The following is a 54,488-nucleotide window of genomic DNA, read 5'->3' on the forward strand; positions in this document are numbered from 1 at the left end:
GAGCACGGCGGTGAGCAGCACCATCAGCGCCGAGAGGCGGTCGAGCACCAGCACGATGCCGAAGGGGGGCTGCCAGTCGCCCAGGGCGTAGTAGGTCACCTCGCCGCCGGCGGCACGCGCCACCAGGGCGATGGCCACCAGCAGCAGGGCCAGGGTGGCGCCGACGCCCACCAGGCGCTTGACGCGCACGCTGCCCTGGCGCTGGAACAGCAGCAGCAGGCCGGCTACCAGCGGCACCACCACCGGCAGCACGATCAGGTGAGACATCATCGGCGACCCTCCCCGGCTTCATGCTTGCGGCCGTCGACGTGGTCGTTGCCGGCCTCGCTGCGCGCCCGCATGGCCAGGATCACCACGAAGGCGGTCATCGCGAAGCCGATCACGATGGCGGTGAGCACCAGCGCCTGGGGCAGGGGGTCGGCGTAGTCGCCGGCGCCATTCACCAGGGCGGCGCCGTCGGTGGTCAGCCCGCCCATGGAGAACAGGAAGAGGTTCACGGCATAGGAGAGCAGGGTCAGGCCCACCACCACCGGGAAGGTGCGCGCGCGCAGGGTCAGGTAGAGCCCGCAGGCGGTGAGCACGCCGGTGGTGATGGCGTAGAGGCTTTCCATCAGGAGGACTCCTTGGGAGTGTCAGAGGGCGATGCGGCCTCGGTGGCGGGCGCCTTGGCCGGGCGGTGGGGGGTGGTGACCTTGCCCAGGTTGGCCAGGATCATCAGGGTGGCGCCCACCACGGCGAGGTAGACGCCGAGGTCGAAGAGCATGGCGGTGGCCAGCTCGAACTTGCCCACCAGTGGCAGCGAGAAGTAGCCGAACGAGGAGGTCAGGAAGGGGTAGCCGAACAGCCAGCTGCCCAGCCCCGTGAGGGTGGCGATGCCGACACCGGCCACCGCCACCGGCTGGTAGGGGAAGTTCAGGCGCCGCTGGGCCCACTCCACGCCGCGGGCCATGTAGAGCAGGATCAGCGCCACCGCGGTGACCAGGCCGGCGATGAAGCCGCCGCCCGGCTCGTTGTGGCCGCGCAGGAAGATGAAGGCCGAGACCAGCAGTGCCAGCGGCAGCAGGGCCATGGAGATGGAGGTGAGGATCGCCGGGTAGCGGTCCGGCGACCAGACGCGCCCCTCGCCGTCGCTGTGGGGCATGAACACCCGCAGGCGATTGAGCAGCTTGAAGATCGCCAGGCCGGCCAGCGCCAGCACGGTGATCTCGCCCAGGGTATCGAAGCCGCGGAAGTCCACCAGGATGACGTTGACCACGTTGTGGCCGCCGCCGCCGGGCACGCTGTTCTCCAGGAAGAAGCCCGAGATGGAGGCGTTGTCGCGGGTCAGCACCGCGTAGTTGAGGCTCGCCACCACCAGTCCCAGGCTACCGGCGAGTACCACATCGCGCAGGTTGCGACGGTTGGAGGACTCGGTGGGTGTCTTCTGGGGCAGGAAGAACAGCGCCAGCATCAGCAGGATCATGGTCACCACCTCGACCGACAGCTGGGTGAGCGCCAGGTCCGGGGCCGAGAAGCGGGCGAAGGTCAGCGAGACCACCAGGCCCACCACCGAGAGCATGATCAGCGAGATCAGGCGGAAGCGGTGGGTGACCGCGGTGGCGATACCGCCGAACACCAGCAGGGCGGCGCCCAGCAGCACCACGCCGTCGATGGGCTGGTTGCCCTGGGAGCCGGTCAGCCCGCTCATGCGCGCCAGGCCCAGCCCGCCCATCAGCAGCGAGGCGAACAGCAGCCAGGTCATGTAGCGCTGCAGGGAGCCACCGTCGAAGCGGCCCAGGCCACGCTCGGACCAGCGGCCCAGGCACTGCAGCGCCGCTTCGAACACCAGGCGGGCATCCACCGGGCCGAAGCCGCGATGGAAGTGGCGCAGGTCGGCGTGTCGCCAGTAGGCGGCAGCCCCGGCGACGATGGCGATGGCGCTCATCGCCAGTGGCAGGTTCAGGCCGTGCCAGATGGCCAGGTGGAACGCCAGGGGTTCGCCCAGTACCGCCTCCACGGCCAGCCCCAGCAGCCCCTCGGCGAGCACCGGTGCCAGGCCCACGATCACGCAGAGCGCTACCAGTAGCTCCACCGGTGCTCGCATCAGCCACGGCGGCTCGTGGGGCGCCTTCGGCGGCCCTTCCTTGGCGGGCTTGAAGAAGACCGCGTGGACCAGGCGCAGCGAATAGGCCACCGAGAGGATGCCGCCCAGGGTGGCGAGTACCGGCAGCACCCAGCTGAGGCCGGCCAGCGCCGGCGTCTCCAGGGTCTCGGTGAAGAACATCTCCTTGGAGATGAAGCCGTTGAGCAGCGGCACCCCGGCCATGGCCGCCCCCGCCACGCTGGTCAGCAGCGCGGTGACCGGCATGGCCTTCCTCAGGCCGCCCAGGCGGCCGAGCTCGCGGGTGCCGGTCTCGTGGTCGATGATCCCGGCGCTCATGAACAGCGCCGCCTTGAAGGTGGCATGGTTGAGTATATGGAACAGCGCCGCGAGGACCGCCATCGGGCTGCCGATGCCCAGCAGTACCGTGATCAGCCCCAGGTGGCTGACCGTGGAGAAGGCCAGGATGCCCTTGAGGTCTGTCTTGACCAGGGCGAACCAGGCGCCGTAGAGCATGGTGGCCATGCCCACCAGGGAGACCACCGCCGACCACAGGTCGCTGCCGGCGATGGCCGGGTGCAGGCGTGCCATCAGGAAGATGCCTGCCTTGACCATGGTCGCCGAGTGCAGATAGGCCGAGACCGGCGTCGGCGCCGCCATGGCATGGGGCAACCAGAACTGGAAGGGGAACTGGGCCGACTTGGTGAAGGCCCCCAGCAGCACCAGCACCAGCATGATCGGGTAGCGCGGGTCGGCGAGGATCGCCTCGCCGCCGGCCAGAACGTCGTCCATGGCGTAGCTGCCCACCATGTCGCCCAGCAGCAGCAGGCCGGCGAGCAGTGCCAGGCCGCCGGCGCCGGTCACGGTGAGCGCCATGCGGGCGCCCTTGCGGGCATCGCTGCGGTGGGACCAGAAGCCGATCAGCAGGAAGGAGGAGAGGCTGGTCAGCTCCCAGTAGAGCCACAGCAGGATCAGGTTATCGGCCATCACGATACCGACCATGGAGGCCATGAACAGGATCAGGTAGGCGTAGAAGCGCCCGAAGGGTTCCTCCGGCGAGAGATAATAGTGTGCATAGAGCAGGATCAGCAGGCCGATGCCCAGGATCAGCAGGTTGAAGAGCAGCGACAGGCCATCCAGGCGGAAGGCCAGGTCGAGCCCCAGGCTGGGTATCCAGGCTGTAGAGAAGCGCAGCGCCTCACCGGCGGAGAGGGCCGGCAGTTGGGCCAGCATCAGCAGCAGGGCCAGGGCCGGTAGTACAGCGGTGGCCAGCGAGCAGGCGCGTCGTCCGCGGTCGGCGGTGACCATCGGCACCAGCACGCCCGCCAGCGGCAGCAGGGCTATCCACATCAGTGTCATTGGTCGCTCATCCTGCAAGTGATAAGTGAGGGGAGGGCGCAGGATGCCTGCTGAGCCAGAGAATGCGAGCGTCATCGGGCTCGCATCCGTTCTGGGGCGCTGGCCCGTCCACGGCGGTATGCCGTTTATCCTAACGCAAAGAGTTGTTTCACGCCCTACCCTTGTGTTTCAAGACCTTGTGTAGATAAGGTGATTCGATCGACCGACGGGAGGGCACCGGATGCAGCTCGCCGTGCTGGGAGGGTTCGTATTGGCGGCCATGGCGCCGCTGCTGCACCGCTGGTTCGCCGCGCGGACGGCAAGCGTGATGGCCTTGTTGCCGGCGGCCATCGCCGCCTGGCTGATCGGCCAGTGGCCCACCATCGCCGCCGGCGATACGCTGTGGCTGGAGTGGGCCTGGGTGCCGGGCCTCGACATCACCCTGAGCTTCCTGATCGACGGCCTGGCGTGGCTCTTCGCCATGCTGATCTCGGTGATTGGCGTGCTGGTGTTGGTCTACTCCGGGGAGTACCTCCGCGGCCATCGCGACCTGCCGCGCTTCCTGGTAGTGATCACCGCCTTCATGATGTCGATGCTCGGCCTGGTGTTGGCCGACAACCTGGTGGCGCTGTTCGTGTTCTGGGAGCTGACCAGCATCACCTCCTATCTGCTGATCGGCTTCAACCATACCGATCTCGCCGCACGCAAGGCGGCCCAGCAGGGGCTCTTCGTCACCGTGGGCGGCGGGCTGGCGCTGCTCGCCGGCTTCGTCATGCTGGCCCTGGCCGGCGACAGCTGGTCGCTGGCCGAGCTCAATGCCCGGGGGGGGCAGCTCAAGGAGCATGCGCTCTACGCTCCGCTGCTGATCTGCGTGTTGCTGGGTGCCTTCACCAAGTCGGCCCAGTTCCCCTTCCACTTCTGGCTGCCCAATGCCATGGCAGCCCCCACGCCGGTCTCGGCCTATCTGCACTCGGCGACCATGGTCAAGGCGGGCGTCTATCTGCTGGCGCGGCTGCACCCGGCGCTGGGCGGCACCGAGCCCTGGGTGGTCACGCTGTCGCTGGTGGGGGCGCTGACCATGGCTACCGGGGCCTTCCTGGCGATCCAGCACACCAACGTCAAGAAGCTGCTGGCCTACTCCACGGTGATGGCGCTGGGCACCCTGACGATGCTGCTGGGTATCGGCACCGAGACCGCGCTCATCGCCTTCGTGGTCTTCCTGCTCGGCCACTCCCTCTACAAGGGGGCGCTGTTCATGGTGGCCGGCATCCTCGACCACGAGACCGGCACCAAGGACGTCACTGCCATGGGCGGGCTGCGCCACGCCATGCCCCGCTCCGCCCTGGTGGCGGCGGTGGCGGCGCTGTCGCTGGCGGGGCTGCCGCCGCTGCTGGGCTTCATCGGCAAGGAGTTGCTGCTGGAGTCGGTGCTGGGGGCGGCCCACTACCGCGGGGTGCTCCTGCCGCTGGTCTTCGTCGCCGCCTTCCTGACCCTGGCGGTGGCGGCCATCGTGGCCATTCGTCCCTTCCTTGGGCCGGTGCGCGAGACGCCCAGGGTGCCCCACGAGGCCCCGGGCGGCATGCTCGTCGGCCCCGCCCTGCTGGCCGCACTGTCGCTGCTGTTCGGCCTGGCCCCGGGGCGGCTTGATCCGCTGGTCGACGCTACCCTGGCGGGGCTCGGGGTGCGCGGCGGCGAGACGCACCTGGCGCTGTGGCACGGGATCAATCTGGCGCTGCTGATTTCTCTGGCGAGCCTGGCGCTTGGGCTCCTGGTGGCCCGCCGCTGGGATCGCCTGCGTTCGCGGCTGGCGCGCCTCGAGCCGTTGACGGCCCGCGGCCCCGAGGCGGGCTTCGATGCGCTGATGGCGGGCATGGTGTGCCTCGCCGAGTGGCAGACCCGCTTCCTGCAGAGCGGCTATCTTCGCAACTATCTGGTGATGACCCTGCTGGTGCTGCTGGGGCTTGTGGGGCATGCGCTGCTGGTGCGGCATACGCCGAGCCTCGCCTTTGCGCCGGATGTCTACCTCTATGAGGCGGTGGTGGCGGGGCTGATGATCGCCGGGGCGGTGGCGGCCTGCGTGATGCGCTCGCGCCTGGCGGCGGTCGCGGCCGTGGGGGTGATGGGCTACTCCATCGCCCTGACCTTCGTGCTGTTCAGTGCGCCGGACCTGGCCATCACCCAACTGCTGGTGGAGACCCTGACGGTGATCCTGCTGGTGCTGGTGCTGTTCCGCCTGCCGCGATTCGCCACCCTCTCCACTCCCGTCGAGCGGCTGCGCGACCTGGTCGTGGCGGGGTTGTCCGGCGGCTTGATCACACTACTGATGCTGGCGGTGCTCTCCGGCGAGCGTCTTCCGCGTATCTCCGACTACATGGTGGAGAACAGCCAGCCGCTGGGCCATGGCCACAATATCGTCAACGTCATCCTGGTGGACTTCCGCGCCCTGGACACCCTGGGCGAGATGTTCGTGCTGGCACTGGCCGCCATCGGGGTCCATGCCATGCTGCGCTTCCACGCCGAGGAGTATGAGGTCAGGAGCGCCTCGCGGCGACGGAGGGACGGCGATGGTTAGATCGGGCACGCTGATCCTCAATGTGGCGGCACGGCTGCTGCTGCCGTTGCAGCTGATGTTCTCGCTGTTCCTGCTGCTGCGTGGCCACGACGAACCGGGCGGTGGTTTCATCGCCGGACTGGTGGCGGCGGGGGCCTTCGCGCTCTACCTGTTCGCCTATGGGCGGCGCGCCCTGGGGGCGATGCTCAAGGTCTCGCCCCGTGACCTGGTGGGCATGGGGCTGCTGCTGGGGGTGGCCTCCACGCTGCCCGCCTGGTGGCAGGGGGAGCCCTTTTTCACCGCCCAGTGGTGGACCATCCCGGCCATCGACTTCAAGGCCTCGACACCGTTGATCTTCGACATTGGGGTCTACCTGGTGGTGTTGGGTTCCGTGCTTACCGCCATCACCGCTCTGGTCAAGACCGACCAGGCGGACGACGAACGCTGAGGAGGTCCCATGGAACCCTTGATGGCCGTCGTCATCGGCATCCTGTTTGCCACCGCCATCTACATGATGTTGCGCCGCTCCATCGTCAAGCTGGTGATCGGTCTGATGCTGCTCTCCAACGCCGCCAACCTGCTGATCTTCGCCACCGCCGGCATGACCCGCGGGGCGCCGCCGCTGGTGCCGGAGGGGCTCACCGCCCCCGAGGGAGCGGTCGCCGATCCGCTACCCCAGGCGCTGGTGCTCACCGCCATCGTCATCGCCTTCGGGGTGCTGTCGTTCGCCGTGGTGCTGGTGCGGCGCGCCTGGGAGATCGTGCGTGCCGATGACCTGGACAAGATGAAGGATACCGACACGTGAGTCCCGAGATCGCGCTGCCCATCCTGATGCCGCTGATGTCGGGGGCCGTGTCGCTGGTATTCTGGCGCTCGCGCCTGATGCAGCGGCTGGTCGCCGTGGGTGGCACTGCCGGACTGCTGACCACTGCCCTATGGCTGCTCGCCTCGGTGAGCCGCGAGGGCATCCTGGTGATGCACATGGGGGACTGGGTCGCGCCCTTCGGCATCAGCCTGGTGGCCGACCTGCTGGGCGCCATCATGGTGGTGCTCACCGGCATCATCGGCTTCGCCGTGGCGATCTACTCGCTGGCCACCGCCGGCCGTGGCCATGAGGCCTACGGCTACTTCCCGCTGATGCACCTGCTGCTGGCCGGGGTGGCCGGCGCCTTCCTCACCGGCGACATCTTCAACCTCTATGTGTGGTTCGAGGTGATGCTGGTCGCCTCCTTCGCGCTGCTGATTCTCGGCAGCGAGAAGGCGCAGATGGAGGGGGCGATCAAGTACGTGACACTGAACCTGCTCTCCTCGGTGATCTTCCTGATCGCCGTGGGGCTGCTCTACGGCATGGTGGGCACCCTCAACATGGCCGATATCGCCAGGCGCCTGGCCACAGTAGAGGAGCAGGGCATGGTGGATGCCCTGGCGATGATGTTCATGGTCGCCTTCGGCATCAAGGCGGCGGCCTTCCCGCTGTTCTTCTGGCTGCCGGCCTCCTACCACACCCCGCCGGTGGCGGTGTCGGCGCTGTTCGCGGGGCTCTTGACCAAGGTCGGCGTCTACGCGCTGTTCCGGGTGTTCACGCTGATCTTTCACCACAGCCCGGGCTATACGCACGAGATCCTGCTGTGGGGAGCAGGATTGACCATGCTTACCGGGGTGCTGGGGGCGGCGGCCCAGTACGAGTTCCGGCGCATCCTGTCGTTCCATATCGTCAGCCAGATCGGCTACATGATCCTGGGTCTGGCGCTGTTCACGCCGCTGGCGATCGTCGGTGGGGTCTTCTACATCATCCATCACATCATCGTGAAGACGAACCTCTTCCTGGTCAGTGGCATCGTCCACCGGCTGCGCGGCAGCTACCAGCTCAAGCGCCTGGGGGGCTTCTATCGCAGCCACCCGTGGCTTGCCGTGCTGTTCCTGATCCCGGCCCTGTCGCTGGCCGGTATCCCGCCGCTCTCGGGGTTCCTGGCCAAGTTCATCGTGATCCGCGCCGGCCTCGAGGCCGAGGCCTACGGTGTCACCGCCATCGCCTTGCTGGTGGGATTGCTGACCCTCTACTCCATGATCAAGATCTGGTCAGAGGTGTTCTGGAAGTCGGTGCCGCCGGAGGGCGAGGTCGACCCCTATCCCAGGGTGCGCCAGCAGGAGCTGTGGCTGATGGTGGCGCCGGTGGCGGGGCTGGCGCTGTGCACCCTGTCCATCGGCTTCTATCCGGCGCCGATACACGCCCTGGCCGAGGCCTCGGCGACCCAACTGCTCGACCCGGAGGGCTACATCCAGGCGGTGCTGGGCGACCCGGGGGGGGAGGGGCCATGATCGGCGCGGCCTGGAACCTGCTGCTGGGGGGCGCCTGGGTGGTGCTCACCGGCGACTTCCGCGGCCTCAACCTGCTTGCCGGCCTGCTCTTCGGCTACCTGGTGCTGGCGCTGATGCAGCCCCAGGTGCCGGCGCTTGCCGGCTATGCCCAGCGCCTGCCGCGGTTGCTGGCCTTCATCGGCTTCTTCATCAAGGAGCTGATGATGGCCAACCTCAAGGTGGCCTTCGATATCATCACCCCGCCCTGGTACATGAAGCCCGGGGTGATCGCCATGCCGCTCCGGGCGCGCAGCGAGTTCGAGATCGCCTTCGTTGCCAACCTGATCTCGCTGACCCCGGGCACCCTGAGCCTGGATGTCTCCGACGACCGCCGGGTGCTCTATATCCATGCCATGTTCCTGGACGACGAGGCGGCGCTGCGCCGCAACCTGGCGGAGCTGGAGCGCCGCGCCCTGGAGCTGTTCCATTGATGCCCTTGCCGATTCGTGGAGGAGAGCGCCGATGTCGCCCCTGATTCTGCTGAGCCTGGCGCTGATGGCGCTGGCGCTGTGCCTGACCTTCGTGCGCCTGTGGCGTGGCCCGAGCCTGCCCGACCGGGTGGTGGCCCTGGAGCTCTTCTCGTCGATCCTGGTGGGGTTCATCGGGGTGGTGGCCATCGCCACCGACGTGGCCAGCCTGCTCGACGTGGCCATCGTCATGGCGCTGATGGCCTTCATGGCCACCATTGGTTTCGCGCGCTTCCTGGAGCGGGGAGGGCCGCGGGATGACTGAGATCCTCAAGGAGGGGCTGATTCTGGTGGGGGCGCTGTTCATGCTGCTGGCGGCGCTGGGCCTTGTGCGCCTGCCCGACCTGCTGACCCGCATGCACGCGACCACCAAGGCGGCCACCCTGGGCGTGACCCTGATCATGCTCGCGGTGGCGCTGCATTTCGCTCAGGTGGCGGTGGTGGCGCGGGCCCTGGGCGTGATCCTGTTCATCATGATGACGGCACCCGTGGCCGCCCACGTGATCGGGCGTGCCGGCTACTTCGTCGGCTCCCGGCTGTGGGAGGGCACGCTCAAGGATGAGCTCAGGCCCCACTATGACCCCCTGACCCACGAGCTCAAGAGCGGCCTTGAGGCCGAACACGAGGCGCGCCGCGAGCCCGGGGAAAGCGACGCTTCCTGAGTGCTCCGGTGGGTTGACTCTCCACCCGCCTCGCGCCCTGGCGGCCCTCACTGGCCTCGCGGCGGCGACCTGGCGCCTCGCCGGAAACCGAACACGCTTCCCGCGGCGCGCCAACTGCGCGATGATCGTTGCCTGTTGCCATAACGCCAAGGAGTGCCTGCCACCATGCAACGGATGACACTGACCTGCTGCCTGACACTGGCCCTGTTGGCCGGTTGCCAGAGCGGCCCGGCCCGTGAGGCGAGTGCCGCCGAACAGGCGACCACTACCCTGAGTGAGGGGGCTGCCCCGGCCTCTTCCGTGGCTTCCGCTGCCCGGGAGCCCGCCGCCGCCGAGAGCTTTTCCACCTGGTTGGCCCGTTTCCGTCGGGAGGCGCGGGGCGAGGGGATCTCGCCGGTGACCCTGGACCGCGCCCTGGCGGGGGTGCGCTACCGCCCGCGGGTGATCGAGCTGGATCGCTCCCAGCCGGAGTTCGTGCGTCCCATCTGGCAGTACCTGGACAGCGCCGTCTCCGCCCAGCGTGTTACCACGGGGCGGGCCCGCCTGGCCGCGCATCGCGACACCGCGCGCCGCATGGAGCAGCGCTATGGGGTGCCGGCGGAGGTGATCGTGGCGATCTGGGGCATCGAGAGCAATTACGGCGGTAACTTCGGCGACTTCTCGACCCTTGAGGCGTTGGCGACGCTGGCCTATGACGGGCGGCGCCGCGACTTCGCCCGCGGCGAGTTGCTCGCCGCCCTGCGCATCATCGAGGCCGGTGATATCGCCCCCGAGCGCATGCTCGGCTCCTGGGCTGGCGCCATGGGCCATACCCAGTTCATCCCCTCCAGCTTCGAGGCCTACGCCAAGGACGGTGACGGCGACGGGCGTCGCGATATCTGGGGCAGCATCCCGGATGTCATGGCCTCCACCGCCCACTATCTGGCGCAAGCCGGCTGGCGCGAGGGAGAGCCCTGGGGCGTCGAGGTGATCCTGCCGGAGGGGTTCGACCATGCCCAGACCGAGCTTTCCCAGCGTCGCTCGTCCGCCGCCTGGTCCGCGCAGGGCGTGCGTGCCGTGGGTGGCGGCGACCTACCCGGCTATGACGAGGCCGCCGTGATCGTGCCCGCCGGGGCGAGGGGGCCGGCCTTCCTGGTGGGGCCCAACTTCCGGGCCATCCTGCGCTACAACAATGCCACCAGCTACGCGCTGGCGGTGGGCAGTCTCGCCGATGAGATCGCCGGGCGCGACGGGATCATTGGCGGCTGGCCCCGTGACGAGCAGCCGCTGGCACGCGCCGAGGTGCGCGAGATGCAGCACGCCCTCAACGCCCGCGGTTTCGAGGTGGGAACCCCCGACGGCATCCTGGGTCCCAACACCCGGCGTGGCCTGCGTGGGTACCAGGCCTCCATCGGCGAGGTGCCGGACGGCTTCGCCACCCGGCGCCTGCTGGAGCGCCTGATCCGCTGAATTCACCGAGGACACCGGTCGCGAGGACCGGCCGCAGGAGGAGAGAGATGATGCGCATCAAGCATGCCCTGGCCGCGGGTCTGGGAGTGGCCCTGCTGGCCGCGACGGTCCAGGCCGACGACAGGGTGTTCGGCTGGGTCGAGAAGGCGATCGTGGAGCCCTGGGGCGTGGAGGTGAAGGCCAAGCTCGACAGCGGCGCCCTGACCTCCTCGCTGGACGCCCGCGACATCGAGCGCTTCACGCGCGATGGAGAGCGCTGGGTACGCTTCCGCCTCAAGCTGGAGGATGAGGAGAGCGGGGAGGTGTTCAGCGAGCGCCTGGAGCTGCCGCTCTATCGCAGCCTTCGCCTGCGCGGTGCCGGCGGCACCGACCGCCGCCCGGTGGTGCTGATGAAGGTGTGTCTCGGCGATACCATCTACGAGGAGCAGTTCAGCCTGCGCGATCGCGGCGACATGAACTATCCGCTGCTGCTGGGGCGGCGCACCATCGGCCATCTGGGCCTGCTGGACGTGCGTGAGACCTTCCTTTCCGAGCCGCTCTGCGACGATGATTCGCCATTGGTGGAGCATGACCCCGACGAGGAGGAGGTCGACGACTGACTAGAAGAGTCGCGCCAGCAGGGCGGTGACTGCGGTCTCCACCCGCAGGATGCGTTGGCCCAGGTGGATGCCTTCGCAGCCCGCCGCCAGCAGCTTCTCCACCTCCCAGGGAATGAAGCCCCCCTCGGGACCCACCAGCAGCAGCGTTTCCTCGTCGAGGCCCCGCGGGCAGTCGTTGGGCATGCCGGGATGAGCCAGCAGCCCGCGCCGCCCCTCCAGGAGGTCGGGCAGGCGGTCCTCCACGAAGGGGCGAAAGCCCTTCTCCAGGGTGACCTCGGGCAGGCGGGTGTCCCGGGCCTGCTCGAGGCCCAGCACCAGGTGGTGGTGGATCTTCTGCGCGTCGAGCTCCGGCGACATCCAGTAGCTCTTCTCCACCCGCCGGGTATGCAGCAGGGTGATCCGCTTGACCCCGAGGGTGGTGGCGTGCTCGAGGCTGCGCGCCAGCATGCGTGGCCGCGGCAGCGCCAGTACCAGGTGCACCGGCAGCGCTGGCGGCGGGGGCTGGTCGAGGGATTCCAGCGCGAAGGTCGCCTCCTGCTCGCCGAGGGTGAGCAGTTCGCCCCGGCCGATGGCCCCGCCGGCGACGCCGAGGATGAGGCGGTCTCCGGGGGTGGCGCGGTGCACTTCGCGCAGGTGGCGCAGGCGCCGCGGGTCGCGCACTCGTGCCAGGCGGTCGTTCTCGATGTCGTCGGGGACGAGCAGTATCAGGTTCATGGTGCCTCGCCGCGTTGGAGACGGAATGATGGGTATACCTTGCATGGTGAGTGTCGCGGTGCACAATGGAGCCATAGGGGCAGCCGCCCCTCCCACGTTGAATGAGGAGCAGCGCCGTGCGCGTGATTCGCAAGTATGCCAACCGCAGGCTCTATGATACCGAACAGAGCCGCTATGTGACCCTCGAGGACCTGCGTGGGCTGATCCTCGACGAAGTGCCGTTCCGCGTCGAGGATGCCAAGAGCGGCGAGGACCTGACCCGTACCATCCTGCTCTCGATCATCATCGAGCAGGAGCAGGCCGATGGCGATGCCCAGGTGTTTTCCAACGACCTGCTGGCCCAGTTCATCCGCGTCTACGACATGGCCCACCCGTTGCCCCTGTCGCGCTACCTGGAGCAGGGCACCAAGCTGATGCTGGAGCAGCAGCAGCGCATGCAGGACCAGTGGCAGCAGGCCCTGCGTCACTCGCCCATGGACCTGATGCGCGAGATGGCCGAGGAGAACATGCGCTTCTGGCAGCAGACCATCGGCCAGGGTCCCGGTGCCGGTGGCAAGGGCGGCGATGACAAGGCGTGAGCGCTTGTCGCGACGCAGGCGACACGACTTTCTGACATAATGCCGCCTCGATTTCCAACGCCGCACAGTCGGCCAGCAGCATGAAGGTGGAAGAGAATGAAGGTGCTGATCATCGGCGGCGGTGGCCGCGAACACGCTCTGGCCTGGAAGGTCGCCCAGTCGCCCAGTGTGGCGATGACCTATGTGGCGCCGGGCAATGCCGGCACCGCCCGGGAGCCCGGGCTGACCAATGTCGCGATCGCCGCGGATGACCTGGAGGGCCTGCTGGTCTTCGCTCGCGATGCCGCCGTCGACCTCACCATCGTCGGCCCCGAGGCGCCGCTGGTGGCCGGCGTGGTGGACCGCTTCCAGGAGGCGGGCCTGGCGATCTTCGGCCCTACCGCCGGCGCCGCCCAGCTCGAGGGCTCCAAGGCCTTCACCAAGGACTTCCTGGCGCGCCACGCCATCCCCACCGCCGCCTACCGAACCTTCACCGCGGTGGCGCCGGCCCTCGACTACCTGCGCGAGCAGGGCGCGCCCATCGTGATCAAGGCCGACGGCCTGGCGGCCGGCAAGGGCGTTATCGTCGCCATGAGCCTCGCGGAGGCCGAGGCGGCGGTGCGCGACATGCTCGAGGACAACGCCTTCGGCGATGCCGGCGCCCGGGTGGTGATCGAGGAGTTCCTCGACGGCGAGGAGGCCAGCTTCATCGTCATGGTGGACGGCGAGACCGTGCTGCCCATGGCCACCAGCCAGGACCACAAGCGGGTGGGCGAGGGCGACAGTGGCCCCAATACCGGAGGCATGGGCGCCTACTCGCCGGCGCCGGTGGTCACCCCCGAGGTGCATGAGCGCATCATGGAGCGGGTGGTCATGCCGACGGTGCGTGGCATGGCCGCAGAGGGGCACCCCTATACCGGCTTCCTCTACGCAGGCCTGATGATCGACGCCGTGGGCAACCCCAAGGTGATCGAATATAACTGCCGCTTCGGCGACCCCGAGACCCAGCCGATCATGCTGCGCCTGCGCTCCGATCTCGCCGAGCTGTGCCTGGCAGGAGCGCGGGGCGAGTTGGCTGGCCAGGCCTGCGAGTGGGATGAGCGCGCCGCGGTAGGCGTGGTGCTCGCCGCCGGGGGCTATCCGGGGAGCTATCGCAAGGGCGATGCCATCGAGGGGCTCGAGGCCGCCGAGGCCACCGGCTGCAAGGTGTTCCATGCCGGTACCGCCGAGCGAGACGGCCAACTGGTCAGCGCCGGTGGCCGGGTGCTCTGCGTCACCGCCCTGGGCGAAGGCGTTTCGGCGGCCGCCGGGAACGCCTACCGCGGGGTCGACGCCATCCGCTGGGAGGGCGCCTTCTGCCGCCGTGACATCGCCCATCGCGCCATCGTCCGTGAGCGCGACGAGCGCTGACTTCCGGCCTCGCGTCATAACAATAGCAACATGGGAGGCAAGCATGGAGCGTGTCAGGCTCGATTTTCCCGAGGCGGCCATCGTCCACCGTCAGCCGCTGACGGTACGCGTCACCGACATGAACTACGGTCGCCACCTGGGCCATGATGCCCTGGTGGCGCTGCTCCACGAGGCGCGCATCCAGGCCCTGGCCGCGCTGGGGCTCACCGAATGGGACCTGGGCGGCTATCCCAGCGTGGTGGCGGACCTCGCCGTGCAGTATCAGTCCGAGGCGCGCTGGCCCGATGCCCTGCTGGTGGAGACGGCGATCCCCGCCCCTCGTGGCAAGGCGCTCACCGTCTTTCAGCGGGTGTGTCACGCCGAGGGGGGGCGGCCGGTGGCCACGGCGCGCCTCAACCTGCTGCTGGTGGACCCCGCGACGGGCCGCCCGGTGACGATACCCGAGGCCGTGGCCGCGGCCATCGCCGGGACGGGAGGGTCCTGATGTCCCGTGAATACCCGATCATCGCCGTGACCGGCTCTTCGGGGGCCGGCACCACCACCGTCAGGCGCACCTTCGAGCGCATGTTCGCCAGGGAAGATGTGCATGCCGCCTTCGTCGACGGCGATGCCTTCCACCGCTATACCCGTGAAGAGCTGGCGCGAACCTTCCGCGAGGCATCCGACAAGGGGGAGCTGTCCCACTTCGCCGTGGAGGCCAACCTGCTCGAGGAGCTCGAGACGCTTTTCCAGGAGTATGGCGATGGCGGTGGTGGCACCTATCGCCAGTACATCCACGCCGAAGACAAGCAGATGATCGAGGCGGGGTACCAGATCGGCACCTTTACCGAGTGGCAGCCGCTACCCTACGGTACCGATCTGCTGTTCTACGAGGGACTGCACGGTGGCCTGGTCACCCCCGAGCACGACATCGCCCGTCACGTCGACCTGCTGGTGGGCGTGGCGCCGACCATGAACCTGGAATGGATCCAGAAGATCGATCGCGATACCAAGCTGCGTGGCTACTCCCAGGAGGCGGTGATCGACACCATCCTGGGGCGCATGGACGACTATGTGCGCTATATCCAGCCGCAGTTCTCGCGTACCCATATCAACTTCCAGCGGGTGCCCACGGTGGACACCTCCAACCCCTTCGAGGTGCAGGACATTCCCACCGATGCCGAGTCCTTCGCGGTGATTCGCTTCCGCGAACCGGCCACGGTGGACTTCCCCTACCTGCTGGCGATGATTCCGGATGCCTTCATGAGCCGTCCCCATACCCTGGTGGTGCCCGGGGCGCGGGTCTCCCTGGCCATGGAGCTGATCCTGGGGCCGCTGGTGCGTCACCTGCTGGCCCAGCGCCGATTCCGCTGAGCGCGACCAACCCGACGAGAGAGGAGGCTCGAGAGATGGAGTGCCTGTTCTGCAAGATCATCAACCGCGAGATTCCCGCCGAGATCGTCTTCGAGGATGACCAGGTGGTGGCCTTCGAGGACATCAATCCCCAGGCGCCGACCCACCTGCTGATCATTCCCCGGAAGCATATCGCCACCCTCAATGACCTCGAGGAGGGCGACCTGGCGCTGGCGGGACGCCTGCAGTTCACCGCCTCGCGCCTGGCGAAGGAGCGAGGCTTCGCCGAGGAGGGTTACCGGGTGGTGATGAACTGCAATGACCTTGGCGGCCAGACCGTCTATCATATTCACATGCACCTGATGGGCGGCCGACGCTTTACCTGGCCGGCTGGGTAGTCGGCGTTCCTGCGGGCAACCGCGCGATCTACGGTGTTCGGCGCATCAGGTGCATCCCGCTTACCGATAACAGGACGGCGCCACCCTCGGGTGGCGCCGTCCTGTCATGGGCCCGCTGCGGGTCAGCCCTCGACGATGGTGTAGGAGTGGGTCACCTCGACCCCGCCCTTGACCAGCATGATCGAGGCGCTGCAGTACTTCTCGGCAGAGAGCTCCACGGCGCGCGCGACCTGCTTTTCCTTGAGCCCCTTGCCGGTGACGGTGAAGTGGACATGGATCTTCGTGAACACGCTGGGGGTGGCATCGGCGCGCTCGGCCTCGATGCTCGCCACGCAGTCGCTGACGTCGGCGCGGGCCTTCTCGAGGATATTGAGGATATCGAAGGAGGTGCAGCCACCCATGCCCATGAGCAGCAGCTCCATGGGGCGGGGGCCGGTGTCGCGGCCGCCGTGGTCGGGCGGCCCGTCGATGACCACGCTATGGCCGCTTCCCGATTCGGCGACGAACTGGCGGCCGTCGGTCCATTTCACTGTGGCTTTCATGTCTCGAGTGTCCTTGTCGGTCGCTTGCAGAATAGCCGGGGCTGTCCCCGGCGCCCCTGGTTGTGGGCTTGTTGAAGCCGCGGTGAAAAATGACGATCAGCATAGCAGCTGCGCCGCGTTAGCTCAGCCTCACCCGCGCGGCGCAGATCCGCTCGAGGCTATTCCGGCGCCTCTCGCTCAGCATCGAGTCAACTCCACGTCGAGCGCACGGAGTCTCTCCGGCGTGCCCACGTCGACCCAGCGGCCGCGGTAGTGGTGGCCGGCCACGCGCCCCTCGGCCATGGCGCGGCGCAGCAGCGGCGCCAGGGCGAAGGCGCCCTGGGGCTCGGCCGCCACCAGCGCCGGGTCGAGCAGGCCGATGCCGGCGTAGGTGAGGCGTGGCTCGCCCCCGGCGTGGAGCCGGCCGGCGGCGTCGAGGTGGAAGTCGCCCGCCGGGTGGTGGTCGGGGTTGTCCACCAGCACCAGCCGTGCCAGGTCGCCGTCGCTGAGCGCGGGCAGGGTGGCCGGGTCGAGATCGCACCAGACGTCGCCGTTGACCAGCAGGAAGGGGGCGGCACCGAGCAGCGGCAGCGCCTGGCGGATGCCGCCGCCGGTCTCCAACGGCGTCGCCTCGCGGCTCCAGGCGATGCTCACGCCGTGGCCCGCGCCATCGCCCAGCGCCGCGATGATCTGCTCGGCACGGTAACTGACATTGATCACGACCTCGGTGATGCCCGCCGCGCGCAGGCGCCCCAGGTGGTGGACGATCAGCGGCCGGCCACCCACCGGAAGCAGCGGCTTGGGGCAGTGGTCGGTGAGCGGACGCATGCGGGTGCCGAGCCCCGCGGCGAGGATCATCGCCTTCATGGCATGCCCTCCAGGCGTGCCAGCAGGGTGGGACGGAAGGCGTCGGCCAGCCAGGCCTTGAAGCCCTCATGCCCCGCCACGCCGCCCAGGCTGTCCTCGAGGTGGGCGAGGAAGTGGGGCAGCCGCTCGAGATAGCCCGCCTTGTGGTCGCGCAGGGTCAGGCGGCAGAAGATGCCCAGCACTTTGAGCGAGCGCTGGGCGGCCATGGCGTTGGCCTGGGCCAGGAAGGCGGCGGCGCTGGTGCTCGAGGGCAGGCGCCCGTCGGCCACGGCACGGTGTCGGAAGGCCTCGACCCAGGCGGCGAAGCGTGCGGCATCGAAGCGGCAGTAGCGGCCGCGCAGCAGCGAGACCAGGTCGTAGCCGATGGGGCCTGCCACCGCGTCCTGGAAATCGATCAGCACCAGCGCATCGCCTCGCACCATCAGGTTCATGGCGTCGAAGTCACGGTGCACCGTGACCATCGGCTGGGCCAGCGCCTGTTCCACCAGGGACTGGCGCAGCGCCGCCCACCCTGGCGGCGTCGCCAGGCCCAGCCATTCGCCCAGGCACCATTCGGGAAAGAGCTCCAGTTCACGCTCGAGCAGGGCGGCATCGAAGCGCGGCAGCGGCTCGGGGTTGGCGCGGTTCTGCAGGTCGTGAAGCAGCGCGAAGGCATGCTCGTGCCAGGCCAGCATCTCGCCTTCATCGCCGAAGCGACACTGCAGGGGGGTGTCCCCGAGATCCTCCAGTTCGAGGAATCCCAGCTCCAGGTCGACCGCGTGAAGGTGCGGTACCGGCAGGCCGGCGGCCTCCCAGCGGCGGGCGATGGCCACGAAGGGCTGGCTGTCCTCCTGCTCGGGTGGGGCATCCATCAGGATGCGGGTGGTGCCGCCGGGCAGGGTCAGGCGATAGTAGCGGCGGAAGCTGGCGTCGCCGGCGGCCAGGCGCAGGTCGAGGGTGGCGGGCGTCAGGGCGTGGCGCTCGGCAGCCCAGCGGGCGAGCCGTTCGCGGCGCGAGGCGTCGAGGGCGGCGTCGGTCATGAGGTGGCTCCTGGGTCGGGGTGTCCGGTTGACGGTCGTAGGCGGGCGCCGCATGCTGGGCGCTGCGCCGCCACCGCCGGCAGGACAGGCCGACGGCGGCCTGTATAATAGCGTTTCACCTCGCCAAGGACATCGACCAACATGGGCAAGCGACTCTCATGGAAGGCCCTTGCAGGCCTGGTGGCCACGGGTCTTTGCGGCGGCCCGCTGCTGGCGGCCCCGCCGGAGCCCCTGCCTGCCGAGCAACTCGACTTCCGCCCCTGGGGCAGCGAGAACCCGGGGGCTTCCTTGTGCCGCGGCGTCTATGTGATGCCCGACTACCGCCTGCCCCGCCCCGAGCCCGGCAAGGTGGCCAGCGAGTCGGCAAGCGCCAGCTACGGCGAGGATGGCGGGACCCTGCTGCGCGGCGAGGTCGTGTTGCGCCGCGACAACGCCCAGCTCGAGACCCCCCAGGTGCGGGTGCCGCCCAGCCGGGAGCGCGCCTTCGCCGAGGGCCCCCTGACGCTGCGCGACCAGGGGTTGCTGGTGCGTGGCAGTGCCGGCGAACTCTCGCTGGTGAACGACGCCGCCAGTGTCGACGAGGCGCACTACGTTATCCACGACCGCCATCTGCGCGGCGATGCCCAGCGCCTGGCGCGCCTGGAGGACGGCCGCTATCGGTTCTCTGCGGCGAGCTTCACCACCTGCGATCCCGGCGACAACCTGTGGCGCCTGGTGGGGGGCGATGTGGTGCTGGATCGCGAAAGCGGGTTCGGCACCGCCCGCCATGCCCGGCTGGAGGTGAAGGATGTGCCGGTCTTCTACTGGCCCTGGGTGCGCTTTCCCATCGATGACCGTCGCCATACCGGCTTCCTGTGGCCGGCGGTGGGCTTCTCCACCGACTCCCTGGACTACGCCCAGCCCTTCTACTGGAACATCGCCCCGGACCAGGATGCCACCATCACGCCGCGCTGGATCAGCGATCGTGGCCTGCTGCTGGGTGGGCAGTACCGTTACCTGTTCGCCGAGTCGGCCGGGCAGATCGAGGGCGCCTGGCTGGACAGCGACGATGGCGGTGACAGTGACAACCCCAACGATGCGGCGCGTCGCTTCGAGGGCGAGGAGCGCTGGTATCTCGACTACCGCCACGCCGGCACCCTGAGTCCGCGCAGCCGCTACCAGCTGCGCTATGGCGCGGCCAGCGACGGCCGCTACTTCGACGACTTCGGCAGCGACTTCGCCGAGCAGAACACCACGGCCATGGAGCGCCTGGCCCAGATCGACTACCGCGGCGACACCTGGCGCCTTGATGCTCGGGCCCAGGGGTTCCAGAAGCTCGACGACCCGCTACAGGAGCTGGACAAGCCCTTCTATCGCCTGCCCAGCTTGACTGCGGCGGCGCGCTGGAACCAGCAGAGCGGCTTCTACCAGCAGTGGCAGAGTAACTACAGCTACTTCTGGCGCGACATCGACGAGGCAGCGTTACCGAATACCGAGCGTTTTGATCGTGAATCGGCCACCGGCTCGCGGCTGCATCTTGCGCCGGCCGTGGGCTGGCGCTTCGACGAGAGCTGGGGTCACCTGGAGCCGCGCCTGGAGTGGCTCGGCACTGCCTACGCGCTGGACTACGGCGAGCGCGACACCGACCGCGACACCTCGTTGACCCGCAGCGTGCCGGTTACCTCCGTGGACGCCGGCCTGGTGTTCGAGCGCGAGCTCGACCTGGGAGGACGGGGTTACCGCCAGACCCTTGAGCCCCGCGCCAACTACGCCTATGTGCCGGCCCGGGACCAGAGCGACTTCCCCGACTTCGACACCAGCGAGCGCGCCTTCTCCTGGAACCAGTTGTGGTCGCCGCACCGCTTCTCGGGCAGCGACCGGGTCGGCGACCTCAATCGCCTCTCCCTGGGTCTCGAGTCGCGGCTGCTGGATGACGACAGCGGCCGCCAGCGGCTCTCCCTGGGGCTGGGCCAGGCGCTCTACTTCGAGGACCGCAGCATCGATATGGATGGCAACCCCGACGAGTTGCCGACCAACGGCGCGGATTACTATCGCGCCACCCGCGATCGCTCGCCGCTGGTCGCCAACGCCGACTGGCAGCTCACCGAGAGCTGGCGCACCCGCTGGCAGTGGCTGTATGACGACGACCTGGAGCGTACCGAGCGCGCCGGGGTCGACCTGCAGTACCGCTCGCCGAAAGGGCACGCGTTGAACCTCGGCTACCGCTGGGAGCTCGAAGGGTTCGATCCCTCGCTGGATCAGTTCGACGACGACTTTCGCAACTATGATCGCGAGGAGTACGACGCCTCCTTCGCCTGGAAGGCCGGCCGGCGCGTCGACCTGATCGGTCGCCTGCTCTACGACAACACTAACGACCGCGCCCTGGAGCAGCTCGCCGGGGTGCAGTGGAACGACTGCTGCTACGGCGTGCAGCTGGTGTGGCGCGAGTGGATCGACGACAACGACACCGGCATCCTGGCCGATGACTTCACCGATCGCGGGGTCTTCCTGCGTTTCGTGTTCAAGGGCCTCGGCGGCGTGGGCCGCGGGGCCGACAGCTACTTCGAGGAGGCCATCCCCGGCTACCGCAGTACCGCCTTCTGAGCCGGATGGCCCGTTAGAGAGAAATGATGAAAGGACAGCACAGCATGCGCAGTCGCCGCACCCCCTTCCTGGCCGCCGGCCTGGCCATGGCCTTGGGCCTCACCGCCGTGCCGGTCGGCGCCCAGGCCCAGGAGTTTCCGTCCACCCAGCGCCAGTCGCTGGACCGTATCGTGGCGGTGGTCAACGAGGGGGCGATCATGCAGAGCCAGCTCGAGGATCGCCTCGCCCAGGTGCGCAGCCAGATGGGTGCCCAGCAGCAGGAGCTGCCCCCCGCCGGGACCCTGCGCGAGCAGGTCCTGGAGCAGATGATCCTCGAGGAGATCCAGTGGCAGATGGCGGATGAGGCCGGACTTACGGTGGATGACACCGACCTCAACCGCCAGGTGCGTGGCATCGCCGAGCGCAACGGCATGAGCCTGGAGCAGTTCGCCGATACCCTGGAGGCCGACGGCCTGACGCTGGCCGGCGTACGCGAGGAGATCCGCCGCGAGCTGACCCTGCGCCAGCTGCAGCAGCGTCGCGTGGGCAGCCGGGTCAATCTCTCCGAGCGGGAGGTGGAACGCTTCATGGAGCAGGAAGGCGTCGGCCGCGAGCAGGCCCAGCAGGCCCTCTTCCAGCGCAAGGCCAACGAGGAGCTCGGCGCCTGGTTGCAGGAGATCCGCTCCCAGGCCTTCGTCGACAACCGCCTCGACGAGCGCTGATGACGACCCTCGCCGCGCCGGTCCTGGCGCTGACCAGCGGTGAGCCCGCGGGCATCGGGCCCGAACTCGTGCTGATGCTGGCCGCCGAGGGCGTGGCCGGCACCCGCCCGGTGGCGGTGGGTGACCCCGGCCTGCTCGCCGAGCGCGCCGCCGCCCTCGGCCTGGCGGTGGAGTTGGTCGAGCTCGCCCCGGGCGAGGCGGTGCCAGCGGCGCGCCTCGGTCGGCTGCCGGTATGGCCGGTGGCACTGCGTGCCCCGGTGCGCCCCGGCGTGCTCGAGGTTGCCAATGCCGACTATGTGCTCGAGACCCTGGACGTGGCGATCCGCGGCTGTCGCACGGGCCAGGCCGCGGGCATGGTCACCGCGCCGCTGCACAAGGGCGTGATTCTTGATGCGGGCCACGCCGGGTTCACCGGCCATACCGAGTACTTGCGCGACGCCTGCGGCGTCGAGGAGGTGGTGATGATGCTCGCCACCGATGCCGCCCTGCACGCCGATCGGCCCAACGGGACAGGGAGCGCTGCCTTGCGGGTGGCGCTGGCCACCACCCACTTGCCGCTGCGTGAGGTCGCCGGGGCCATCACCCGCGAAGGCCTGGCGCGGGTGCTGCGCCTTCTCGATGCCGAGTTGACCCGCTGGTTCGGCCTGGCCGCGCCGCGCATTGCCGTCTGCGGCCTCAATCCCCATGCCGGCGAGGGGGGCCACCTGGGGCGCGAGGAGATCGAGGTGATCGAGCCGACCCTGGAGGCGTTGCGCGCCGAGGGGCTGCGCCTCGACGGCCCGCTGCCCGCCGACACCCTGTTTACCCCGCGCCATCTTCAGGGGGTCGATGCGGTGCTGGCCATGTATCATGACCAGGGCCTGCCGGTACTCAAGTATGCCGGCTTCGGTCGCGCGGCCAATATCACCCTGGGCCTGCCACTGGTGCGCACCTCGGTGGACCACGGTACCGCCCTGGAGCTGGCCGGCACGGGCCGCGCCGATCCGGGTAGCCTGCGGGTCGCCGTGGCGCTGGCCGCGGAGATGGCCGGCCGCGGTGCGTGAAGCTGAACGCAAGCGAGTGTCGCCCGAGGGGCGCCGGGGATAGGCCGTAGCGGAGGTCCGATTCCAGGGAAGGAATCGGTAGCGTACAGGGAGGTATTCACAGCGCCTCCGCGAAGGGCCTGTCGCCGGATCAGCTCCGAGACAGCGGCACTGCGATATTTGGACTATTTAGTGATAGAAGGACACCCCTGAATGGCATCTCGCCCCCCGGTTCATCAGGCCCGCAAGCGCTTCGGCCAGAACTTCCTGCGCGACCGCGGCATCATCTCGCGTATCGTGCGGGCCATCGGGCCGCGCCCCGGCGAGCGGATCGTCGAGATCGGTCCCGGCCAGGGGGCGCTCACCGAGCCGCTGCTGGAGGCCGCCGGCGGTCGCCTGGAGGTGATCGAGCTCGACCGCGACCTGATTCCCGGGCTGCGCGTGCAGTTCTTCAACTATCCCGATTTCGTCATCCACGAGGGCGACGCCCTCAAGGTCGACTTCTGCGCCCTGCGTGGCGAGGGGGAGCCGCTGCGTGTCGTCGGCAACCTGCCCTACAACATCTCCACCCCGCTGATCGCCCACCTGCTCCAGGCCGGCGCTGCCATCGCCGACATGCACTTCATGCTGCAGAAGGAAGTGGTGGAGCGCCTGGCCGCCGAGCCGGGCGGCGCCGACTGGGGACGCCTCTCGGTGATGGCCCAGTACCGCTGCCGGGTCGAGTCACTGTTCGTGGTGCCGCCCGAGGCCTTCGTGCCGCGCCCCAAGGTGGATTCCGCCATTGTGCGCCTCACGCCGCATGCCGTGCTGCCCCACCCGGCTCGCGACGAGGCGCTGCTGGCGGCGATTGTCAAGGAGGCCTTCGGCCAGCGTCGCAAGACCCTGCGCAACAACCTCAAGGCGCGCATCTCCGCCGCGGCGCTGGAGGCGCTGGACATCGACCCCGGCCGGCGCCCCCAGACACTCTCAGTGGCGGAGTTCGTGCGTATCGCCGATCACCTGGCCCAGGCGACAGGGGAGGCCAGCCCATGAGCGATCGAGCCGCCAGCGGCGATGCCCCCATGGATGAGGCGCGAGGCGTGAGTGTCGAGGTTCAGCCGGAGTTTCGTGCCGACGAGTCAGCCCCCGGCGAGGGGCGCTACGTGTTCAGCTACACGGTGACGGTGCAGAACGCCTCGCGCCACAGCGTCCAGTTGATGGCCCGCCACTGGACCATCACCCAGGGCAGCGGCAAGGTCCAGGACGTGCGCGGCAAGGGGGTGGTGGGGCAGCAGCCGGTGATCGGCCCCGGCCAGCACTTCCGCTACACCAGCCGGGCGATCCTCGATGGGCCGGTGGGGGTGATGCAGGGCGACTACACCTGCGTGGATACCGCCACCCAGCGCCCCTTCGAGGTGCCCATCGCCCCCTTTCGCCTGGCCTGCCCCAACCAGGTCCACTGAATTCACGGCACTCGAGCCCCAAACGAATACCGGGAGAGCCCATGACCACCTATGCCATCGGCGACCTCCAGGGCTGCCATGCCGAGTTCGTCGAACTGCTCGAGACCCTGGGCTTCGACCCGCGCCGTGACCGGTTGTGGCTGGCTGGTGACCTGGTCAATCGCGGCCCAGGGTCGCTGGCCTGCCTGCGCGAGGCCGAGGCCCTGGGTGATGCCGCCCTGGCGGTGCTCGGCAACCATGACCTGCACCTGCTGGCGGTGGCCCGGGGCGGCGCCACGCTCAAGTCCAAGGATACCCTGGACGCTATCCTCGCCGCCCCGGATCGCGAGCGGCTGCTCGACTGGCTGCAGTCGCGCCCGCTGCTGTTGCGCGAGACGCTGGAGAAGCAGGAGACCCTGATGACCCACGCCGGCCTGCTGCCCCAGTGGTCGCCCGGCCGGGCCGCAGCGCTGGCCGCGGAGGTGGCGGAGGTGCTGGGGGGTGACGCTGCCGGGGCCTTCCTCGAGCGCATGTATGGCAACGCGCCGGACCAGTGGCGCGATGACCTCGATGGCATCGACCGCCTGCGCGCCATCGTCAACGTCCTTACCCGCATGCGCTTCATCGATGCCGAGGGACGCCTGGACTTCGCCGCCAAGGAGGGCCTCGACAGCGCCCCGGCGGGCTTCGCCCCCTGGTTTCGCTATCCCCGCGGCGACGACGCCCGGCTCGTCTTCGGCCACTGGGCGGCCTTGCGCGGCGAGACCCCCGGCAGTCGCGTCAACGCCTGTGCGCTGGATACTGGCTGCGTGTGGGGAGGCTCCCTGACGGCCCTGGACCTGGCGAGCGGCGAGCGTATCAGCGTACCCAGCCGGCGGCGTTGAACGCGGCTATCCTTCACACTCTCACCCCTTCTCACTCTCACCCCCGACACGAGGCGCCTCCATGAGCTTCCAGCATCTCGATAGTGCCACCCTCACGACCTGGCTCGACGAGGGCCGCGATGCGGCGCTGGTGGATATCCGCGACGCCCTGAGCTTCGCCCGTGGCCACATTCCCGGCAGCCAGCGGCTCGACAACGACACGGTGGACGACTTTGTCGAGACGACCCCCGTCGAGCGCCCGGTGGTGGTGGTCTGCTACCACGGCCACTCCAGCCAGCAGGCCGCCGCCTGGCTGGCCGGCCAGGGCTTCGCGGCCGTCTATAGCCTCGATGGCGGCTTCACCGACTGGCAACTGCGCCACCCCAACCGGGTAGAGGCCTGAGCATGGCTCGCGATGCCGCCGTCGAGGGGCTCGCCGTCTACCGGGTGGGAGGGGCGGTGCGTGATGCCCGCCTCGGCTGGCCGGTCACCGACACCGACTGGGTGGTGGTGGGGGCCTCCCCGGAGGCGCTGCGCCGCCGGGGCTTCCGTCCCGTGGGGCGTGACTTCCCGGTCTTCCTGCACCCCGAGACCCACGAGGAGTACGCCCTGGCGCGCACCGAGCGCAAGGCGGGCCATGGCTATACCGATTTCGTGGTGCATGCCAGCCCCGAGGTGACCCTGGAGGAGGACCTGGCACGCCGCGACCTGACCATCAACGCCATGGCCGAGACCCCGCAGGGCGAGCTGGTGGATCCCTTCGGTGGCCTCGCGGACCTGGAGGCGAGGGTGTTGCGGCATGTGTCGCCGGCCTTCATCGAGGACCCCCTCCGGGTGCTGCGTACCGCACGCTTCCTGGCCCGCTACGCGGGGCTGGGCTTCACCATCGCCGAGACAACCCGGGCGCTGATGCGCGAGCTGGTGGAGAGCGGTGAGATCGCCCACCTGGTGGCCGAGCGGGTCTGGGTCGAGACCGAGAAGGCCCTGGCCGAGCCCTGGCCCGAGGTCTACTTCCAGGCGCTCGACGACTGTGGCGCCCTGGCGGTGCTGATGCCGGCGCTGGCCGCCGACCGGGAGGCGCTGGACGAGGCGCTGGGGCGGCTGCATCGGCTGCCCGAGGAGGGGGAGGGCGAGGCCCTGGCCCATTGGCGCTGGGCGCGGTTGGTAGAGCACCTGGACGAGGCGGCACGGCTCGAGCTGGCCGAGTGCCTGCGCCAGCCCAAGGCCTACCTCGAGCTGGCTTGTCGGGTGGCGAAGACTCGGGCGCTGGTCGCGCAGGCGCGCCACGCGCCCCCGGAGGGGGCGCGGCTGCTGGCCTGGCTGGACGCTATCGATGCCTGGCGGCGCAGCGAGCGGGTGATGCCGCTGATCAGTCTGGTGAGCCTGGAGATGCCGGCGCTGGCCGAGGAGCTGGCCGTGGCCTGGCGGCTTGCCGCTCAGGTCTTGCCGGCGTCATTGGTGGAGGAGGGGTTCAAGGGGCGCGAGCTGGGCGAGGAGCTCGCCCGGCGCCGCCGCGAGGCGATCGATGCCGCCTTGAGGTAGAGGACAGGCCTGTCGCCGGGAAAGCCTGGAGCGGTGCTTCCCTCTGCGGTCGCCCTGGGATATGGGGCGGGTCAGTCGGGGTGTGAGATCGCGTGCCCGGCCCAAGTGAAGGCCACCGGCCACAGGCGCTGGTCGCCCGGCTCGAAGCGGCGCCACAGGCTCGCGTAGGTCTCGCCGCTCACCGGGTGGCGCGCCGCGGGTAGCAACTCGGCCAGTGGCTGGAGTACGAAGGCGTGGTGGGTGATCTCGCCGCGTGGCAGGCTGACGCCATCGTGCTCGCCGCTGAGCTCGCCTACGGTCAGCAGGTCGACATCCAGGGTGCGGGGGCTGAACTTGTGACTGCCCTCGCTGCGCCCGTTGGCGAACTCGAGGCGCTTGCACCAGGCCTGCAACTCACCCACCGAGGCGTCGCTCTCGAAGGCCGCCACCAGGTTGTAGAAGTTGCGTCCATCCTCGAAGCCCACCGGCTCGCTCTCGAATACCCGCGAGACCCGCAACCCCTCGAAGGATGCCGCCAAGGCATCCAGGCAGACGCGCACATGGTGCTCCCGCTCGATATTGCTGCCGATGCTGACCGTGACCAGGGCCATCACACTGCTCCCGGGCGGGAGCCGCGCTCGATGCGTACGCCCACCGCGGCCGCGGCCGACACGGCTCCCGGCTTGCGCACTGTCAGGCGTAGCCAGGGGATGCCGAACTCCTCGCGCAGCACCTCGGCCAGGCGCTCGGCGAAGGTCTCCACCAGGGCAACGTCATGCTCGGTGGCGAAGGCCTGGATGCGCGCGCTGATCGCCGCATAGTCGAGGGTGCGAGCGATGTCGTCATGCTCCGCTGCGGGGCGGATATCGGTGGCCAGTTCCAGGTCGAGCACCAGACGTTGGGTGATGGTGCGCTCCCAGTCATAGACCCCGATGACGGTGTCGACGGCGAGAGACTCGATCAGCACTAGATCCATGGCGGAGTTCCGGGCGGCTCTATGGTGAAGGTGGCGCAGATTGTACGCGAGCGGCGCGGCACCGAATACCTTGGCGGCTGGGCAGTTCGTGGCGGGGCTGTCAGAATGGCCGGGTTCTCGTCGCAGGAGGGGCAGTCGTGGAGGCGCCACTGATTACGCTGCTGCCGCTGGCGTTGTTGGGTTACCTCAGCGGCAGTTGGCTCGGCGCGCTTACCGTCTGCCGGTTGGCCGGGGTGGGTGACCCGCGCCTGGCGGGCTCCTTCAATCCGGGGTTTTCCAATGTGTTGCGCCTGCACGGGCGTCGACTGGCGCTGGCGACCCTGCTGGTGGATGCCGCCAAGGGGATGCCGGCGCTGCTGCTGGCCCAGCTGGCGGGGTTGCCGCCCTGGGCCCAGGGGGTGGTGGGCCTGGCGGTGCTGCTGGGTCACAGCTATCCGGCATGGCACCGTTTCCGCGGCGGCAAGGCCGTGGCCAGTGCCTTCGGTGTGATGCTGGTGCTGACCCCAGGGGTGGCCCTGTTGTGTGCCGCGCTCTGGTCCCTGCTCGCCTGGCGGGTGCGCACCGCCGCGGTGGCTTCGCTGGCCAGTGCCGCCGTCGCCCCGCTGGCCAGCCTATGGCTGGCGCCGGACTACGTCGTCGTGGTGATCGCCTTCACCGTACTGGTGCTGGTGCGTCATGTGCTCAATATCCAGCGCCTCGGCCGGGGCGACGAGCCGCCCCTCTAGGCGGCTTACGGCCTGCTCAAGGTATCCATCGGCCAGCGTGGCACCGCCCGCATCGCGCCGGTCTCGTCGCGTTCGCCGGCCAGCAGCCGGCTTGCCCCCACATAGGCGATCATCGCTCCGTTGTCGGTGCAGAAGCGCCCGCGAGGATAGTAGGCCCGGGCAGCGCGCTTCTCGCACTCCCGCTCCAGGCGCTCGCGTAGCCGTGTATTGGCGCTGACGCCGCCGGCCACCACCAGTCGCTTGAGCCCGGTCTGGTCCAGGGCGCGGCGGCACTTGATCACCAGGGTGTCGACCACCGCCTCCTCGAAGGCGCGGGCCACGTCGGCGCGGGCCTGCTCATCGAGCGCACCGGCCGCCTCGAGCTGGCGAATGGTGGTAAGGGTGTGCGTCTTGAGTCCCGAGAAGCTGAAGTCGAGCCCCGGGCGGTCGGTCATCGGGCGCGGAAAGCGGAAGCGCTGTGGATCGCCATGCTCGGCCAGGCGCGCCACCTGGGGGCCACCGGGGTAGTCGAGTCCCAGCATCTTGGCGGCCTTGTCGAAGGCTTCGCCGGCGGCGTCGTCCACCGATTCGCCGAGCAGGGTGTAGTCGCCCAGCTCGCGTACCTCGACCAGTTGGGTGTGGCCACCGGAGACCAGCAGGGCCACGAAGGGGAACGCGGGGCGATCCTCCTCCAGCATGGGCGCCAGTAGGTGCCCCTCCATATGGTGGACGCCGAGCACCGGGATGCCCAGCGCCCGGGCCATGCCGTGGGCGGTAGCGGCCCCCACCATCAACGCGCCCACCAGGCCGGGGCCGGCGGTGTAGGCGATGGCATCGAGATCCGAGCGGACCAGGCCCGCGGCATCCAGCACCTGCTCGACCAGCGGCAGCAGCCGGCGGGTGTGGTCGCGGGAGGCCAGTTCGGGCACCACGCCGCCGTATTCGGCGTGCATGGCGACCTGGCTGTAGAGGGCGTCGGCCAGCAGGCCGCGCTCGGTGTCGAAGAGGGCGACGCCGGTTTCGTCGCAGGAGGTCTCGATGCCCAGTACGCGCATGGTGTCGGCTCGGTGTCTCGGAAAAGGCCGCCATTCTACGTGGAATGGGCGCGGAAAGCATTTGCATAGGCCGGGCGTGAGGTCTAGACTATCGTGCGCTGCAAGACTGGGTCGTGCACCCAGGTGGCGAAATTCTGCGAACGATGCCCCGATTTCCGGCACGCTCAGGGCGTTCCGGGCGGCTGTTCGTCGCGAAACGTGCCACCCGCAGGGGTGTGCGTACTAACCGAACTCTAGTTACCTAAGGTAGGTGAGTGCTTAATGCCTTCTGTCAAAGTACGAGATAACGAGCCGTTTGACGTCGCGCTGCGTCGCTTCAAGCGTTCCTGTGAAAAAGCCGGTGTTCTCTCCGAGGTGCGTCGTCGCGAGCACTATGAGAAGCCGACTGCGGAGCGCAAGCGCAAGGCGGCGGCTGCCGTCAAGCGTCACGCCAAGAAGCTCCAGCGTGAGCGCAAGCGCTTCGAACGGCTCTATTGATCCGTACTGGAGACGTCGGGGCCCCGGGCCCGGGCGGTCTCAGGAGGACGCCAAGCGGCCGCCATCCGGTGGCCGCTTGTTTTTTCCGGGTCGGTGGCGACTGCCGTCGGCCCAGGGTGATCACACCGCAGTCGTCGAGGTGATCCGACTTCAATGGCCGGACAGATTCCCCAGCGTTTCATCGATGAGCTGCTTGCCCGCGTCGACGTGGTCGAGGTGGTGGGTGAGCGAGTCCAGCTCAAGAAGGCAGGGCGCAACTACTCGGGCCTGTGCCCGTTCCATCAGGAGAAGACGCCGTCGTTCACCGTGAGTGCCGACAAGCAGTTCTACCACTGCTTCGGCTGCGGCGCCCACGGCAGCGCCCTGCGTTTCCTGATGGAGTATGACAAGTTGCGCTTTCCCGAGGCGGTGGAGCAGCTGGCCGGCCGCCTGGGAATGGAGGTGCCCCGCGAGGGCGCCGACGACCCGCGTGCCCAGGCCCGGGAGCGCAAGCGCAAGGAGGGCGTGAACCTCCTCGAGCTCTCGGCGAGCTTCTTCCGCGAGCGGCTGAAGATGCCCGAGGGGCAGGGGGCCCGGGAGTACCTGGAGCGTCGCGGCCTGGCGTCGGAGGTGATCGAGACCTTCGGTGTCGGCTACGCCCCGGACGCCTGGGAGAGCCTCAAGCGGCATCTCGGTGAGCGCGGCATCGGCGAGGCGGTGCAAGTGGAATACGGCCTGCTGGTGCATCGCGAGGAGAGTGGGCGCACCTATGACCGCTTCCGCGACCGGGTGATGTTCCCGATTCGCGATATCAAGGGGCGCACCATTGGCTTCGGCGGCCGGGTGCTGGGCGATGCCAAGCCCAAGTACCTCAACTCGCCGGAGACTCCGGTGTTCCACAAGGGGCGCGAGCTCTACGGCCTCTATGAGGCGCGCCAGGCCGATCACCGCCTGGAGCGGGTGGTGATCGTCGAGGGCTACATGGATGTGGTGGCCTTGGCCCAGTTCGGCATCCGCAATGCGGTCGCCACCCTGGGCACCTCCACCAGCGAGGAGCATCTCGGTCGACTGTTCCGGCTGGTCAACGAGGTGGTGTTCTGCTTCGACGGTGACCGTGCCGGCCGCCAGGCTGCGACTCGGGCGCTGGAGACGGTGCTGCCGCTGATGATCGACGGGCGCCAGGCGCGTTTCCTGTTCCTGCCCGAGGGGGAGGATCCGGATACCCTGGTGCGGCGCGAGGGCAGCGAGGCCTTCCAGGACCGCATCACCTGCGCCAGCCCGTTGTCGGAGTTCCTCTTCGACCAGGCGGCGGCAGGCCGCGACCTGGCGCGCATCGAGGAGCGTGAGCGCTACGCCAGCCAGGTGCTGAAGGCGGTCGGGCGCTTGCCGGACGGGGTGCTTCGGTCGCTGATGCTGAGCGAGTTGTCGCGGCGTACCGGTGTCGAGGCGGCGAGTTTCTCGGCCCTGTTGGCAAGGGATGCTGGCGTCGCGGGACGAGAGGCGCGCGACGCCCGGCAGGAGTCACCCTCCATGGATGGGCTGGAGGGCGGCGTGTCGGAGGCGCCCTCGCCCCGGGGCGAGGGTGCTGCCGTGCAGGCGCGCCGCACCGGCGGGGCCTTGAGCCTTGCGTCGCGCACCCTGCAACTGTTGCTGCACGAGCCGGCGCTGGTGGCGCGGTTACCCGAGGAGGACGACTGGTGCCCGGAGGAGGACCCCGATGGCGTGCTGTGTCGTGAGGTGATTCGCCTGCTGAGGGCAGGCGGCTACCGTAGCCCCCAGGTACTGCTGGCGCACTTCCATGGCAGCCCGGAGGGTGAGCGCCTGGCGGCACTGGCGCGGCGTGAGCTGCTGATTCCGAAGTCGGCGCGGGGCGACGAGCTGGAGGGGCTGGTGAGTCACTTCCGGCGGCATCGCCAGCGGCGCTCGCCCCAGGAAGAGTTCGACGCACTGCTGGCCAGGGAGAAGGCGGGGGAGCGGCTGTCGCGGGAGGAGAAGCAGCGGCTGATGGTGCTGATCACCGAACTGCACCGCTGACCGGGAGGTCAAAAAAAGTGGCCATGGATTGGCCCTGCGGTTGATTTCTCTCCTAATATCCCCACATAGGAGACGGCGCTTGGCACCGGCGTAACCTGACAACCTAACACACCTGAATGACCGCGCAAATAGATCGAACTGGCAGAAAGGTGCTTTCTGGCGCTATAATGTTCGGCTTTACGAGTTTTCTCCACCCAGCGCTTCAGGTGCTTCATTCTTCTTCGTCGAGATAGGGTTTCTATGGCTGGAAATGCGCAGCAGCAGTCGCGTCTGAAGGAGTTGATCGCGCGCGGCAAGGAACAGGGCTACCTGACCTATGCCGAGGTCAACGACCACCTTCCCGAGGATATCGCCGACCCGGATCAGGTGGAAGATATCATCGGCATGATCAACGACATGGGCATCAGCGTCGTCGAGGAAGCCCCCGATGAAGACACCCTGATGATGTCGGATCAGTCCACCGACGAGTCGGCGGCCGAGGAGGCCGTGGCGGCTCTGGCGGCGGTGGAAAGCGACGTGGGTCGCACCACCGATCCGGTGCGCATGTACATGCGTGAGATGGGGACGGTGGAGCTACTGACCCGCGAGGGCGAGATCGAGATCGCCAAGCGCATCGAGGAGGGCACCCGCGAGGTGATGTCGGCGCTGGCCTACCTGCCCGGCGCGGTGGACTCCATCCTCGAGGCCTACGATGCCACCCAGGACGAGGAGGCCCCGGGCCGCCTCTCCGACCTCTTCTCCGGCTTCATCGACCCCGATGAGGGCATTCCCGGCGTAGCCGAGGCCGAGGTTCCCGAGGAGGAGCCCCAGGCGGCGGGCGATGATGATGAAGACGGCGAGGCCGAGGAGGAGAGCTCCGGCGGCCCGGATCCCGAGGAAGCCCGTGCCCGCTTCGAGCAGATCCGCGAGCAGAACGCCGCGGTCCAGGCGGCCATCGAGGCCCACGGCCGCCACGCCAAGCCCGCCCAGGAGGAGCTGGCGCGCCTGGCCGAGCTGTTCTCGCCGATCAAGCTGGTGCCCAAGCACTTCGAGCGCCTGGTCAACCAGGTGCGCATCAGCGTCGAGCAGGTGCGTGCCCAGGAGAAGGCGGTGATGCAGCTGTGCGTCAAGACGGCACGCATCCCGCGCAAGACCTTCATCAAGGCCTTCCCGGGCAGCGAATCCGACCCCGAGTGGCTGGATGCCTTCGCCGACGGGCATCCCAAGTATGCTGACCGCCTCGCGCCGCTGCGCGTGGATATCCAGCGCGCCCAGCGCAAGATCGCCTTCGAGGAGGAGATGGTTCGCCTGCCGGTGCAGGAGATCAAGGAGGTCAACCGCCGTCTCTCCATCGGTGAAGCCAAGGCACGGCGCGCCAAGAAGGAGATGGTCGAGGCCAACCTGCGCCTGGTGATCTCCATCGCCAAGAAATACACCAATCGTGGCCTGCAGTTCCTGGACCTGATTCAGGAAGGCAACATCGGCCTGATGAAGGCGGTGGACAAGTTCGAGTATCGCCGTGGCTACAAGTTCTCCACCTATGCCACCTGGTGGATTCGCCAGGCGATCACCCGCTCCATCGCCGACCAGGCGCGCACCATCCGCATTCCGGTGCATATGATCGAGACCATCAACAAGCTCAACCGGGTCTCCCGGCAGATGCTTCAGGAGATGGGGCGCGAGCCCACTCCCGAGGAGTTGGGTGAGCGTCTCGAGATGCCCGAGGACAAGGTGCGCAAGGTGCTCAAGATCGCCAAGGAGCCGATCTCCATGGAGACGCCCATCGGTGACGATGACGACTCGCACCTGGGCGACTTCATCGAGGACAGCTCCATGGTGCTGCCCATCGACTCCGCCACCGGTGAGGGGTTGATCGAGGCGACGCGCAACGTGCTGGGTGGCCTCACCGCGCGTGAAGCCAAGGTGCTGCGTATGCGTTTCGGCATCGACATGAACACCGACCACACCCTCGAGGAGGTCGGCAAGCAGTTCGACGTCACCCGCGAGCGGATCCGCCAGATCGAGGCGAAGGCACTGCGCAAGCTGCGTCATCCGAGCCGCTCCGAGCCGCTGCGCTCCTTCCTGGACGAGTAGCGAGGCGGGCACTGCCCGTTGATGAAAAGCCCCCGCAGCCTGAATTGAACTGACCCCCAATAGTGGGGTGGTTCATTCAGGCTGCGGGGGCTTTTTGCTGGCTGGAGGGCGGCGGGCGAGTGGCTCGCCCGGGGTCAGCTGGCCCGGCGCGCCAGTGCCCAGCGGCGGGCCAGCAGGACCAGCTCGATCACCGCGATCAGCAGCAGGGCATAGCCGAACAGCTCCACCACCTCCTCGGCGGCGCTCTTGAAGTCGCGCAGGTAGTTCTCCTGCAGGATCGCCTGCCAGAAGTCGCCACGTCCGTAGAGGCGCGAGAAGACGTAGGTGGTCAAGAAGCCCGCCGCGAACAGCCCGAAGGAGAGGCTGTTGGCGTAGGCGGCGAACTCGGCCACGAAGGCGCGCCGGTTGCGGATGACCACGAACAGGATCGGCAGCAGCGTCAGGCTGACCAGCAGCTGCCAGGCACCATCGAAGACGTGGGTGTCAAGGTGGACGTCCTGCTCGCGGATCAGCGAGGCCGCCAGCAGCCCGAACAGCAGCAGGGCGACGAGGCGCAGCTCGCGAAGCGCGAGCATTACGTAGAGCAGCAGGATCGAGGCGATGGCCAGCAGGGCCGTCTGGGCCAGCTCGGTGAGGCCCCGCTCGGAGAAGCGGTCGGCGGGGAAGTGGAGGGCCTCGAGGTAGACGCCCTGGGCCAGGGCGCCCACCAGCAGGATATAGAGTGTGGCGCGCAGGCAGGTGGCCCCGAAGCCGATCGGCCAGGAGGCGGGAGGCGGAGGTGACATGGTGCTGGGTCCGGCTTGACGTGTAAGCGCATCATTTTACCGGGCTTTGTGCGCCGCGGCGAACCCGGATGGCGACTTGTTTGCAAGCTATTGATATTTCGGGGTCTACACCATTAGTCGAGTTTGCACCTTGGGCCTATTGCCCCGCCGCGGGCTCTTCTCTAGCTTACGTTAACGTAAAGTACTGGCGCGATGCCGGCGCCGTCCGAAGCGGATGGCACAACAACGACAACAAGCACCACGGCGGGTCCCACGGGGCCCCGAGAGGACGATCCATGACCCAGGCGTTCATTCTGGAGACTCGCGGGTTGACCAAGGAGTTTCGCGGCTTCACCGCCGTGGACGACGTCAACCTGCAGGTTCAGGAGGGGCATATCCATGCCCTGATCGGCCCCAACGGGGCCGGCAAGACCACCGTCTTCAACCTGCTCACCAAGTTCCTGCCGCCCACCCGCGGCGAGATTCTCTATCGCGGCAAGCCCATCACGCGCATGAAGGCCAACGAGATCGCGCGCCTGGGCCTGGTGCGCTCCTTCCAGATCTCCGCGGTGTTCGGTCACATGACCGCGCTGGAGAACGTGCGGGTGGCGCTGCAGCGCAAGCTGGGCACCTCCTTCCACTTCTGGAAGCCCGAGAGCAGCCTCGATCACCTCAATGCGCGCGCCCTGGAGCTGCTCGACCAGGTGGGCCTCGCCGAGTACGCCGACGTGCTCACCGTGGAGATGCCCTACGGCCGCAAGCGCGCCCTGGAGGTGGCCACCACCCTAGCGCTCGAGCCCACGGTGATGCTGCTCGACGAGCCGACCCAGGGCATGGGCGCCGAGGACGTCGATCGCATCGTCGAGCTGATCCGCCGCGTCTCGAAGGGGCGCACCGTGCTGATGGTGGAGCACAACCTGAGCGTGGTCAGCCGGCTGTGCGACCGCATCACCGTGCTGGCGCGCGGCAGCGTGCTGGCCGAGGGCGACTATCAGGAGGTGTCGCGCAACCCCCAGGTGCGCGAGGCCTACATGGGCAGTGAAGCGGCGGAAGAGGAGGCCAGCGCATGAGCCAGGCAGCCGAGGCGATCACCGAGTATCGCGACCTCGACGGTGCCGAGATGCTGCGGGTCAGCGACCTGCACGCCTTCTACGGCGAGTCGCACATCCTCCACGGCGTCGACTTCGACGTGAAGCGCGGCGAGCTGGTGACCCTGCTCGGCCGCAACGGCGCCGGGCGCAGCACTACCCTCAAGGCGATCATGAACATGGTCGGCCGGCGCACCGGCTCGATTATGATCAACGGCAACGAGACGCTGAACATGAAGCCCCACCGCATTCCACGGCTGGGCATCGGCTACTGCCCCGAGGAGCGCGGCATCTTCTCGAGCCTCGATGTCGAGGAGAACCTGCTGCTGCCGCCCACGGTGCGCTCCGGGGGCATGAGCCTCGACGAGATCTACGCCATGTTCCCCAACCTCCACGAGCGCCGCCGCAGCCAGGGCACCCGGCTCTCCGGTGGCGAGCAGCAGATGCTGGCCATGGCGCGCATCCTGCGCACCGGGGCGCGGCTGCTGCTGCTCGACGAGATCACCGAGGGGCTCGCTCCAGTGATCGTCCAGGCGCTCGGCGAGGTGCTGGTCAAGCTCAAGGAGCGGGGCATGACCATCGTGCTGGTGGAGCAGAACTTCCGCTTCGCCGCGCCGCTGGCCGACCGTCACTTCGTGATGGAGCACGGTCGCATCATCGAGGAGATCAGCGCCGCCGAACTGCCGTCGCGTCGCGACCACCTCAACGCCCTGCTGGGGGTGTGACGGCGCGCCCGTCGCCCGGCAGTTTCACCACCGCCAACCGTATCGACAACAACAAACCGCCCCTCGTGGGCCACGGAGTCAATCATGACCTTCAACCGCAAGATTCTCGCTACCAGCGTTGCCCTGGCCACCGCCACCCTGATGGCTACCGGTGCCCAGGCCCAGATGAGTGATGATGCCGTGCGCATCGGCTACCTGGCCGACATGTCCGGCACCTACCGTGACCTCGCCGGTCCCGGCGGCCTCGCGGCCCTGGAGATGGCCATCGAGGACTTCGGCGGCGAGGTCAACGGCGCCCCCATCGAGGTGTTCAGCGCCGATGACCGCAACAGCGCCGACGTGGGTGCCAACACCGTGCGCGAGTGGTTCGACACCCGCAACGTCGACCTGGTCGCCGGCCTGGTGGCCTCCTCGGTCTCCATCGCTGCCACCAAGGTGATCGAGGAAAACGATGGCCTGGGGATTGTCTCCGGCTCTGCCGCCTCCAGCGTGACCAACGAGCACTGCACCCCCAACCATATCCACTGGGTCTATGACACCTACCCGCTGGCCAACGGCACCGCCAAGGCGGTGGTCGAGCAGGGCGGCGACACCTGGTTCATGCTCACCGCCGACTACGCCTTCGGCCATGCCCTCGAGGGGGACGTGACCAAGGTGGTGGAGGAGAACGGTGGGGAGATCGTCGGTGGCGTGCGCCATCCCTTCCCGACCAGCGACTTCTCCTCCTACATCCTCCAGGCCCAGGGCTCCGGGGCCAAGATCGTCGGCCTGGCCAACGCCGGCGCCGACACCGTCAATGCCATCACCACCGCCAGCCAGTTCGGCCTGACCCAGTCCGGCCAGCAGCTCGCCGGCCTGCTGATCTTCCTCAACGACGTCCACTCCATGGGCCTCGAGGATACCCAGAACCTGCTGCTCACCACCGGCTGGTACTGGGACATGGATGACCAGTCACGCGAGTGGGCCGAGCGCTACTTCGAGCGGGTGGGTCGCATGCCGACCATGGTGCAGGCCGGCATCTACTCCAGCACCATGCACTACCTGGAGACCGTGGCCGAGGAGGGCACCGATAACCCCGAGGCGATCCGCGCAGCCATGGCCGAGCGCCCGGTGGAGGACTTCTTCGCCCGCAATGGTCGCATCCGTGAGGATGGCCGCATGGTCCACGACATGTACCTGGCGCGCGTGAAGACGCCCGAGGAGTCCGAAGGCGAGTGGGACGTCTACGAGATCCTTGCCACCATCCCGGCGGAAGAGGCCTACCGCCCGCTCTCCGAGAGCCAATGCGAGCTGGTCAACAACTGAGCGGATGCGGCGTGGCGGCGGCGACGGCCGCCGCCCCTGACGGGAGGTCCATGAGATGACAATGATATTCGGGGTGCCGTTGATGGTGTTCATGGGCCAGCTGATGCTGGGCCTGATCAACGGTGCCTTCTATGCCCTGCTCAGCCTGGGGCTGGCGGTGATCTTCGGCCTGCTGAAGATCGTCAACTTCGCCCACGGTGCCATGTACATGCTGGGTGCCTTCGTGGCCCTGCTGGGCCTGCAGCACCTGGGGCTCAACTACTGGGCGGCGCTGCTGGTAGTGCCGCTGGTGGTAGGCGCGCTGGGCATGTTGATCGAGCGCTTCCTGTTGCGTCGCATCGCCCACCTCGACCACCTCTACGGGCTGCTGCTGACCTTCGGCCTGGCGCTGATCTTCGAGGGCACCCTGATCAACTTCTTCGGTGTCTCGGGCTCCAGCTACCCCACGCCCGAGGCTCTGCAGGGAGGCGTGAATCTCGGCTTCATGTTCCTGCCCATCTATCGCGGCTGGGTGCTGCTGGCGGCCCTGGCGGTCTGCCTGGCCACCTGGTTCATCATCGAACGCACCCGCCTGGGCGCCTACCTGCGCGCCGGCACCGAGAATTCGGCGCTGATGCAGGCCTTCGGGGTCAACATGCCCCAGCTGATCACCCTGACCTACGGCTTCGGGGTGGCCCTGGCCGCCTTCGCCGGGGTGCTGGCCGCCCCCCTCTATCCGGTGTCGCCGACCATGGGGTCGAGCCTGTTGATCGTGGTCTTCGCCGTGGTGGTGATCGGCGGCATGGGCTCGATCATCGGCGCGGTCATCACCGGCCTGGCCATGGGTCTGATCGAGGGCCTGACCAAGGTGTATTACCCCGAGGCCGCCAACACCGTGATCTTCGTGGTGATGGTGGTGATCTTGATGCTGCGTCCTGCGGGACTCTTCGGCAAGGAGGCGTGACGCCATGTCGGCAACCCAGACCCTGACCCTCGCCATGCAGCGTCGCCGCCAGGCCAGGCTGCGTCGCAACGTTCTCTATCTGGTGCTGATCGGCATCGCCCTGGTGGCGCCCTTCGTGGCCTACCCGGTGTTCCTGATGAAGGTGCTGTGCTTCGCGCTGTTCGCCTGCGCCTTCAATCTGCTGCTCGGCTACGCCGGCCTGCTCTCCTTCGGGCATGCCGCCTTCCTGGCCACCGGCGGCTACTTCACCGGCATCATGCTGGCCAGTTACCCGGGGCTGACCCCGGAGCTGGGCATCCTGATCGGCACCTTCGCCGCCGTGGTGCTGGGGACCCTGTTCGGCGCCCTGGCGATTCGCCGCCAGGGGATCTACTTCGCCATGGTGACCCTGGCGCTGGCGCAGATGATGTTCTTCTTCTTCGTCCAGGCGCCCTTCACCGGCGGCGAGGATGGACTGCACGGGGTGCCGCGTGGCGAGCTGTTCGGGCTGATCAGCCTGAACAGCAACCTCAACATGTACTACTTCGTGCTGGCGGTATTCGTGATCGGCTTCGCGATCATCCAGCGCGCCGTGCACTCGCCCTACGGCCAGGTGCTCAAGGCGATCCGCGAGAACGAGCCGCGCGCGGTGTCGCTGGGCTACAACGTCGACGCCTACAAGCTGGTGGCCTTCGTGCTCTCCGCCGGCCTGGCGGGGCTGGCGGGGTCCACCAAGACGGTGGTGTTCCAGCTCGCCTCGCTGACCGATGCCCACTGGCACATGTCCGGCGAGGTGATCCTGATGACCCTGCTGGGCGGGGTGGGCACGCTGTTCGGCCCGCTGGTGGGGGCCGGGGTGGTGGTCAGCCTGCAGACCCAACTGGCCCAGTCGCCCTTGGGCAACTGGGTGAGCGTGATCCTCGGCGCCATCTTCGTGATCTGCGTGCTGAGCTTCCGCAGCGGCATCGTCGGCGAGATCCAGAAGATCGCGAAGAAGAACTTCAAGTAAGTCCGGCTTCGCTTCCCGGACTCACGGCGCCCTGCGGGGCGCCGTCTTGTTGGGGGCGGGGCAGGCTGCTCGGTAGCCGCGACACCAGGTGCTCAAGGAAGAGGTGCAACTTGGGCGAGCGCTGGCGGTGTCGCGGAAAGACCGCCCATACCGCGGCGTCGGCGTGGCGGTAGGCATCGAGCACCGAGATCAGCGCACCGCTGGCCAGGTGCTCTTCCACGTAATAGTCGGGCAACTGGGCCAGGCCTAGCCCCTTGAGGGCGGCGTCGAGCAGGGCCGGCCCCGAGTTGGCACGCCAGCGCCCCTGCACGCGCACCTCGCGACGCACCCCCTCCACGGCGAAGCGCCAGTGGTCGCGGCTGCCGATCAGGCAGCGGTGGTGGGAGAGCTCGGCCAGGGCGTGGGGCTGGGAGATATGTGCGAAGTAGGCGGGCGCCCCCACTACGTATTCGCGGCGTTCGCACAGGCGTCGGGCTACCAGGCTAGAGTCCTCCAGCCGGCCCATGCGGATCGCCACGTCGAAGCCCTCGTCGATAATATCCACCCGACGGTTGGAGAAGTGCATGCGCACCTCCAGCTGCGGGTGCGCGAGCTGGAAGTCGTTGACCAGCGGGGCGATGTAGCGCTCGCCGAAGGTGGTGGCCGAGGTCAGCGCCAGCCGCCCCTGGGGGCGCTCCTGAAGATCACCGATCGCCGCCTCGGCCTCGCGGAAGCCGTCGAACAGCTGTCGGCACTGGCGGTAGTAGAGGGTGCCGGCGTCGGTCAGATGGATCTGGCGAGTGGTGCGGTAGAGCAGGGCAGTGCCCAGTTGCTGCTCGAGCTGGGCCACCAGCCGGCTGACGTGGGAGGGCGACACCGACAGTTCCCGCGCCGCGGCGACGAAAGTGCCCAGACGCACCACCTCGACGAAGGCCTCGATTCTATCCCAGCGCTGCATTCAAGCACCTTGATCAAGAGCTGTTCGAGGCTGATCCGGCGGCAGGTCTCCGAGGGGGCGCTGTGAACCCCTCCCTGGGCGCTACCGACGCCATCCCTGGCGTAGGACCCCCTCTGCGACCTGTCGCCGGCGCCTCTCACGCAGCTCGGTTACCAGTTGTCGGCATTATTGCTGTGTGGCAATAATGTCGTGCCTTTGGTGCAGTTTATCTTGTATGGCGATCTTGCCTAGACTGGGGACAACATTCCCCCCAGTGAGGAGATCGATCATGAAGTCACGCGCCGCCGTTGCCCTGGAAGCGGGCAAGCCCCTGGAACTCGTCGAGATCGACGTCGAAGGCCCGAAGGCCGGCGAGGTGCTGGTGAAGATGGCCGCCACCAGCGTCTGCCACACCGACGCCTATACGCTCTCCGGTGCCGACCCGGAGGGCAACTTCCCGGCGGTGCTGGGCCATGAGGGTGCCGGCGTCGTCCAGGAGGTGGGCGAGGGGGTCACCAGCGTGCGTCCCGGCGACCACGTCATCCCGCTCTATACCGCCGAGTGCGGCCAGTGCAAGTTCTGCCTCTCCGGCAAGACCAACCTGTGCGGTGCCGTGCGCGCCACCCAGGGCAAGGGCCTGATGCCCGACGGCACCAGCCGCTTCTCCCTGGACGGCAGGATGCTGCACCACTACATGGGTACCTCCACCTTCAGCGAGTACACCGTGCTGCCCGAGGTCTCCCTGGCGGTGGTCTCCAGGGAGGCGCCCATGGACAAGATCTGCCTGCTGGGCTGCGGCGTGACCACCGGCATCGGCGCGGTGATGAACACCGCCAAGGTCGAGCCCGGCGCCACCGTCGCCGTGTTCGGCCTGGGCGCCATCGGCCTCGCGGTGATCCAGGGCGCGGTGATGGCCAAGGCGAGCCGCATCATCGCCATCGACGTCAATCCGGAGAAGTTCAAGCTCGCCGAGCAGTTCGGCGCCACCGACTTCGTCAATCCCAAGGAGTACGGCGACCCCATCCAGCAGGTGATCGTCGACCTCACCGATGGCGGCGTCGACTACTCCTTCGAGTGCATCGGCAACGTCAACGTGATGCGTTCGGCGCTGGAGTGCTGCCACAAGGGGTGGGGCGAGTCGATCATCATCGGCGTGGCCGGCGCCGGCGAGGAGATCAGCACGCGGCCCTTCCAGCTGGTCACCGGCCGGGTCTGGAAGGGCTCCGCCTTCGGCGGCGTCAAGGGGCGCTCGGAGCTGCCGGGCTACGTGGACCAGTACATGAAGGGCGAGATCAACATCGACGACTTCATCACCCACGACATGCCCTTCGAGAAGATCAACGAGGCCTTCGAGCTGCTGCACCGTGGCGAGAGCATCCGCACCGTCCTTCACTACTGAGCCGGGAGGCCTGCCCATGACCATGACCGAGAACCTCGAGCTGGTAGCGGCCAACAAGAGCTTCGGCGGCTGGCACAAGCGCTACCGCCACCGCTCCCGGGCGCTGGACTGCGAGATGGTATTCGCCATCTACCTGCCGCCCCAGGCCGAGACCCAGCGGGTGCCGCTGCTGTGGTGGCTCTCCGGGCTCACCTGCACCGACGAGAACTTCATGCAGAAGGCCGGCGCCCAGCGACTCGCCGCCGAGCTCGGCATCGCCATCGTCTGCCCGGACACCAGCCCGCGGGGCACCGACCTGCCCGGCGAGCATGACAGCTACGACTTCGGCTCCGGCGCCGGCTTCTACGTCAACGCCACCCGGGAGCCCTGGAAGCGGCACTACCGCATGTACGACTACGTCACCGAGGAGCTGCCCTCGGTGGTGCGCCAGCACTTTCCGGTCAACGGCCGCGAGTCGATCAGCGGCCACTCCATGGGCGGCCACGGGGCCCTGGTGATGGCGCTGCGCCGCCCGGGCCACTACCGCTCGGTGTCGGCCTTCGCGCCCATCGTCAATCCCACCGAGTGCCCCTGGGGGCAGAAGGCCTTCTCCGGCTACCTGGGCGAGGATCGTGGCAAGTGGACCCAGTACGACGCCTGCGAGCTGGTGGCCCGCGGCGCCTCCAGCCAGCCGCTGTTCATCGACCAGGGCGAGGCCGACGACTTCCTCGAGGAGCAGCTGCGCCCCGAGCGCCTCGAGGCGGTGTGCGCCGAGCATGACCATCCGCTGACCCTGCGTCGCCAGCCCGGCTACGACCACAGCTACTACTTCATCGCCAGCTTCATCGAGGACCACCTGCGCTACCACGCCGAGCGGCTGCACAGGAAGCGCTGAGCCCCGCGCCTCCCCCCGCTGCCTCCCGGGCCCTATACTGGCCGCAGGCTAACGCGGGCCCGGGATCAGGGCCCACGACGCGGGGAGAGACGCATGCGACGAGGTCGGCGATGATCGCCAGGTGGAGGCAGCGGCTATGGGCTTGGCTGTGGCGCGCGGCCCTGGGATTTGTGGTGCTCTCGGTGCTGCTGGTGCTGCTGTTTCGCCAGGCGCCGGTGTTCGGCTCCATGGTGATGGTGGAGCGCAAGGTGCACTCCTGGATGGCCCGGGAACCCATCGATATCCAGCATCGCTGGCGCCCCTGGGAGGCGCTCTCCGACCACGCCAAGCTGGCGGTGATCGCCGCCGAGGACCAGCGTTTCCTGGAGCACCACGGCTTCGACCTGGTGGAGATTCGGCGTGCCTGGCAGGCGAGCCGTAATGGTGGTCGGCTGCGTGGTGCCAGCACCCTGAGCCAGCAGACCGCCAAGAACCTCTTCCTGTGGAGCGGGCGCAGCTGGATACGCAAGGGGTTCGAAGCGTGGTTCACCCTGCTGATCGAGCTGATATGGCCCAAGCAGCGGATCCTCGAGGTCTATCTCAATATCGCCGAGTGGGACACCGGGGTGTTCGGCCTGGAGGCCGCGGCGCAGCACTACTTCGGTGTCTCGGCGGACCGGCTGAGTGCGGCCCAGGCCAGTCGGCTGGCGGCGATCCTGCCCGACCCCCGGGGGCGCGATGCCGCTCGGCCCTCTCCGGGGGTGGTCCAGCGTAGCGCCTGGATCCGCCGGCAGATGGGTAACCTGGGAGGCGTCGCCTATCTGGAGAAGTTCTGAGTGGCAAGGGTTCCCGTCGTCGTCGGCGAGCCTGCCCGACACCACGATGACAACGCGGACGCCATGACCCTGCAGCTCCCCCCACCCCAGGCGTCACCGCCGGGGCGGACCGGGGGTCAAGTACGCCGCCGGTCGGCTCTCGCCGGCTGCCCCTTGACCACCAGCACCACGCCGGCGATGGCGATGGCCATGCCGGCAAGCGAGGCGGGAGGCAGGGCCTCGTCGAACAGCCACCAGGCCTGCAGGGCGGTGACCGGTGGCACCAGGTAGAACAGGCTCGCCACCCGCGAGGCCTCGCCGCGCTTGATCAGCGCCATCAGCAGCAGGATGGCGCTGATCGAGAGCACCAGCACCAGCCACCCCAGGGTCAGGGTGAAAACGGGCGCCCACTCCACGCTGCGCTCCTCGAAGAGCAGAGCGCCCAGGCCGAACAACGTCACGGTGGCCAGATATTGCACCACGGTGCCGGAGAGCAGCGGCATGCCGGTGCAGTGGCGCTTCTGATAGAGCGTGCCGCCGGTAATGCCCAGCAGCGCGACCAGCACGGCCCCGAGCGCCCCCAGGCCGAAGCCCTGGAAGAGACCCTCGCCCGGGTCGAGCTTGCCGCCCAGCACCAGGGCGACCCCCACCAGCCCCAGCATCAGCCCCAGCCACTGGCGTGTCGTCAGCCGCTCACCCAACAGTGGGCCGGCGAGACCCGCCGTCAACAACGGCTGCAGTCCGACCAGCAGCGAGGCGAGCCCCGCCGGCATGCCCAGGTAGATGCCGTAGAACACGCCCCCCAGGTAGGCGCCATGCACCAGCAGGCCCGAGACCGCAATATGTCCCCACAGCCGGGAATCGCGGGGCCACTCGCCCGAGAGCCAGTGGGCGAGCGGGGCCAGCAGCGCCAGGGTGAGTGCGGAGCGAATAAACAGGAAGGTGAAAGGCTCGGCGTAGGGCAGGCCGAACTTGGCACCGATGAAGCCGGTGCTCCATAGCACCACGAACAGCAGCGGCATGGCGGCGAGCCACAGGCGATGAGAGAAGATGGCGGGCATGGGGGCATCCTTGCGGTGGGGGGAGGGGGCATCATCGCCTCTGTCGACCGGCTTGCCAACCGCCGCCCGGAGCGCCTCGCGCTGGTGCCTTGGGCGCAGGGAAAAAGCCGACCCGCCAGCTGGTCCGACCAGCTTTTGCACCGATGCTCAATGGCGTCGAGCATGCAGCCGGTCGCGGGCGTCCTCGTTACACTCCAACACAAAACGATCTGAACTCCTCGGGACACGGGTCGTCACAAGGGGGCACATACACGATGCAATATCCCCGGAGGTATCTATGAAGCGCATGACTGCCCTGTTCTCCGCCGCCCTGCTCAGCGCCGGCCTGATGTCGGCTACTGCAAACGCTCAGGAGGACTCTGCAGCCAATGTGGCCGAGCAATCCCAGGCCGCGGTCCCGGTCCAGGACTTCTCCGATGCCCAGCTCCAGCAGTTTGCCGATGCTTCAAAGGAGATCGCGGTGCTGTCCCAGGAGTACACCGAGCGCCTGCAGTCGACCGAAGGCGAGGAGGCCCAGCAGGAGGTACGCCTGGAGGCTAACGAGGAGATGGTCAAGGTCGTCGAGGAGAGTGGTCTCGACGTGGATACCTTCAATGCCATCGGCCAGGCCATCCAGCAGAACCCCGAGCTGATGCAGCGTGTCCAGGAGATGGCCCAGTCGTAAGTCATTTCTGACCCGTCGCCGACTCCCATCGGCATTCGCGGCCACTCTCCGGGGTGGCCGTTCTCGTGTCTGCAGGGCGGTTGCGCGAAGGTGCTTTACAGTACCCCGGCAAGCTTCCAGACTTGGCGCAAATGGCCGGCGATGGGGAGAGGGCGCATGGAAGTGGAATGGCTGGAGATTCGCCAGCATATGGGGCGCTTCCCGCCCTTCGACACGCTCTCCGACGAGCTGCTCGACGAGATCGCCGGACAGGTGGAGGTGGCCTACTATCGCGCCGACAGCGATATCTTCGTGATCGACCAGGAGATCGACGCCCTGGGCTATGTGCGCAGCGGTGCGGTGGAGGTGTACCGGCGCAACGGCCAGCTCTACAACCGCCTGGGGGAGGGCAGTATCCTCGGTCAATCGAGCCTGCTGCGTAACCGCAAGACGCGCTTTCCTGCCCGTGCCCTGGAAGACACCCTGATCTACTTCATCCCCGATGCCATCTTCCAGCGCCTGTGCGAGGAGGATGAGCACTTCGCCGACTTCGTCGAGGTGGGGCGGCCGCGTCTCGAGACCGCGGTGGAGCAACAGAAGCAGCAGAACGACATGATGATCACTCGGGTGCGCAAGCTGCTTACCCGCTACCCGCTGATGCTGGAGGCGCATACCTCGTTGCAGGAGGCCGCGCGGCAGCTTGGTGACTTCGGCGCCTCGGCGGTGCTGGTGCTGGATGCCCCCGGTGACAACCCCCGCTACACCTTCCGCGATAGCGAGGAGCGCGCCTGGCAGGTGCGTGGCATCCTCACCGACAGCGATTTTCGACGCACGGTGGCCCAGGGACGCCCCCCCGACACCCCCATCGGGGCGGTGACGGGCGACCGCCTGGTGGCGGTTCAGTCCGACGAGTCGGTGTATGAGGCGATGCTCACCATGCTACGCAACAATATTCACCACTTGCCGGTGATGCATCGCCGCAGCCCGGTGGGGATCGTGCACCTCTCCGATATCATCCGTTACGAGACCCACTCCAGCCTCTACCTGGTCAGCAATATCTACAGCCAGTCCACGGTGGAGGGGCTGGCCCGGCTGGCGCCGGATGTGAAGGGCACCTTTGTGCGCATGGTCGAGGATGGTGCCGACTCGCTGATGATCGGCAGCGCGCTTTCCACCATTGCTCGCAGCTTCACGCGCCGCCTGCTGGAACTGGCCGAGAAGGAGCTAGGGCCCCCGCCGGTGCCTTACTGCTATATGGCCATGGGCTCCATGGCGCGCAATGAACAGACCCTGGTCACCGACCAGGACAACGCCCTGGTGCTGTCTGACGACTTCGATCCAGAGCGCCACGACGGCTACTTCATGGCGCTGGCCAAGCGGGTCAGCGATGGCCTCGCCGCCTGCGGCTATGCCTACTGCACCGGCGATATCATGGCGACCAACCCCCGCTGGCGGCAGCCGCTGTCGGTGTGGAAGCGCTACTTCCAGGAGTGGATACGCGACCCTACGCCCGAACGGCTGCTACACAGTTCGATCTTCTTCGACCTGGACGCGGTCTATGGCGAGCACAGGTTCGTGGAACAGCTTCAGGACCTGGTTGCCACTCAGGCGCCCCACAGCAAGCTGTTCCTGGCGGCCATGGCGCGTAACGCCCTCAACCGCACCCCGCCCCTGGGGTTCTTCCGCACCTTCGTGATGGAGAAGGATGGCAAGCACAACAACTCCATCAACCTGAAGCGACGCGGCACCGCACCGCTGACCGACTTGATTCGCGTGCACGCCCTGGCCTGCGGCTCCCACGCCCAGAACAGCTTCGCGCGCCTGGACGATATCAGCCACACCCAGCTGTTGCCGGATGGTGTAGGCGAGAAGCTGCGCCATGCGCTGGAGTTTCTGAGCATGACGCGAGTCCACCATCAGGTGATCGATGTTCAGGCCGATCATGAGCCGGATAACAATATCGAGCCGGAAAATATCAGCGACAGCGATCGACATACCCTCAAGGATGCCTTTCAGGTGCTGAGCAATGCCCAGAAGTTCCTCAAGTTCCGCTACCCTCCGCCGGCCGCCTCGCAGCGGCGGAGGCGTTAGGCGTGATGTTCAGGAGGGTGCGCCAGCCTACCCCGGGCTGGCCGGAGTATCTTGCCGACCGTGCCGGTCGGGTGCACTGTCCCCCGCTGGTCGACTACTTTGCCGCCGGCTGTCCGGCGCCCACTACCCCCATCGGCGAGGTGCCGCTGGTGGCACTGGATATCGAGACCACCGGCCTGGATCCGCGGCGCCACGCCATCGTCAGCATCGGCGTGGTGCCCTTCAGCATGACGCGGATTCCGCTGCGCGAGGCGCGCTACTGGGTGCTCAAGCCCTACCGTGAGCTTACCGACAGCTCGGTGACCCTGCACCGCATCACCCATAGCGAGGTGGTCGATGCGCCCGACCTGCAGGAGGTGTTGCCCGAGGTGCTGGAGGTCCTGAGGGGGCGCCTGGCGGTGGTACACTACCGCCATATCGAGCGCGGCTTCATCGATGCGGCCGTGCGCCACCGGTGGGGGGAGGGGTTGCTCTACCCGGTGATCGACACCATGTCGCTGGAGGCGCGGCTGCACCGACAGTCGCTGTGGGCACGCTTTCGGCGCTGGCTGGGGCGACCGCCGGTCTCGATTCGCCTCAATGCCAGCCGTGAGCGCTATGGCCTGCCGCCCTACCAGGGGCATCACGCCCTGGTGGACGCCCTGGCCACCGCCGAGCTGCTGCAGGCCCAGGTGGCCAGCCGCTTCTCCACCGAGACGCCGGTGAGCGAGCTATGGAGCTGAACACCTCGACCGTCGGCTTCATGGCTGAAGCGTAACGCAACGAGGCGGCCCGCAGGCCGCCTCGTTGCGTTATGCCGGTGGCTCGTCGCGAGCCACCGTCTGTCGGCCGGTCACTTGGCCCTGGGTTCGCTCATCAGTCCCTTGACGATGGCGTAGCAGCCCACCAGCAGCACGATCGTGAAAGGCAGGCCGGTGGTCAGCGCCGCCGTCTGCAGGGCGGCGAGGCCACCCCCCAGCAGCAGGGCGATGGCAAGCGCGCCCTCGAGCAGCGCCCAGAAGATGCGCTGTGGCTTGGGTGCGTCGACCTTGCCGCCGGCGGTGATGGAGTCGATCACCAGCGAGCCGGAGTCCGACGAGGTGACGAAGAACACGATCACCAGCACGATGCCGACGAAGGAGGTGATGGAGGTCAGCGGCAGGTACTCCAGCATGGTGAACAGCTGCAGCTCCAGGGCAGCATCCTGCACCTCGGTGATGCCGGAACTGACCACCTGGTCGATGGCGGTGGTACCGAAGGCGGTCATCCACACGACCGAGGCGAAGGTGGGTACCAGCAGTACGGCGATCAGGAACTCGCGCACGGTGCGGCCACGGCTGACGCGGGCGATGAACATGCCGACGAAGGGCGACCAGGCGATCCACCAGGCCCAGTAGAAGGCGGTCCAGCCCTGGCTGAAGTTGGCATCCTCGCGCCCGAAGGGCATCGAGAGCGCCGGCAGGTTCTTCACATAGCCGAGCAGGTTCTCGAGCACGCCGGTGGCGATCATCAGGGTCGGGCCCACGGCGATCACGAACACCAGCAGCAGCAGGGCCAGGCCCATGTTGAGCTGTGACAGGCGCTGCACGCCCTTGTCGACGCCGAGCATGATCGAGCCCAGGGCGACGACGGTGATGCCCAGGATCAGCAGCACCAGCGTGACGTTGTTGTCGGGAATGTCGAACAGGTAGTTGAGACCGGCCGAGGCCTGGGTCGCCCCCAGTCCCAGCGAGGTCGTCAGGCCGAACAGGGTGGCAAATACCGCCAGGATGTCGATCACATGCCCCGGCCAGCCCCAGATGCGCTCGCCCAGGATCGGATAGAAGATCGAGCGCATGGTCAGCGGCAGCCCCTTGTTGAAGGCGAAGATTGCCAGTGACAGGCCAACGATGGCATAGGCGCCCCAAGGGTGCAGGCCCCAGTGGAAGATGGTGGCGGCCATGCTCAGCGAGGCGGCGCCGGCCTGGTCACCCTCGGCACCTCCCAGCGGCGCCCAGTCGGTGCGCACACCGTCCTCGCCCATGCTGATGCCGCCCAGGGCGGTACCGTAGTGGCCCAACGGTTCCGCCACGCCGTAGAACATCAGGCCGATGCCCATGCCGGCGGCGAACAGCATCGCGAACCAGCCGGCGTAGCCGAAGTCCGGCGTGGCGTTGGCCCCGCCGATGCGCACCCGCCCCATGGGGGTGAAGATCAGCACCAGCGCCAGGATCACGAAGACGTTGGCGCCGAGCAGGAAGACCCAGCTCAGCTTGGTGGTCAGGAAGCTGAACATGCTGTTGAAGATCGGCTCCATCTGGGCCTGCAGGGCCAGTGTGAGGATCACGAACAGCAGGATCACGATGGAGGAGAAGAGGAAGACCTTGCCGTGAAGGTCCACACTGATCCCCATCGGCGAGGCGGTGATGTTGTCCTGGCCGATCACGTAGTCCGTGTCGATCAGGTTGGCGGCCCCCTCCGGAGCCGGAATCCCCTGGGAACCGGCATCCGGCTCCTGGGGCTTGTCATCGTTGGTCGGATTGGCCACGAGACGTCTCCCTTGCGTTTATCGATGAATGACCGGTTGGCTCTTCTTGGGGCTCAGTCGCCGGCCAGGTCGACCGGAACCATGATCTTGCGATGCATCGCGATACCTCCTTGTGGTTGCGATCAGCCAGGCGGGCTTCATGGGTGGAGTGCCCGGCCGGGTCCTGATCGTGAAGGGGCACATTGAGCGTAGACGCCAATCGGGAGCCCCTCTTCAACGCACCCACAATCCTCGACGCTAGCTGTACGCCATGCGGCAGGGTGTTGGCGAGTGCGTCGTGCGTCCAGGCACACCCCGCGCCCCTCATATGTAACGGGGGAGCCACCCGGTGGCTCCCCCGTCGGGGTGCGGCGAGCGCCGCGTGTCAGCAGGATCAGGTGGCGGCGTCGAGCCACTCCTGGACCTGCTCCTGGTTCTCCTCGACCCACTGCTTGGCGTTCTCGTAAGGGTCAGAGTCCTCTTCCTGGTTCATGAGCATGACCTCGCCCATGTCCTCTGCGGTCCATTCGAAGGCATCGAGAATGGCGTAGGCTTCAGGCATATCCTCCTTGAGGCCCTGGCGGACGATGGTGTGGATCTGTTCGGCACCACCGTAGACGCCTTGCGGATCCTCGAGATACTTGAGGTCCCAGCGCGCGAACATCCAGTGCGGGGTCCAGCCGGTGACGGCGATCGCCTCTTCGTTGTCGATGGCCGCCTTGAGCGCCGCGCTCATGATGGCGCCGCTGCCGGTCTGCAGGTCGAGATCGAGCCCGTAGGCGTCGATCACCTCTTCGGTCAAGCGCATGATGCCGGCGCCCGGGTCGATGCCGACGATCTCGCCGTCGAAATCATCGGCGTACTCGTTGAGGTCCGCGATGCTCTCGGCTTCCACGTAGCTCGGTACCACCAGGCCTAGCTTGGTGCCGTCCAGGTTGACCCCGGTATCGACCAACTGGTCCTCGAGCTGGGCGTAGTAGTCCTCGTGGGTGGTAGGTAGCCAGCCGGCCAGCAGGGCGTCGGTGTCACCGGAGGCGACCGACTGCCACATGGCGGCGGCGGAGAGCGAGGAGGTTTTCACCTCGTAGCCGGCCTGCTCGAGCACGGCACGCATGACATTGGTGGAGGCCACGGTGGAGGACCACTCCACGTAAGCCAGGTGGACGTTGCCCTTGTCCTGGGCCTGGGCGGCACCGGCGGTCAAGGCGGCGCCGGTGGCCAGTGCCAGGCCGGCGAGACGGATACGACGCTTCAGCGGATGCTTCATCATCGGTTACCTCTTGTCCAAGTATTCGACATATCACCATGAAGATCATGGATGCGGTTTTCAAGGCGCGGCCTCAACGCTCGCGCCCCGCAAGGCCGGCTCATGTCTTGCGCTCCTTGCGCAGCGACTGGGTCAGGCGGTCGAGCAGCATGGCCAGGATCACCACGGCGATGCCCGCCTCGAAGCCGTCGCCCGGGCGCAGGCGCTGGATGGCGCGCCATACTTCGCTTCCCAGGCCGTCGGCGCCGATCATAGCCGCGATCACCACCATGGAGAGGGCCAGCATGATGGTCTGGTTGATGCCTGCCATCACGGTGGGCAGGGAGAGCGGCAGCTGCACCTTGATCAGCTTCTGGCCGCGGGTGGCGCCGTAGGCGTCGGCGGCCTCGATCAACTCACCGGGCACCTGGCGGATGCCCAGGGTGGTGAAGCGAATCGCCGGTGGCATGGAGAAGATCACCGTGGCGAAGATCGCCGACACCGAGCCGATGCCGAAGAAGGGAATCGCCGGGATCAGGTAGACGAAGGCCGGCATGGTCTGCATGAAGTCCAGCACCGGCATGATCAAGCGGTAGAGCCGCTCGGAGAGCGCCGCGGCGATGCCCACCGGCAGGGCGATCACCACCGCCACCAGGGTGGCGATCACCACCAGGGTGAGGGTCTCGATCATCGGCTCCCACAGGCCCAGGTTCCAGATCAGCGCCAGGCCCGCGGCGGCACCGATGCCCAGCCGCAGGTTCGCCACCCACCAGCACAGGCCGACGATGATCGCCAGCAGGCCCCATTCGGGCAGCCACATCAGGGCATCGTTGAGGACATCGATGCCGGTCTGGGTCACCCGGGAGATGCCGCGGGTAACGATGGAGTATTCGCTGGTCAGCCAGTCGAGGCCGCCCTCGATCCATTTGCCCAGCGGGATGCTGGGAATCTCGATCGCCATCACTGTTCTCCTGCCGCTGCGGTGTCGGTATCTGCGTGTGCCGTGGCGTTCTCCTCGGCGGCCTGGGCCAGCTGGTCGAGCACGGCGCCCTTGACGACCACCCCGAGCAGGCGCTCGCTGTCATCCACCACCGCGATGGGGAAGCTCTTCTCGCTGAACATGGCGAAGAGGTTGTGCAGCGGCTCCTGGGGGCCGACCTTGCGGAAGTCCTGGGTCATGGCCTCGCCGATGGTGTCGGCGCCCTGCCGGGCAGCCTGTTCCGCGGCATCGACCTCGAGCAGGCCGAGCAGGGTGCGGTCGCGGCGGGTGACATAGATGGAGTCGAGGTTGTTCTCGTGCATCTTGCGCAGCACGGTACGTGGACCGTCGCCCTCGCGGGCGATGGCGCGCACCTTGCGCATGGCATGCTCGGCGGTGAGGATCCTGGACATGTCCACGCCTTCCACGAAGCGCTTCACGTAGTCATCCGCCGGATGGGTCAGGATCTGCTCCGGCGTGCCGATCTGCACGATCTCGCCATCCTTGAGCAGGATGATGCGATCGGCGATGTTGAGCGCCTCGTCGAGATCGTGGGTGATGAACACCGTGGTCTTCTGCATCCGGCTCTGCAGCTCCTGCAGCTCCTGCTGCATGTCGCCGCGGATCAGCGGGTCGAGCGCCGAGAAGGCCTCGTCCATCAACAGCACGGTGGAGTCGTTGGCCAGCGCCCGGGCCAAGCCCACGCGCTGCTGCATGCCGCCGGAGAGCTGGTTGGGGTAGGCGTCCTCCCAGCCGTCCAGGCCCACCTGCTTGAGCGCCTTGCGGGCGATCTCAGCGCGCTCGGCCTTGTCCATGCCGCGGATTTCCAGGCCGAACTCGGCGTTCTGCTGCACCGTGCGGTGGGGGAACAGCGCGAAGTTCTGGAACACCATCGAGAAGTGACGGCGACGGCACTCCAGCAATGCCTTGTCATCCAGCTTGGGGATGTCCTCGTCGTCAATGATGATCTCGCCCTCGGTGGGCTCGATAAGCCGGTTGAGACAGCGGATCAGGGTCGACTTGCCGGAGCCGGAGAGCCCCATGATGACCAGCAGCTCGCCCTCGTAGACATCGAAATTGATGTTGGAGAGGCCCAGTGTCTGGCCGGTCTTCTCATGGATCTCGGCGCGCTTGAGGCCCTGGTCACGCAGCTCAAGCCCCCTCTTCGGATTGCTGCCGAAGACCTTGCTCAGGTTGCGAACCCGAATCTTGACGTTTCGGTTCTCGTTCATTGAATTGCCTTCTTATCAGCCCCTGGCGTAACGCACATGGCACAGAATGCACTGTGCCGGCGCTGCTTAGGTTGGCATGCGCAAGCGTTGATGGGTGCGAAAGGCTCTCTACCCTACGTTTTTCTGAATGGTCGTTCAAATTAAAGCCTGGGGGAGGATCGAAGGCCCGCACGATGGCGCAAGGGTGACCCATGTGTCGAATCTGACCACCCTGCGGGCCTCGGTGAGACGCGCTTTCCATGCTTCGTATTGATTTTAACTATTTGTTTTTTATTGGTTTGTGAGTTTTTTAGCAGAATTTGGCACGCTGTCTGCTTGGTGTTGGGTGAAGCCCCATGACTCAGGGAGAAAGCGATGACCGACCCACAGTTGAACCGAGATATGCCCCGCAGGAGGCAATGGCGCCGACTGACGAACCTCGCCGCGATCGCCGCTCTGGGGCTCGGTAGCCTGGCCCTGGCCGGCTGTGGCGACGGCGAGGAGGCGTTGCCGCCGACGGAAGAGCCGGCCGGCGAGGAGTCTACCACCAGGGGTGAGGAGACCAGCATGGGACAGGGCTCGAGCATGGATAGCGAGGCTCCTGTCATGCAGCAGGGCCGGGTCATGGATCCGGAGTCCTCCGGAAGCCAGGAAAACGACGACCAGAGCGGCAACTGACCGTTATCTCTCATCGGTGACCGGCCTACCGGTCACCCGCCGGGCATGCCATGCCCGATCCACCCTCGACCTTCATGAAAGAAGGAGGTGCAAGATGATGTCCAAGGAAACCCTCAAGAAGCTCGGTATCTTCGGTGTCTCGTTCGGCCTGATTGCCAGTCCGCTGGCCTTCGGCGACATGCACGAGGACCCTGCTGCCCAGCAGGCGGATCCCGCCGCCGATGACCCGATGGCCGACCCGAACGCCCAGGGAGACCCGGCCGTGCCGGGTGGCGACCCCGCGGCCCAGGGCAGCGATCCCGCGGCCGACCCCTCGACCCAGCAGGCGGATCCCGCTGCCGGCGACCCGGCCCAGGCTCCCGGCTTCGGTGACGACCCCGAGGCGATGCCCGGCGCCGCCGACCCGGCCGCAGGCGGTGAAGAAGAGGAGTACGAGTACGAGAACGAGGAAGAGGAAGAGGAAGCGCCCTGGGACGAGGAGGGCGACGACAGCGAGGATGAGGAGCAGGGCTGGTAAGTCCACTCGTCCACTCTCCGTATACCTGCCATTCCCCGGCCGCTTCAGCG

57 protein-coding genes (1 of these 57 running past the window's edge) are annotated in these 54,488 nt (G+C 67.7%); 39 read left to right on the forward strand and 18 right to left on the reverse strand.

What is annotated here, in order from left to right:
- The 3 genes in view from NFH66_RS02875 to NFH66_RS02885 are tightly spaced (each overlapping or abutting the next) and all read right to left on the reverse strand, a layout consistent with a single transcriptional unit that may run on beyond the window.
- A protein-coding gene (locus tag NFH66_RS02875; protein WP_349608213.1) for a monovalent cation/H+ antiporter subunit D crosses the window boundary here: on the reverse strand, positions 1-270 show its beginning. It extends 1,239 nt beyond the left edge of the window; 270 of the gene's 1,509 nt are visible here — the first part of the coding sequence; the start codon lies at positions 268-270; its stop codon lies beyond the left edge, outside the window.
- Positions 267-611, reverse strand: coding sequence for a Na+/H+ antiporter subunit C (locus tag NFH66_RS02880; protein WP_089677728.1), 345 nt, complete (start codon positions 609-611; stop codon positions 267-269). Before NFH66_RS02880 ends, NFH66_RS02875 begins: the two co-directional genes overlap by 4 nt.
- Positions 611-3,439, reverse strand: coding sequence for a monovalent cation/H+ antiporter subunit A (locus NFH66_RS02885; RefSeq protein WP_349608215.1), 2,829 nt, complete (start codon positions 3,437-3,439; stop codon positions 611-613). Before NFH66_RS02885 ends, NFH66_RS02880 begins: the two co-directional genes overlap by 1 nt.
- A gap of 220 nt (positions 3,440-3,659) precedes the next feature.
- On the opposite strand from NFH66_RS02885, the gene NFH66_RS02890 reads away from it, so the two are divergent.
- The 9 genes from NFH66_RS02890 (at position 3,660) to rloA3 (ending at position 11,504) form a co-directional block, all read left to right on the forward strand.
- Positions 3,660-5,990, forward strand: a complete 2,331-nt coding sequence (locus NFH66_RS02890) for a putative monovalent cation/H+ antiporter subunit A (protein WP_349608217.1) — start codon at positions 3,660-3,662, stop codon at positions 5,988-5,990.
- On the forward strand, positions 5,983-6,417 hold the full coding sequence (locus NFH66_RS02895) for a Na+/H+ antiporter subunit B (protein ID WP_349608219.1): 435 nt from the start codon (positions 5,983-5,985) through the stop codon (positions 6,415-6,417). The genes NFH66_RS02890 and NFH66_RS02895 overlap by 8 nt, the downstream gene beginning before the upstream one ends.
- Before the next feature lie 9 nt (positions 6,418-6,426).
- Positions 6,427-6,774, forward strand: a complete 348-nt coding sequence (locus tag NFH66_RS02900) for a Na+/H+ antiporter subunit C (RefSeq protein ID WP_349608221.1) — start codon at positions 6,427-6,429, stop codon at positions 6,772-6,774.
- Entirely contained in the window at positions 6,771-8,288 is a 1,518-nt protein-coding gene (locus NFH66_RS02905; protein ID WP_349608222.1) for a Na+/H+ antiporter subunit D, read from the forward strand. Before NFH66_RS02900 ends, NFH66_RS02905 begins: the two co-directional genes overlap by 4 nt.
- Entirely contained in the window at positions 8,285-8,758 is a 474-nt protein-coding gene (locus NFH66_RS02910) for a Na+/H+ antiporter subunit E (RefSeq protein WP_349608224.1), read from the forward strand. The genes NFH66_RS02905 and NFH66_RS02910 overlap by 4 nt, the downstream gene beginning before the upstream one ends.
- Positions 8,759-8,789: 31 nt before the next feature.
- Complete coding sequence (locus tag NFH66_RS02915; RefSeq protein WP_349608226.1) at positions 8,790-9,059, forward strand: monovalent cation/H+ antiporter complex subunit F; 270 nt, start codon at positions 8,790-8,792, stop codon at positions 9,057-9,059.
- Positions 9,052-9,456: a monovalent cation/H(+) antiporter subunit G gene (mnhG, locus tag NFH66_RS02920; protein ID WP_349608228.1), complete on the forward strand. Its 405-nt coding sequence runs from the start codon at positions 9,052-9,054 to the stop codon at positions 9,454-9,456. The genes NFH66_RS02915 and mnhG overlap by 8 nt, the downstream gene beginning before the upstream one ends.
- A gap of 174 nt (positions 9,457-9,630) precedes the next feature.
- Positions 9,631-10,905 (forward strand): lytic murein transglycosylase, encoded by a 1,275-nt coding sequence (locus NFH66_RS02925; protein ID WP_502878659.1) that lies wholly within the window; start codon positions 9,631-9,633, stop codon positions 10,903-10,905.
- Positions 10,906-10,955: 50 nt separating this feature from the next.
- Positions 10,956-11,504, forward strand: a complete 549-nt coding sequence (gene rloA3 / locus NFH66_RS02930; protein WP_502878660.1) for a retropepsin-like aspartic peptidase RloA3 — start codon at positions 10,956-10,958, stop codon at positions 11,502-11,504.
- Here rloA3 and NFH66_RS02935 read toward each other — a convergent pair whose 3' ends face one another.
- Positions 11,505-12,218: a 16S rRNA (uracil(1498)-N(3))-methyltransferase gene (locus NFH66_RS02935; protein WP_349608234.1), complete on the reverse strand. Its 714-nt coding sequence runs from the start codon at positions 12,216-12,218 to the stop codon at positions 11,505-11,507.
- A 116-nt stretch (positions 12,219-12,334) separates the two neighbouring features.
- On the opposite strand from NFH66_RS02935, the gene phaR reads away from it, so the two are divergent.
- The 5 genes from phaR to NFH66_RS02960 all read left to right on the forward strand — a co-directional run bounded on the left by phaR (position 12,335) and on the right by NFH66_RS02960 (position 15,915).
- Positions 12,335-12,796, forward strand: a complete 462-nt coding sequence (gene phaR, locus NFH66_RS02940; protein ID WP_349608236.1) for a polyhydroxyalkanoate synthesis repressor PhaR — start codon at positions 12,335-12,337, stop codon at positions 12,794-12,796.
- A 96-nt stretch (positions 12,797-12,892) separates the two neighbouring features.
- Complete coding sequence (gene purD / locus NFH66_RS02945) at positions 12,893-14,185, forward strand: phosphoribosylamine--glycine ligase (RefSeq protein WP_349608238.1); 1,293 nt, start codon at positions 12,893-12,895, stop codon at positions 14,183-14,185.
- Between the two features lie 43 nt (positions 14,186-14,228).
- On the forward strand, positions 14,229-14,669 hold the full coding sequence (locus NFH66_RS02950) for an acyl-CoA thioesterase (RefSeq protein WP_349608240.1): 441 nt from the start codon (positions 14,229-14,231) through the stop codon (positions 14,667-14,669).
- Positions 14,669-15,538: a phosphoribulokinase gene (locus NFH66_RS02955; protein WP_349608242.1), complete on the forward strand. Its 870-nt coding sequence runs from the start codon at positions 14,669-14,671 to the stop codon at positions 15,536-15,538. The genes NFH66_RS02950 and NFH66_RS02955 overlap by 1 nt, the downstream gene beginning before the upstream one ends.
- 35 nt (positions 15,539-15,573) lie before the next feature.
- Complete coding sequence (locus tag NFH66_RS02960) at positions 15,574-15,915, forward strand: histidine triad nucleotide-binding protein (RefSeq protein ID WP_349608244.1); 342 nt, start codon at positions 15,574-15,576, stop codon at positions 15,913-15,915.
- 122 nt (positions 15,916-16,037) lie between these two features.
- Here the strand turns inward: NFH66_RS02960 and NFH66_RS02965 are convergent, their stop codons facing one another.
- The 3 genes from NFH66_RS02965 to NFH66_RS02975 form a co-directional block, all read right to left on the reverse strand.
- Positions 16,038-16,457: an OsmC family protein gene (locus tag NFH66_RS02965; RefSeq protein WP_349608246.1), complete on the reverse strand. Its 420-nt coding sequence runs from the start codon at positions 16,455-16,457 to the stop codon at positions 16,038-16,040.
- 177 nt (positions 16,458-16,634) lie between these two features.
- A complete protein-coding gene (murU, locus tag NFH66_RS02970; protein ID WP_349608248.1) occupies positions 16,635-17,303 on the reverse strand; it encodes an N-acetylmuramate alpha-1-phosphate uridylyltransferase MurU in 669 nt (222 codons plus the stop codon).
- Positions 17,300-18,322, reverse strand: coding sequence for an aminoglycoside phosphotransferase family protein (locus NFH66_RS02975; RefSeq protein WP_349608250.1), 1,023 nt, complete (start codon positions 18,320-18,322; stop codon positions 17,300-17,302). Before NFH66_RS02975 ends, murU begins: the two co-directional genes overlap by 4 nt.
- A 141-nt stretch (positions 18,323-18,463) precedes the next feature.
- Here NFH66_RS02975 and NFH66_RS02980 point away from each other — a divergent pair, with 141 nt between their 5' ends.
- The 8 genes from NFH66_RS02980 to NFH66_RS03015 all read left to right on the forward strand — a co-directional run bounded on the left by NFH66_RS02980 (position 18,464) and on the right by NFH66_RS03015 (position 26,454).
- Positions 18,464-20,905 (forward strand): LPS-assembly protein LptD, encoded by a 2,442-nt coding sequence (locus NFH66_RS02980; RefSeq protein ID WP_349608251.1) that lies wholly within the window; start codon positions 18,464-18,466, stop codon positions 20,903-20,905.
- 44 nt (positions 20,906-20,949) lie between these two features.
- The gene (locus NFH66_RS02985; RefSeq protein WP_349608253.1) at positions 20,950-21,606 is read left to right on the forward strand and encodes a SurA N-terminal domain-containing protein; all 657 of its coding nucleotides are present in this window, start codon (positions 20,950-20,952) and stop codon (positions 21,604-21,606) included.
- Positions 21,606-22,649 carry a 4-hydroxythreonine-4-phosphate dehydrogenase PdxA gene (gene pdxA, locus NFH66_RS02990; RefSeq protein ID WP_349608255.1) on the forward strand — a complete coding sequence of 348 codons (1,044 nt, stop codon included), beginning with the start codon at positions 21,606-21,608 and terminating at the stop codon, positions 22,647-22,649. Before NFH66_RS02985 ends, pdxA begins: the two co-directional genes overlap by 1 nt.
- A 192-nt stretch (positions 22,650-22,841) precedes the next feature.
- Positions 22,842-23,660 carry a 16S rRNA (adenine(1518)-N(6)/adenine(1519)-N(6))-dimethyltransferase RsmA gene (gene rsmA / locus NFH66_RS02995; protein ID WP_349608257.1) on the forward strand — a complete coding sequence of 273 codons (819 nt, stop codon included), beginning with the start codon at positions 22,842-22,844 and terminating at the stop codon, positions 23,658-23,660.
- Positions 23,657-24,070 (forward strand): Co2+/Mg2+ efflux facilitator ApaG/CorD, encoded by a 414-nt coding sequence (gene apaG, locus NFH66_RS03000; protein WP_349608259.1) that lies wholly within the window; start codon positions 23,657-23,659, stop codon positions 24,068-24,070. Before rsmA ends, apaG begins: the two co-directional genes overlap by 4 nt.
- A 41-nt stretch (positions 24,071-24,111) precedes the next feature.
- On the forward strand, positions 24,112-24,933 hold the full coding sequence (locus tag NFH66_RS03005; protein WP_349608261.1) for a symmetrical bis(5'-nucleosyl)-tetraphosphatase: 822 nt from the start codon (positions 24,112-24,114) through the stop codon (positions 24,931-24,933).
- A gap of 61 nt (positions 24,934-24,994) precedes the next feature.
- Positions 24,995-25,315, forward strand: coding sequence for a thiosulfate sulfurtransferase GlpE (gene glpE / locus NFH66_RS03010; protein WP_349608263.1), 321 nt, complete (start codon positions 24,995-24,997; stop codon positions 25,313-25,315).
- 2 nt (positions 25,316-25,317) lie between these two features.
- Positions 25,318-26,454 carry a tRNA nucleotidyltransferase/poly(A) polymerase-related protein gene (locus NFH66_RS03015; protein WP_349608265.1) on the forward strand — a complete coding sequence of 379 codons (1,137 nt, stop codon included), beginning with the start codon at positions 25,318-25,320 and terminating at the stop codon, positions 26,452-26,454.
- A 71-nt stretch (positions 26,455-26,525) separates the two neighbouring features.
- Here the strand turns inward: NFH66_RS03015 and folK are convergent, their stop codons facing one another.
- Complete coding sequence (folK, locus tag NFH66_RS03020; protein WP_349608267.1) at positions 26,526-27,044, reverse strand: 2-amino-4-hydroxy-6-hydroxymethyldihydropteridine diphosphokinase; 519 nt, start codon at positions 27,042-27,044, stop codon at positions 26,526-26,528.
- On the reverse strand, positions 27,044-27,409 hold the full coding sequence (gene folB / locus NFH66_RS03025) for a dihydroneopterin aldolase (protein WP_349608269.1): 366 nt from the start codon (positions 27,407-27,409) through the stop codon (positions 27,044-27,046). The genes folK and folB overlap by 1 nt, the downstream gene beginning before the upstream one ends.
- Before the next feature lie 137 nt (positions 27,410-27,546).
- On the opposite strand from folB, the gene plsY reads away from it, so the two are divergent.
- Positions 27,547-28,134 (forward strand): glycerol-3-phosphate 1-O-acyltransferase PlsY, encoded by a 588-nt coding sequence (gene plsY, locus NFH66_RS03030; RefSeq protein WP_502878628.1) that lies wholly within the window; start codon positions 27,547-27,549, stop codon positions 28,132-28,134.
- Positions 28,135-28,139: 5 nt separating this feature from the next.
- On the opposite strand, the gene tsaD is transcribed toward plsY, so the two are convergent.
- Positions 28,140-29,168: a tRNA (adenosine(37)-N6)-threonylcarbamoyltransferase complex transferase subunit TsaD gene (gene tsaD, locus NFH66_RS03035; protein WP_349608271.1), complete on the reverse strand. Its 1,029-nt coding sequence runs from the start codon at positions 29,166-29,168 to the stop codon at positions 28,140-28,142.
- A gap of 261 nt (positions 29,169-29,429) precedes the next feature.
- Between tsaD and rpsU the strand changes: the two genes are divergently transcribed.
- Together rpsU and dnaG are read left to right on the forward strand one after the other, a co-directional pair.
- Complete coding sequence (gene rpsU / locus NFH66_RS03040) at positions 29,430-29,645, forward strand: 30S ribosomal protein S21 (RefSeq protein WP_016416934.1); 216 nt, start codon at positions 29,430-29,432, stop codon at positions 29,643-29,645.
- Positions 29,646-29,798: 153 nt separating this feature from the next.
- Positions 29,799-31,658 carry a DNA primase gene (dnaG, locus tag NFH66_RS03045; protein WP_349608275.1) on the forward strand — a complete coding sequence of 620 codons (1,860 nt, stop codon included), beginning with the start codon at positions 29,799-29,801 and terminating at the stop codon, positions 31,656-31,658.
- Between the two features lie 8 nt (positions 31,659-31,666).
- Here the strand turns inward: dnaG and NFH66_RS03050 are convergent, their stop codons facing one another.
- A complete protein-coding gene (locus tag NFH66_RS03050; RefSeq protein WP_349608277.1) occupies positions 31,667-31,873 on the reverse strand; it encodes a hypothetical protein in 207 nt (68 codons plus the stop codon).
- Between the two features lie 25 nt (positions 31,874-31,898).
- Here NFH66_RS03050 and rpoD point away from each other — a divergent pair, with 25 nt between their 5' ends.
- Positions 31,899-33,731 carry an RNA polymerase sigma factor RpoD gene (rpoD, locus tag NFH66_RS03055; protein WP_349608279.1) on the forward strand — a complete coding sequence of 611 codons (1,833 nt, stop codon included), beginning with the start codon at positions 31,899-31,901 and terminating at the stop codon, positions 33,729-33,731.
- A gap of 134 nt (positions 33,732-33,865) precedes the next feature.
- Here rpoD and NFH66_RS03060 read toward each other — a convergent pair whose 3' ends face one another.
- On the reverse strand, positions 33,866-34,516 hold the full coding sequence (locus NFH66_RS03060; RefSeq protein WP_349608281.1) for a hypothetical protein: 651 nt from the start codon (positions 34,514-34,516) through the stop codon (positions 33,866-33,868).
- A 275-nt stretch (positions 34,517-34,791) separates the two neighbouring features.
- Here NFH66_RS03060 and NFH66_RS03065 point away from each other — a divergent pair, with 275 nt between their 5' ends.
- The 5 genes from NFH66_RS03065 to NFH66_RS03085 all read left to right on the forward strand — a co-directional run bounded on the left by NFH66_RS03065 (position 34,792) and on the right by NFH66_RS03085 (position 39,544).
- On the forward strand, positions 34,792-35,565 hold the full coding sequence (locus NFH66_RS03065; RefSeq protein WP_349608282.1) for an ABC transporter ATP-binding protein: 774 nt from the start codon (positions 34,792-34,794) through the stop codon (positions 35,563-35,565).
- Positions 35,562-36,308 carry an ABC transporter ATP-binding protein gene (locus tag NFH66_RS03070; protein WP_349608283.1) on the forward strand — a complete coding sequence of 249 codons (747 nt, stop codon included), beginning with the start codon at positions 35,562-35,564 and terminating at the stop codon, positions 36,306-36,308. The genes NFH66_RS03065 and NFH66_RS03070 overlap by 4 nt, the downstream gene beginning before the upstream one ends.
- 84 nt (positions 36,309-36,392) lie before the next feature.
- Entirely contained in the window at positions 36,393-37,613 is a 1,221-nt protein-coding gene (locus NFH66_RS03075; protein WP_349608285.1) for an ABC transporter substrate-binding protein, read from the forward strand.
- Positions 37,614-37,668: 55 nt separating this feature from the next.
- Positions 37,669-38,556 (forward strand): branched-chain amino acid ABC transporter permease, encoded by an 888-nt coding sequence (locus NFH66_RS03080; RefSeq protein ID WP_349608287.1) that lies wholly within the window; start codon positions 37,669-37,671, stop codon positions 38,554-38,556.
- Positions 38,557-38,560: 4 nt separating this feature from the next.
- Positions 38,561-39,544, forward strand: a complete 984-nt coding sequence (locus tag NFH66_RS03085) for a branched-chain amino acid ABC transporter permease (protein WP_349608289.1) — start codon at positions 38,561-38,563, stop codon at positions 39,542-39,544.
- Here NFH66_RS03085 and NFH66_RS03090 read toward each other — a convergent pair.
- Positions 39,537-40,481: a LysR family transcriptional regulator gene (locus NFH66_RS03090; protein ID WP_349608290.1), complete on the reverse strand. Its 945-nt coding sequence runs from the start codon at positions 40,479-40,481 to the stop codon at positions 39,537-39,539. The genes NFH66_RS03085 and NFH66_RS03090 overlap by 8 nt on opposite strands.
- A 268-nt stretch (positions 40,482-40,749) precedes the next feature.
- On the opposite strand from NFH66_RS03090, the gene NFH66_RS03095 reads away from it, so the two are divergent.
- The 3 genes from NFH66_RS03095 (at position 40,750) to mtgA (ending at position 43,548) form a co-directional block, all read left to right on the forward strand.
- Positions 40,750-41,859: an S-(hydroxymethyl)glutathione dehydrogenase/class III alcohol dehydrogenase gene (locus tag NFH66_RS03095; RefSeq protein WP_349608292.1), complete on the forward strand. Its 1,110-nt coding sequence runs from the start codon at positions 40,750-40,752 to the stop codon at positions 41,857-41,859.
- A gap of 16 nt (positions 41,860-41,875) precedes the next feature.
- Positions 41,876-42,733 carry an S-formylglutathione hydrolase gene (gene fghA, locus NFH66_RS03100; RefSeq protein ID WP_349608293.1) on the forward strand — a complete coding sequence of 286 codons (858 nt, stop codon included), beginning with the start codon at positions 41,876-41,878 and terminating at the stop codon, positions 42,731-42,733.
- Between the two features lie 110 nt (positions 42,734-42,843).
- A complete protein-coding gene (gene mtgA, locus NFH66_RS03105) occupies positions 42,844-43,548 on the forward strand; it encodes a monofunctional biosynthetic peptidoglycan transglycosylase (protein ID WP_349608294.1) in 705 nt (234 codons plus the stop codon).
- 116 nt (positions 43,549-43,664) lie between these two features.
- On the opposite strand, the gene NFH66_RS03110 is transcribed toward mtgA, so the two are convergent.
- On the reverse strand, positions 43,665-44,588 hold the full coding sequence (locus NFH66_RS03110) for a DMT family transporter (RefSeq protein WP_349608295.1): 924 nt from the start codon (positions 44,586-44,588) through the stop codon (positions 43,665-43,667).
- Positions 44,589-44,865: 277 nt separating this feature from the next.
- Here NFH66_RS03110 and NFH66_RS03115 point away from each other — a divergent pair, with 277 nt between their 5' ends.
- The 3 genes from NFH66_RS03115 to NFH66_RS03125 all read left to right on the forward strand — a co-directional run bounded on the left by NFH66_RS03115 (position 44,866) and on the right by NFH66_RS03125 (position 48,044).
- The gene (locus tag NFH66_RS03115) at positions 44,866-45,252 is read left to right on the forward strand and encodes a DUF4168 domain-containing protein (protein WP_349608297.1); all 387 of its coding nucleotides are present in this window, start codon (positions 44,866-44,868) and stop codon (positions 45,250-45,252) included.
- A 156-nt stretch (positions 45,253-45,408) separates the two neighbouring features.
- Positions 45,409-47,322: a DUF294 nucleotidyltransferase-like domain-containing protein gene (locus NFH66_RS03120; protein ID WP_349608299.1), complete on the forward strand. Its 1,914-nt coding sequence runs from the start codon at positions 45,409-45,411 to the stop codon at positions 47,320-47,322.
- Between the two features lie 5 nt (positions 47,323-47,327).
- The gene (locus NFH66_RS03125; RefSeq protein WP_349608301.1) at positions 47,328-48,044 is read left to right on the forward strand and encodes a 3'-5' exonuclease; all 717 of its coding nucleotides are present in this window, start codon (positions 47,328-47,330) and stop codon (positions 48,042-48,044) included.
- A gap of 110 nt (positions 48,045-48,154) precedes the next feature.
- Here the strand turns inward: NFH66_RS03125 and NFH66_RS03130 are convergent, their stop codons facing one another.
- From NFH66_RS03130 to NFH66_RS03145, 4 genes are all read right to left on the reverse strand, one after another.
- The gene (locus NFH66_RS03130; RefSeq protein WP_349608302.1) at positions 48,155-49,828 is read right to left on the reverse strand and encodes a BCCT family transporter; all 1,674 of its coding nucleotides are present in this window, start codon (positions 49,826-49,828) and stop codon (positions 48,155-48,157) included.
- Positions 49,829-50,201: 373 nt separating this feature from the next.
- Positions 50,202-51,074 carry a glycine betaine ABC transporter substrate-binding protein gene (locus tag NFH66_RS03135; protein ID WP_349611641.1) on the reverse strand — a complete coding sequence of 291 codons (873 nt, stop codon included), beginning with the start codon at positions 51,072-51,074 and terminating at the stop codon, positions 50,202-50,204.
- Positions 51,075-51,174: 100 nt separating this feature from the next.
- A complete protein-coding gene (locus NFH66_RS03140; protein ID WP_349611643.1) occupies positions 51,175-52,008 on the reverse strand; it encodes an ABC transporter permease in 834 nt (277 codons plus the stop codon).
- A gap of 5 nt (positions 52,009-52,013) precedes the next feature.
- Positions 52,014-53,264, reverse strand: a complete 1,251-nt coding sequence (locus NFH66_RS03145) for a quaternary amine ABC transporter ATP-binding protein (RefSeq protein WP_349608304.1) — start codon at positions 53,262-53,264, stop codon at positions 52,014-52,016.
- Positions 53,265-53,618: 354 nt separating this feature from the next.
- Here NFH66_RS03145 and NFH66_RS03150 point away from each other — a divergent pair, with 354 nt between their 5' ends.
- Both NFH66_RS03150 and NFH66_RS03155 read left to right on the forward strand, forming a co-directional pair.
- A complete protein-coding gene (locus NFH66_RS03150; protein WP_349608306.1) occupies positions 53,619-53,921 on the forward strand; it encodes a hypothetical protein in 303 nt (100 codons plus the stop codon).
- 94 nt (positions 53,922-54,015) lie between these two features.
- Entirely contained in the window at positions 54,016-54,438 is a 423-nt protein-coding gene (locus NFH66_RS03155) for a hypothetical protein (protein ID WP_349608308.1), read from the forward strand.
- Positions 54,439-54,488 lie beyond the last annotated feature (50 nt).

It is taken from the genome of Halomonas sp. H10-9-1 (assembly GCF_040147005.1).
In the GTDB taxonomy this organism is placed as follows: domain Bacteria; phylum Pseudomonadota; class Gammaproteobacteria; order Pseudomonadales; family Halomonadaceae; genus Halomonas.

Bases quoted from the DNA above. Each gene is read 5' to 3' on its own strand.
- NFH66_RS02880 (WP_089677728.1), bottom strand. From the start codon at position 611: ATGGAAAGCCTCTACGCCATCACCACCGGCGTGCTCACCGCCTGCGGG.
- NFH66_RS02885 (WP_349608215.1), bottom strand. From the start codon at position 3,439: ATGACACTGATGTGGATAGCCCTGCTGCCGCTGGCGGGCGTGCTGGTG.
- NFH66_RS02890 (WP_349608217.1), top strand. From the start codon at position 3,660: ATGCAGCTCGCCGTGCTGGGAGGGTTCGTATTGGCGGCCATGGCGCCG.
- NFH66_RS02895 (WP_349608219.1), top strand. From the start codon at position 5,983: ATGGTTAGATCGGGCACGCTGATCCTCAATGTGGCGGCACGGCTGCTG.
- NFH66_RS02900 (WP_349608221.1), top strand. From the start codon at position 6,427: ATGGAACCCTTGATGGCCGTCGTCATCGGCATCCTGTTTGCCACCGCC.
- NFH66_RS02910 (WP_349608224.1), top strand. From the start codon at position 8,285: ATGATCGGCGCGGCCTGGAACCTGCTGCTGGGGGGCGCCTGGGTGGTG.
- NFH66_RS02915 (WP_349608226.1), top strand. From the start codon at position 8,790: ATGTCGCCCCTGATTCTGCTGAGCCTGGCGCTGATGGCGCTGGCGCTG.
- mnhG (WP_349608228.1), top strand. From the start codon at position 9,052: ATGACTGAGATCCTCAAGGAGGGGCTGATTCTGGTGGGGGCGCTGTTC.
- NFH66_RS02925 (WP_502878659.1), top strand. From the start codon at position 9,631: ATGACACTGACCTGCTGCCTGACACTGGCCCTGTTGGCCGGTTGCCAG.
- rloA3 (WP_502878660.1), top strand. From the start codon at position 10,956: ATGCGCATCAAGCATGCCCTGGCCGCGGGTCTGGGAGTGGCCCTGCTG.
- NFH66_RS02935 (WP_349608234.1), bottom strand. From the start codon at position 12,218: ATGAACCTGATACTGCTCGTCCCCGACGACATCGAGAACGACCGCCTG.
- purD (WP_349608238.1), top strand. From the start codon at position 12,893: ATGAAGGTGCTGATCATCGGCGGCGGTGGCCGCGAACACGCTCTGGCC.
- NFH66_RS02950 (WP_349608240.1), top strand. From the start codon at position 14,229: ATGGAGCGTGTCAGGCTCGATTTTCCCGAGGCGGCCATCGTCCACCGT.
- NFH66_RS02955 (WP_349608242.1), top strand. From the start codon at position 14,669: ATGTCCCGTGAATACCCGATCATCGCCGTGACCGGCTCTTCGGGGGCC.
- NFH66_RS02960 (WP_349608244.1), top strand. From the start codon at position 15,574: ATGGAGTGCCTGTTCTGCAAGATCATCAACCGCGAGATTCCCGCCGAG.
- NFH66_RS02965 (WP_349608246.1), bottom strand. From the start codon at position 16,457: ATGAAAGCCACAGTGAAATGGACCGACGGCCGCCAGTTCGTCGCCGAA.
- murU (WP_349608248.1), bottom strand. From the start codon at position 17,303: ATGAAGGCGATGATCCTCGCCGCGGGGCTCGGCACCCGCATGCGTCCG.
- NFH66_RS02975 (WP_349608250.1), bottom strand. From the start codon at position 18,322: ATGACCGACGCCGCCCTCGACGCCTCGCGCCGCGAACGGCTCGCCCGC.
- NFH66_RS02980 (WP_349608251.1), top strand. From the start codon at position 18,464: ATGGGCAAGCGACTCTCATGGAAGGCCCTTGCAGGCCTGGTGGCCACG.
- NFH66_RS02985 (WP_349608253.1), top strand. From the start codon at position 20,950: ATGCGCAGTCGCCGCACCCCCTTCCTGGCCGCCGGCCTGGCCATGGCC.
- pdxA (WP_349608255.1), top strand. From the start codon at position 21,606: ATGACGACCCTCGCCGCGCCGGTCCTGGCGCTGACCAGCGGTGAGCCC.
- rsmA (WP_349608257.1), top strand. From the start codon at position 22,842: ATGGCATCTCGCCCCCCGGTTCATCAGGCCCGCAAGCGCTTCGGCCAG.
- apaG (WP_349608259.1), top strand. From the start codon at position 23,657: ATGAGCGATCGAGCCGCCAGCGGCGATGCCCCCATGGATGAGGCGCGA.
- NFH66_RS03005 (WP_349608261.1), top strand. From the start codon at position 24,112: ATGACCACCTATGCCATCGGCGACCTCCAGGGCTGCCATGCCGAGTTC.
- glpE (WP_349608263.1), top strand. From the start codon at position 24,995: ATGAGCTTCCAGCATCTCGATAGTGCCACCCTCACGACCTGGCTCGAC.
- NFH66_RS03015 (WP_349608265.1), top strand. From the start codon at position 25,318: ATGGCTCGCGATGCCGCCGTCGAGGGGCTCGCCGTCTACCGGGTGGGA.
- folK (WP_349608267.1), bottom strand. From the start codon at position 27,044: ATGGCCCTGGTCACGGTCAGCATCGGCAGCAATATCGAGCGGGAGCAC.
- folB (WP_349608269.1), bottom strand. From the start codon at position 27,409: ATGGATCTAGTGCTGATCGAGTCTCTCGCCGTCGACACCGTCATCGGG.
- tsaD (WP_349608271.1), bottom strand. From the start codon at position 29,168: ATGCGCGTACTGGGCATCGAGACCTCCTGCGACGAAACCGGCGTCGCC.
- rpsU (WP_016416934.1), top strand. From the start codon at position 29,430: ATGCCTTCTGTCAAAGTACGAGATAACGAGCCGTTTGACGTCGCGCTG.
- dnaG (WP_349608275.1), top strand. From the start codon at position 29,799: ATGGCCGGACAGATTCCCCAGCGTTTCATCGATGAGCTGCTTGCCCGC.
- NFH66_RS03050 (WP_349608277.1), bottom strand. From the start codon at position 31,873: ATGAAGCACCTGAAGCGCTGGGTGGAGAAAACTCGTAAAGCCGAACAT.
- rpoD (WP_349608279.1), top strand. From the start codon at position 31,899: ATGGCTGGAAATGCGCAGCAGCAGTCGCGTCTGAAGGAGTTGATCGCG.
- NFH66_RS03060 (WP_349608281.1), bottom strand. From the start codon at position 34,516: ATGTCACCTCCGCCTCCCGCCTCCTGGCCGATCGGCTTCGGGGCCACC.
- NFH66_RS03065 (WP_349608282.1), top strand. From the start codon at position 34,792: ATGACCCAGGCGTTCATTCTGGAGACTCGCGGGTTGACCAAGGAGTTT.
- NFH66_RS03070 (WP_349608283.1), top strand. From the start codon at position 35,562: ATGAGCCAGGCAGCCGAGGCGATCACCGAGTATCGCGACCTCGACGGT.
- NFH66_RS03075 (WP_349608285.1), top strand. From the start codon at position 36,393: ATGACCTTCAACCGCAAGATTCTCGCTACCAGCGTTGCCCTGGCCACC.
- NFH66_RS03080 (WP_349608287.1), top strand. From the start codon at position 37,669: ATGACAATGATATTCGGGGTGCCGTTGATGGTGTTCATGGGCCAGCTG.
- NFH66_RS03085 (WP_349608289.1), top strand. From the start codon at position 38,561: ATGTCGGCAACCCAGACCCTGACCCTCGCCATGCAGCGTCGCCGCCAG.
- NFH66_RS03090 (WP_349608290.1), bottom strand. From the start codon at position 40,481: ATGCAGCGCTGGGATAGAATCGAGGCCTTCGTCGAGGTGGTGCGTCTG.
- NFH66_RS03095 (WP_349608292.1), top strand. From the start codon at position 40,750: ATGAAGTCACGCGCCGCCGTTGCCCTGGAAGCGGGCAAGCCCCTGGAA.
- fghA (WP_349608293.1), top strand. From the start codon at position 41,876: ATGACCATGACCGAGAACCTCGAGCTGGTAGCGGCCAACAAGAGCTTC.
- mtgA (WP_349608294.1), top strand. From the start codon at position 42,844: ATGATCGCCAGGTGGAGGCAGCGGCTATGGGCTTGGCTGTGGCGCGCG.
- NFH66_RS03110 (WP_349608295.1), bottom strand. From the start codon at position 44,588: ATGCCCGCCATCTTCTCTCATCGCCTGTGGCTCGCCGCCATGCCGCTG.
- NFH66_RS03115 (WP_349608297.1), top strand. From the start codon at position 44,866: ATGAAGCGCATGACTGCCCTGTTCTCCGCCGCCCTGCTCAGCGCCGGC.
- NFH66_RS03120 (WP_349608299.1), top strand. From the start codon at position 45,409: ATGGAAGTGGAATGGCTGGAGATTCGCCAGCATATGGGGCGCTTCCCG.
- NFH66_RS03125 (WP_349608301.1), top strand. From the start codon at position 47,328: ATGTTCAGGAGGGTGCGCCAGCCTACCCCGGGCTGGCCGGAGTATCTT.
- NFH66_RS03135 (WP_349611641.1), bottom strand. From the start codon at position 51,074: ATGAAGCATCCGCTGAAGCGTCGTATCCGTCTCGCCGGCCTGGCACTG.
- NFH66_RS03145 (WP_349608304.1), bottom strand. From the start codon at position 53,264: ATGAACGAGAACCGAAACGTCAAGATTCGGGTTCGCAACCTGAGCAAG.
- NFH66_RS03150 (WP_349608306.1), top strand. From the start codon at position 53,619: ATGACCGACCCACAGTTGAACCGAGATATGCCCCGCAGGAGGCAATGG.
- NFH66_RS03155 (WP_349608308.1), top strand. From the start codon at position 54,016: ATGATGTCCAAGGAAACCCTCAAGAAGCTCGGTATCTTCGGTGTCTCG.